The 57,193-nt window shown below is 68.1% G+C and carries 45 protein-coding genes and 1 pseudogene (1 of these 46 running past the window's edge); 18 read left to right on the forward strand and 28 right to left on the reverse strand.

The features are described 5' to 3' along the window. From GSI01S_RS13365 to GSI01S_RS13375, 3 genes are all read left to right on the forward strand, one after another. On the forward strand, positions 1-39 hold the 3' end of the coding sequence (locus GSI01S_RS13365) for an arabinosyltransferase domain-containing protein (RefSeq protein ID WP_006897110.1). Its footprint begins 3,282 nt before the window's first position; only the last 39 of its 3,321 coding nucleotides appear in the window; its start codon lies off the left edge, out of view; its stop codon occupies positions 37-39. Positions 40-221: 182 nt separating this feature from the next. Next, a complete protein-coding gene (locus tag GSI01S_RS13370) occupies positions 222-3,557 on the forward strand; it encodes an arabinosyltransferase domain-containing protein (RefSeq protein ID WP_006897111.1) in 3,336 nt (1,111 codons plus the stop codon). Then, positions 3,554-6,934 carry an arabinosyltransferase domain-containing protein gene (locus GSI01S_RS13375; RefSeq protein WP_233500126.1) on the forward strand — a complete coding sequence of 1,127 codons (3,381 nt, stop codon included), beginning with the start codon at positions 3,554-3,556 and terminating at the stop codon, positions 6,932-6,934. The genes GSI01S_RS13370 and GSI01S_RS13375 overlap by 4 nt, the downstream gene beginning before the upstream one ends. 61 nt (positions 6,935-6,995) lie before the next feature. Here the strand turns inward: GSI01S_RS13375 and GSI01S_RS13380 are convergent, their stop codons facing one another. Further along, positions 6,996-7,316: a putative quinol monooxygenase gene (locus GSI01S_RS13380; protein ID WP_006897113.1), complete on the reverse strand. Its 321-nt coding sequence runs from the start codon at positions 7,314-7,316 to the stop codon at positions 6,996-6,998. Positions 7,317-7,464: 148 nt separating this feature from the next. Beyond that, positions 7,465-8,961, reverse strand: coding sequence for an MFS transporter (locus GSI01S_RS13385; RefSeq protein WP_006897114.1), 1,497 nt, complete (start codon positions 8,959-8,961; stop codon positions 7,465-7,467). A gap of 57 nt (positions 8,962-9,018) precedes the next feature. Here GSI01S_RS13385 and GSI01S_RS13390 point away from each other — a divergent pair, with 57 nt between their 5' ends. Continuing rightward, the gene (locus tag GSI01S_RS13390) at positions 9,019-9,699 is read left to right on the forward strand and encodes a TetR/AcrR family transcriptional regulator (protein WP_006897115.1); all 681 of its coding nucleotides are present in this window, start codon (positions 9,019-9,021) and stop codon (positions 9,697-9,699) included. An 8-nt stretch (positions 9,700-9,707) separates the two neighbouring features. Here the strand turns inward: GSI01S_RS13390 and GSI01S_RS13395 are convergent, their stop codons facing one another. Continuing rightward, positions 9,708-10,442 carry a VIT1/CCC1 transporter family protein gene (locus GSI01S_RS13395; RefSeq protein WP_006897116.1) on the reverse strand — a complete coding sequence of 245 codons (735 nt, stop codon included), beginning with the start codon at positions 10,440-10,442 and terminating at the stop codon, positions 9,708-9,710. A 144-nt stretch (positions 10,443-10,586) separates the two neighbouring features. On the opposite strand from GSI01S_RS13395, the gene GSI01S_RS13400 reads away from it, so the two are divergent. The 4 genes from GSI01S_RS13400 (at position 10,587) to GSI01S_RS13415 (ending at position 13,892) form a co-directional block, all read left to right on the forward strand. Then, positions 10,587-11,054, forward strand: coding sequence for a DUF2231 domain-containing protein (locus tag GSI01S_RS13400; RefSeq protein ID WP_006897117.1), 468 nt, complete (start codon positions 10,587-10,589; stop codon positions 11,052-11,054). A gap of 106 nt (positions 11,055-11,160) precedes the next feature. After that, complete coding sequence (locus GSI01S_RS13405; RefSeq protein ID WP_006897118.1) at positions 11,161-11,571, forward strand: helix-turn-helix domain-containing protein; 411 nt, start codon at positions 11,161-11,163, stop codon at positions 11,569-11,571. A 74-nt stretch (positions 11,572-11,645) separates the two neighbouring features. Beyond that, positions 11,646-12,248 (forward strand): PIN domain-containing protein, encoded by a 603-nt coding sequence (locus tag GSI01S_RS13410; RefSeq protein WP_006897119.1) that lies wholly within the window; start codon positions 11,646-11,648, stop codon positions 12,246-12,248. Positions 12,249-12,413: 165 nt separating this feature from the next. Beyond that, on the forward strand, positions 12,414-13,892 hold the full coding sequence (locus GSI01S_RS13415) for an HNH endonuclease signature motif containing protein (RefSeq protein ID WP_006897120.1): 1,479 nt from the start codon (positions 12,414-12,416) through the stop codon (positions 13,890-13,892). A 41-nt stretch (positions 13,893-13,933) separates the two neighbouring features. On the opposite strand, the gene GSI01S_RS13420 is transcribed toward GSI01S_RS13415, so the two are convergent. The 18 genes from GSI01S_RS13420 to GSI01S_RS13505 form a co-directional block, all read right to left on the reverse strand. Further along, positions 13,934-15,484 carry an acyl-CoA carboxylase subunit beta gene (locus GSI01S_RS13420; protein ID WP_006897121.1) on the reverse strand — a complete coding sequence of 517 codons (1,551 nt, stop codon included), beginning with the start codon at positions 15,482-15,484 and terminating at the stop codon, positions 13,934-13,936. A gap of 17 nt (positions 15,485-15,501) precedes the next feature. Beyond that, on the reverse strand, positions 15,502-20,871 hold the full coding sequence (gene pks13 / locus GSI01S_RS13425) for a polyketide synthase Pks13 (protein ID WP_006897122.1): 5,370 nt from the start codon (positions 20,869-20,871) through the stop codon (positions 15,502-15,504). Positions 20,872-20,961: 90 nt separating this feature from the next. Then, complete coding sequence (fadD32, locus tag GSI01S_RS13430) at positions 20,962-22,860, reverse strand: long-chain-fatty-acid--AMP ligase FadD32 (protein ID WP_006897123.1); 1,899 nt, start codon at positions 22,858-22,860, stop codon at positions 20,962-20,964. 114 nt (positions 22,861-22,974) lie between these two features. Beyond that, positions 22,975-23,985, reverse strand: a complete 1,011-nt coding sequence (locus tag GSI01S_RS13435) for an LLM class F420-dependent oxidoreductase (RefSeq protein WP_006897124.1) — start codon at positions 23,983-23,985, stop codon at positions 22,975-22,977. Between the two features lie 143 nt (positions 23,986-24,128). Further along, on the reverse strand, positions 24,129-25,112 hold the full coding sequence (locus GSI01S_RS13440) for a cutinase family protein (RefSeq protein WP_006897125.1): 984 nt from the start codon (positions 25,110-25,112) through the stop codon (positions 24,129-24,131). After that, a complete protein-coding gene (locus GSI01S_RS13445; RefSeq protein WP_039867708.1) occupies positions 25,106-25,654 on the reverse strand; it encodes a DUF732 domain-containing protein in 549 nt (182 codons plus the stop codon). The genes GSI01S_RS13440 and GSI01S_RS13445 overlap by 7 nt, the downstream gene beginning before the upstream one ends. Positions 25,655-25,760: 106 nt before the next feature. Continuing rightward, positions 25,761-27,233, reverse strand: a complete 1,473-nt coding sequence (locus GSI01S_RS13450) for an alpha/beta hydrolase-fold protein (protein WP_006897127.1) — start codon at positions 27,231-27,233, stop codon at positions 25,761-25,763. Between the two features lie 282 nt (positions 27,234-27,515). Beyond that, complete coding sequence (locus tag GSI01S_RS13455; RefSeq protein WP_006897128.1) at positions 27,516-28,514, reverse strand: alpha/beta hydrolase; 999 nt, start codon at positions 28,512-28,514, stop codon at positions 27,516-27,518. A gap of 347 nt (positions 28,515-28,861) precedes the next feature. Further along, positions 28,862-30,955 (reverse strand): arabinofuranosyltransferase AftB family protein, encoded by a 2,094-nt coding sequence (locus GSI01S_RS13460; RefSeq protein ID WP_051999663.1) that lies wholly within the window; start codon positions 30,953-30,955, stop codon positions 28,862-28,864. Further along, the gene (locus tag GSI01S_RS13465) at positions 30,942-31,859 is read right to left on the reverse strand and encodes a decaprenyl-phosphate phosphoribosyltransferase (protein WP_006897130.1); all 918 of its coding nucleotides are present in this window, start codon (positions 31,857-31,859) and stop codon (positions 30,942-30,944) included. Before GSI01S_RS13465 ends, GSI01S_RS13460 begins: the two co-directional genes overlap by 14 nt. Positions 31,860-31,869: 10 nt before the next feature. Continuing rightward, positions 31,870-32,463, reverse strand: a complete 594-nt coding sequence (locus GSI01S_RS13470) for a phosphatase PAP2 family protein (protein WP_006897131.1) — start codon at positions 32,461-32,463, stop codon at positions 31,870-31,872. Then, positions 32,444-34,345: a glycosyltransferase gene (locus GSI01S_RS13475; protein WP_006897132.1), complete on the reverse strand. Its 1,902-nt coding sequence runs from the start codon at positions 34,343-34,345 to the stop codon at positions 32,444-32,446. Before GSI01S_RS13475 ends, GSI01S_RS13470 begins: the two co-directional genes overlap by 20 nt. Continuing rightward, entirely contained in the window at positions 34,342-35,544 is a 1,203-nt protein-coding gene (gene glf, locus GSI01S_RS13480) for a UDP-galactopyranose mutase (RefSeq protein ID WP_006897133.1), read from the reverse strand. The genes GSI01S_RS13475 and glf overlap by 4 nt, the downstream gene beginning before the upstream one ends. 105 nt (positions 35,545-35,649) lie before the next feature. Continuing rightward, entirely contained in the window at positions 35,650-37,269 is a 1,620-nt protein-coding gene (locus GSI01S_RS13485; RefSeq protein WP_006897134.1) for a SpoIID/LytB domain-containing protein, read from the reverse strand. Positions 37,270-37,393: 124 nt separating this feature from the next. After that, positions 37,394-38,230: an HAD family hydrolase gene (locus GSI01S_RS13490; protein WP_006897135.1), complete on the reverse strand. Its 837-nt coding sequence runs from the start codon at positions 38,228-38,230 to the stop codon at positions 37,394-37,396. Then, entirely contained in the window at positions 38,227-38,997 is a 771-nt protein-coding gene (locus GSI01S_RS13495) for a lysophospholipid acyltransferase family protein (protein WP_006897136.1), read from the reverse strand. Before GSI01S_RS13495 ends, GSI01S_RS13490 begins: the two co-directional genes overlap by 4 nt. Before the next feature lie 2 nt (positions 38,998-38,999). Further along, positions 39,000-39,773, reverse strand: coding sequence for a lysophospholipid acyltransferase family protein (locus tag GSI01S_RS13500; RefSeq protein WP_006897137.1), 774 nt, complete (start codon positions 39,771-39,773; stop codon positions 39,000-39,002). Positions 39,774-39,835: 62 nt separating this feature from the next. Next, on the reverse strand, positions 39,836-40,972 hold the full coding sequence (locus GSI01S_RS13505; protein WP_006897138.1) for an acyl-CoA dehydrogenase family protein: 1,137 nt from the start codon (positions 40,970-40,972) through the stop codon (positions 39,836-39,838). Positions 40,973-41,086: 114 nt separating this feature from the next. Here GSI01S_RS13505 and GSI01S_RS13510 point away from each other — a divergent pair, with 114 nt between their 5' ends. Beyond that, positions 41,087-41,671, forward strand: coding sequence for a TetR/AcrR family transcriptional regulator (locus GSI01S_RS13510; RefSeq protein WP_006897139.1), 585 nt, complete (start codon positions 41,087-41,089; stop codon positions 41,669-41,671). A 21-nt stretch (positions 41,672-41,692) separates the two neighbouring features. Here the strand turns inward: GSI01S_RS13510 and GSI01S_RS13515 are convergent, their stop codons facing one another. After that, positions 41,693-42,553, reverse strand: coding sequence for an SDR family oxidoreductase (locus GSI01S_RS13515; RefSeq protein WP_006897140.1), 861 nt, complete (start codon positions 42,551-42,553; stop codon positions 41,693-41,695). A gap of 191 nt (positions 42,554-42,744) precedes the next feature. On the opposite strand from GSI01S_RS13515, the gene GSI01S_RS13520 reads away from it, so the two are divergent. From GSI01S_RS13520 to GSI01S_RS13530, 3 genes are all read left to right on the forward strand, one after another. Beyond that, positions 42,745-43,626, forward strand: a complete 882-nt coding sequence (locus GSI01S_RS13520; protein ID WP_006897141.1) for a TetR-type transcription factor C-terminal domain-containing protein — start codon at positions 42,745-42,747, stop codon at positions 43,624-43,626. Between the two features lie 98 nt (positions 43,627-43,724). After that, positions 43,725-45,302: an MBL fold metallo-hydrolase gene (locus GSI01S_RS13525; RefSeq protein WP_006897142.1), complete on the forward strand. Its 1,578-nt coding sequence runs from the start codon at positions 43,725-43,727 to the stop codon at positions 45,300-45,302. Next, positions 45,289-45,927, forward strand: coding sequence for a TetR/AcrR family transcriptional regulator (locus GSI01S_RS13530; protein ID WP_006897143.1), 639 nt, complete (start codon positions 45,289-45,291; stop codon positions 45,925-45,927). Before GSI01S_RS13525 ends, GSI01S_RS13530 begins: the two co-directional genes overlap by 14 nt. Before the next feature lie 182 nt (positions 45,928-46,109). On the opposite strand, the gene GSI01S_RS13535 is transcribed toward GSI01S_RS13530, so the two are convergent. Both GSI01S_RS13535 and GSI01S_RS13540 read right to left on the reverse strand, forming a co-directional pair. After that, positions 46,110-46,937 carry a CPBP family intramembrane glutamic endopeptidase gene (locus GSI01S_RS13535; RefSeq protein WP_006897144.1) on the reverse strand — a complete coding sequence of 276 codons (828 nt, stop codon included), beginning with the start codon at positions 46,935-46,937 and terminating at the stop codon, positions 46,110-46,112. A gap of 36 nt (positions 46,938-46,973) precedes the next feature. Then, positions 46,974-47,744 carry a DUF2470 domain-containing protein gene (locus GSI01S_RS13540; protein WP_006897145.1) on the reverse strand — a complete coding sequence of 257 codons (771 nt, stop codon included), beginning with the start codon at positions 47,742-47,744 and terminating at the stop codon, positions 46,974-46,976. A gap of 114 nt (positions 47,745-47,858) precedes the next feature. Here GSI01S_RS13540 and pheA point away from each other — a divergent pair, with 114 nt between their 5' ends. Continuing rightward, positions 47,859-48,788, forward strand: a complete 930-nt coding sequence (pheA, locus tag GSI01S_RS13545) for a prephenate dehydratase (protein ID WP_006897146.1) — start codon at positions 47,859-47,861, stop codon at positions 48,786-48,788. Between the two features lie 4 nt (positions 48,789-48,792). Further along, positions 48,793-49,458 (forward strand): histidine phosphatase family protein, encoded by a 666-nt coding sequence (locus GSI01S_RS13550; RefSeq protein WP_006897147.1) that lies wholly within the window; start codon positions 48,793-48,795, stop codon positions 49,456-49,458. A 24-nt stretch (positions 49,459-49,482) separates the two neighbouring features. On the opposite strand, the gene GSI01S_RS13555 is transcribed toward GSI01S_RS13550, so the two are convergent. Next, positions 49,483-49,833, reverse strand: a complete 351-nt coding sequence (locus tag GSI01S_RS13555; protein WP_006897148.1) for a metallopeptidase family protein — start codon at positions 49,831-49,833, stop codon at positions 49,483-49,485. Position 49,834: 1 nt separating this feature from the next. After that, a complete protein-coding gene (locus GSI01S_RS13560; protein ID WP_006897149.1) occupies positions 49,835-51,244 on the reverse strand; it encodes a septum formation family protein in 1,410 nt (469 codons plus the stop codon). 80 nt (positions 51,245-51,324) lie between these two features. On the opposite strand from GSI01S_RS13560, the gene serS reads away from it, so the two are divergent. Next, positions 51,325-52,578 carry a serine--tRNA ligase gene (serS, locus tag GSI01S_RS13565; protein ID WP_006897150.1) on the forward strand — a complete coding sequence of 418 codons (1,254 nt, stop codon included), beginning with the start codon at positions 51,325-51,327 and terminating at the stop codon, positions 52,576-52,578. A 105-nt stretch (positions 52,579-52,683) separates the two neighbouring features. After that, positions 52,684-53,568, forward strand: a complete 885-nt coding sequence (locus GSI01S_RS13570) for a Rieske (2Fe-2S) protein (RefSeq protein ID WP_006897151.1) — start codon at positions 52,684-52,686, stop codon at positions 53,566-53,568. On the opposite strand, the gene GSI01S_RS13575 is transcribed toward GSI01S_RS13570, so the two are convergent. Both GSI01S_RS13575 and GSI01S_RS13580 read right to left on the reverse strand, forming a co-directional pair. Next, positions 53,531-54,010, reverse strand: coding sequence for a hypothetical protein (locus tag GSI01S_RS13575; protein WP_006897152.1), 480 nt, complete (start codon positions 54,008-54,010; stop codon positions 53,531-53,533). The genes GSI01S_RS13570 and GSI01S_RS13575 overlap by 38 nt on opposite strands. After that, positions 54,007-56,337, reverse strand: coding sequence for a molybdopterin oxidoreductase family protein (locus tag GSI01S_RS13580; RefSeq protein WP_006897153.1), 2,331 nt, complete (start codon positions 56,335-56,337; stop codon positions 54,007-54,009). Before GSI01S_RS13580 ends, GSI01S_RS13575 begins: the two co-directional genes overlap by 4 nt. A 233-nt stretch (positions 56,338-56,570) precedes the next feature. Here GSI01S_RS13580 and GSI01S_RS13585 point away from each other — a divergent pair, with 233 nt between their 5' ends. Together GSI01S_RS13585 and GSI01S_RS20410 are read left to right on the forward strand one after the other, a co-directional pair. After that, positions 56,571-56,882 (forward strand): GlsB/YeaQ/YmgE family stress response membrane protein, encoded by a 312-nt coding sequence (locus GSI01S_RS13585; protein ID WP_006897154.1) that lies wholly within the window; start codon positions 56,571-56,573, stop codon positions 56,880-56,882. 114 nt (positions 56,883-56,996) lie between these two features. Then, positions 56,997-57,193: pseudogene (locus tag GSI01S_RS20410) on the forward strand (hypothetical protein); the annotation flags it as partial.

Raw genomic sequence — 57,193 nt, forward strand, 5'->3', positions numbered from 1 at the left:
CGGAGCGGACTGTGGAGTCCCGCGCCGATCCGCTACTGACACCCGGAGCCGGATACGCGGGATCCTGACGAGACCAGAGGCGCCGAGAACAGAGGCGCCGAGAAGAGAGGTGACGAGGAACAGGCCACCACCGCACGGGACAAAGGGCGGATAACGGGCGGATGTGACGCCCCGCGGCACGTTTGGGCCGTTCCGAGCCCGGTCGACTAACGTCATAGGGCGTGCCAGACCCGACTCCCACTCCGCCGGACGCCGAGCCCGACCGTCCTTCGAGCCCGCTGACGGCGTCGACCGCGCGATGGGTCGCCATCGTGGCGGGCCTCATCGCCGTGGTGGCTGCGATCGTGACTCCGCTTCTGCCCGTGGCGACCACGTCGGCCACCATCTCTTGGCCGCAGGGACAGTCACTGAATCCCGACAACCCGTCTATCGTCGCGCCGCTCATCGCGCAGACCGCCCAGGACGTCGACATCACCCTCGACTGCCGCGTCCTCGCGCAGCTACCCGCAGGCAAGACCACCGTGCTGTCGACGATGCCGCCCGGCGCGCAGAAGGCCGCGAGCAAGGCCCTCACGGTCACCGCTACCGATTCCGCGGTGTCGGTTCTGTTCCGCAGCAATCTGGCCGCAGTCGCCGATCGGGGCGAGATCGCCTCGGGTCGATGCGAGCGTCTGCACATCTTCTCCTCCGCGACCGCGACGGGGGCGCAGTTCGTCGGTCTCGGTCCGGCGAAGATCCTCGAACCCGACACGCGCCCGCAGATCGACGGCCTGTTCACCTCGCTCACCGCCGCGCAGGTGAAGGCCGCAGGTGACGGAATCCGCTCCCGAATCGTCATCGACGACCGTTACGAGAGCCACGCCTCGGCGGCCAAGATCGCCGCGATGGTGATCGCCGTGCTCGCGACTCTCGTCGCACTGTTCGCACTCTGGTGCCTCGACCGCATCCACGGCCACACCGGCGCCCTCATCGCACGAAGCGGCTCCCGGCTGTCGCGACTGCGTCCCAAGGTCTACGACCTGGTCGTCAGCGGCGTGCTGCTGCTGTGGACCTTCCTCGGCGCCGGCGCTCCCGACGACGGTTACATCCTCAACATGGGCCGCACCGCGGGCGAGGCCGGCTACATGTCGAACTACTACCGGTTCTACGGCATCGCCGAGGCACCGTTCGACTGGTACTACAGTTTCCTCGCCCTGTGGGCGAAGGTCTCTCCGACCATCCTGTGGATGCACATTCCGCAGCTCGTCGCCGGCGTCGCGTCGTGGCTGATCCTCTCGCGCGTGGTGCTCCCCCACTTCGGCAAGGCCGTCGCGAGGAACGCATGGGCCGAGTGGACGGTCGGCGCGGTCTTCCTCGCCTTCTGGCTGCCCTTCTGCTCGGGTCTGCGCGGCGAGGCGATCATCGTCCTCGGTTCGCTGCTCACCTGGTGGGCCACCGAGTCGGCCATCACCCGCAGGCGGATCCTGCCCGCCGCACTCGCCGCGACCGTTGCCGGACTCACCCTCGCACTCGCGCCCCAGGGCGTGGTCGGTGTGGCGATCCTCCTCGTCGCCGCACGCCCGATGCTGCACGTTCTGATCGACCGCCGGCGCGAATCGGGACTGCTCGCACTCTTGGCTCCCATCGCCGCCGCCGGGACCGTCGTCGCCGTCGTCGTGTTCCGCGACCAGACGCTGATGACCGTGCTGGAGGCGATGAAGATCCGTTACCAGACGGGCCCCATCGTGCCGTGGCACCAGGAGTTCCTGCGCTATTACTTCCTGTCCGTCGGCACCCCCGACGGCGCGCTCGCCCGCCGGATCCCGGTACTGCTGACATTCGTCGCCGCGTTCCTGGTCGCCGCCGTGCTCCTGCGCCGAGGCGGCATCAAGGGCGTCGCCACCTCGCCCGCTTGGCGGATGATCGGCGCTTTCGGCGTCACCCTGATGCTGCTGTTCGGCACGCCCACCAAGTGGACGATCCAGTTCGGCGTGCTCACCGGTCTCGGATCGGCCCTCGCCGCGCTCGCGGCGATCGCGATCGCACAGAGCGGCGCCCGTTCGCTGCGGAATCTGTCCGCGCTGACCGCGGGACTGCTGTTCGCACTCGCCGCGGCGGCCGCGGGCACCAATGCCTGGCCGTACGCGTACAACCTGGGCATCCCGTGGTTCAACATCGCACCGGTGGCCGCCGGTTTCGAGGTCTCCACCATCCTGCTCGCGCTGGCCGTGGTGGCCGTCGCCGTCACCCTCTGGCTGCATCTGCGCAACGACTACATCGCCAACAAGGGGCTCGCCCATCACGCCGAGGGCGTCCCGGACAGCCCCGCCGACAAGCGCCGGATCGCCCTCGCGTCCACGCCGCTCCTGGTGATCGCCTCCCTGATGGTGGTGGCCACCATCCTGGCCTTCGGCCGCGCCGTGGTCATCCGTCACCCGGCGATGACCGTGGCCTCCAACAACGTCGACGCGCTGACCGGGAACACCTGCGGTATGGCCGATCAGGTTCTCGCCGAACCCGATCCCAACGCGAACATGCTGACCCCGGCCGGTGGCGCGTCGCCGACCGCCGCGCTCACCGGCGCCGATCCGGTCGGGTTCACCCCGGACGGCATCCCCGACGACCTCTCTCCGGACACCCGCAGTTCCCGCGCCGGTCAGATGCACGTGGGCGGTTCCACCTCCAAGCCCTTCGCCATCATCGGCGGTCTCGGCGCCGGCACCACCGGAGGCGTCGGCCCGAAGACGGTGAACGGCTCGACGGCGCTGCTGCCCTTCGGTCTCGATCCGAAGACCACCCCGGTGCTGGGCAGCTACGGGTACAACGCCAACGCACACCTGACGACCGGCTGGTACGAGCTCCCGGCGCGCGACGCGTCGCCGCTGATCGCCTTCGCCACCGCGGGCGCGGTCTCGACCATCGACGCCGACGGCGTGCCGACCTTCGGACAGAAGCTGGTGGTCCAGTTCGGCAAGAAGGGCCCGGGCGGCTCGTTCGTGCAAGTGGGCCCGGAGGTCGTTCCGATCGATCCCGGACCGGTGATTCCCAACCGGCCGTGGCGCAACCTGCGCGTTCCGATGACGCAGGTGCCGCCGCAGGCCGAGGTGATGCGCCTGGTGCTGGCCGACACCAACCTGGGCCCGATGCAATTCATCGGCATCACGCCGCCGCGCGCCCCCAAGTTGCAGACCCTGCAGGAGCTGGTCGGCTCCACCGCACCGGTGCTGATCGATTTCCCGGTGGCCGCGCACTTCCCGTGCCAGCGACCGCTGGCGATCCGGCACGGTGTGGCCGAGGTCCCCGACTGGCGCATCCTGCCCGACTACGTGACGGCCAACTCCCAGTCGAAGACCTGGATGGCCGCCAATTCGGGCGGTCTGCTCGCCGTCACCGAGGGCGCCACGTCGCAAGTCACCGTCCCGACGTATCTGCGCGACGACTGGCATCAGGACTGGGGCTCGCTGGAGAAGGAGTTCCCGCTCAGCCCGGGCGCGGTCCCCGCCGCCATCGTCACCGATCCGGTGCGCACCTGGGGCTGGACGCGAACCGGGTCGATCCGGGTGGAGCCGAGTAAATGACCGAGCGTGACGGGAATGAAGAAACGGTGACCGTGAACGATTCTCCGCAGACCGCCGAGGCCGGAGCGACCGGCCGCCTGCGTCGGCTGAAGACGCGCGACTACCGCAACGCCAAGCTGGTCGCCGCGGTGGCCGGTCTGCTCGGCTTCGTGCTCGCGGCGCTGACGCCCATCCTGCCGATCGATCAGAAGACGTCGGAGCTGCACTGGCCGCAGAACGACGCGGTCACCAACGTCACCGCGCCGATGGTCTCGTACGTCCCGACCTCGATGGACGTCTCCGTGCCGTGTTCACTGGCCCGGAGTCTGCCCGCCGACGGCGGCGTCCTGATGTCGACCGTGCCCAGGCAGGGACGTCAGGCCACCGCGCGCGGGTTGTTCGTCCGCGCCACCGACAAGTCGATCAGCATGATCGTGCGCGACGTGGTGCTGCTCTCGACTGACCGCGCCGCGGCGCAGAGCGACCCCGGCTGCCGCTTCGTGATGACGGGCGACGGCGACGGCGTCACCGCATCGATCGAGGGTGTCGCGCCCGGCGACAGCACGTCTTACCGCACCGACGATCCGGACATGCGGCCGCAGATCCTCGGAGTGTTCTCCGATCTGCCCCGTGACGTCTCACGCGACGGTCTGTCGTTGAACGCGACCGTCGACACCCGCTTCATCAACTCCCCCACGCCGCTCAAGCTGGCGGCGATCATCGTCGGCATCATCGCGACACTGTTGTCGTTGCTGGCGCTCGGGGTGCTCGACGCACGGGACGGCCGCGGGCACAAGCGGTTCCTCCCCGCCGGATGGTTCACCATCCGAGGCCCCGACGTCGCCGTCTTCCTCGTCCTGGCCGTGTGGTGGCTGATCGGCGGCAACACCTCCGACGACGGCTACAACATCACCGTCGCCCGGATCACGAGCGAGGCCGGCTACGCCGACAACTACTTCCGGTACTTCGGCGTCCCGCAGGACCCGTTCGGCTGGCACTTCCAAGTCCTGTCGTGGATGACGCACATCTCGGTCGCCACCCCCTGGCTGCGTCTGCCGAGCCTGCTGCTCGGTCTGCTCGGCTGGTGGCTCATCAGCCGGGAGGTGATCCCCCGGCTGGGTCGGTCGGTGCGCAACAGTTCGGCGGCCGTCTGGACCGGCGCGATGGTGTTCCTCACCATCTGGATGCCGTACAACAACGGCATCCGCCCGGAACCGGCCGAAGCCGTGGGCGCGCTGCTGACCTGGTGCTGCGTGGAGCGCGCGATCGCCACTCGGCGGCTGCTGCCCTACGCGATCGCCGCGATCGCCGCGGCCTTCACCCTGGCTCTCGCGCCGGGCGGTCTGATGGCGGCGGCCGCCCTGGTGGCGGGCCTGCGCGGGATCGTCAAGACGATCGTCGACCGGCGCCGGCGCGACGGACTGCTCCCGATGATCGCGCCGCTGCTGGCGGCGGGCACGGCCGTGCTGTTCATGATCTTCTACGCGCAGGCGCTCGCACCGCTGCTGGAGGGCAACAAGGTGGCGGGCGAGGTCGGCCCCACCGAACAGTGGTGGCAGGAACCGGTCCGCTACTACTACCTGATCCTGCAGACCGGCGACGGCACCTTCCCACGCCGCTTCGGCATCCTGATGATGATCCTGGCGCTGGTGATCGCGATCTTCCGGCTCGCGTCGAGGCGATCGCCGCAGGGCATCGCGCGGGCTCCGATGTGGAGGCTGGTCGCCGTCATCATCGGCACGATGTTCTTCACCTCCTTCACCCCGACCAAGTGGACGCACCATTTCGGCATCTACGCGGGTATCGGCGCGGCGCTCTGTGCGGGCGTGGCGGCGATGATGGCCCCGGCCCTGCTCCGTTCGCGGCGCAACCGCGCATTCTTCGCGTCGGCCGTGTTGCTGGTGACGGCGGTGTCGGCGGCGGGCACCAACATGTGGTGGTACGTCGGAAGCTATGGCGTTCCCTGGTGGGACCGCCCGGTGGCCCTGGGCGGGATCAAGCTGAGTTGGATCGTGCTCTTCTTCGCCGTTCTCACCGCCGCGGTGGGTCTGTGGTACCACTTCCGTGACGACTACGTCGACGACGCGACCCGCACCGGCACCGTCCGTACCGGCTTGGCTCGGTTCAAGTTCTCGCCGTTGCCGGTGATCGCCGGACTGCTGGTCGTCTTCATGCTCGGCTCCTTCGTCAAGGGCGCCTGGGTGCAGCGCGACAGCTGGTCGTGGGCCAAGTCGAATGTGCGCGCGCTCACCGGCGACGAGTGCGGGTTGGCCAACGACGTCCTCGTCGAGGACGATCCGAACGCCGCGATTCTGCATCCGGCGGCCGTCGACGGACATCCCGCGCCGACGCCGCGCGCGGCCCTCTCAGGCCAGAACGTCGGCTTCACTCGAGACGGCATCCCGGCCGGAACGTTCATCGATCCGCTGGAGGAGAAGGACGGAACCGACGAGGACACCGATCCGGCGACCGCACCCCCGACCGCCGGGGGCGGCGCCGCGACCGCGGACACCGCCGACAACGGCACGGACGACACCGAGCAGAATCCGGTGGGCGCCGAGCCGACGGCACCCACCAGCGCCGTCCGGCTGCCCTACGGCCTCGATCCGGCCACCACCCCGGTGCTCGGCAGCTACGGCTCGCCGGGTGTCAACTCGGTGACCACCGACTGGTACGACCTCGGCTTCGAGGCGGGCCGCGCCCCGGCCGACAAACCCCTGCTGACCGTCGCCGCGGCGGGTTCGATCGAGGCGGTGAACGGCCTGGGCGCCCTCACCCCCGGACGGAAACTGACCGCACAGTTCGGCCGCCGGGAGGCGAACGGCCGGGTGACCCCGCTGGGCCGGGCGCTGACGCCGGTGGACGCGATGGAGCAGAAGTACTGGCGCAACATGCGGTTCGCGTTCGCCGACGCACCGCCGCGCGCCGATGTGGTCCGGCTCAGCGTGCTCGACGACGCCGCCGCGGTCAACGAATGGGTGGCGTTCACGCCGCCGCGCGTGCCCGCACTGCGCACCCTGAACGACGTCGTCGGGCGGACCGACCCGGTGTTCATCGACTGGATGCCGGGACTGGTGTTCCCGTGCCAGCGGCCGATGGCCGTCAGCTACGGAATCCTCGAGATCCCGGACTGGCGCATCATGCCCGACGCCGACGCCACCAAGCGCAACAGCCAGACCTGGTCGGCGGGCGTCAACGGCGGTCCGCTCGGCATCACCGACGGACTGCTCAAGGGCACGCTGGTGCCGACGTACCTGCGCAACAACTGGGGCCGCGACTGGGGCGGCCTGGAACGGTACGCGATGGTGGTCGACGCCGAGCCCGCCGAGATGGTTCACGGGTCGCATCAGGTGAGCGGACTGTACAACCCCGCGCCGATGCGCTCGAAGGGCTACTGAGGCTCCGCTCGGGAAAGGGGTGAGCAGCGGATCGGACCGGCTGCCGCGGGCCGCGGCGTTCTCAGTCGATCCGCAGCTCACCCATCTCGTCCCAGCCGTCGCCGTCGACCTGACGGGAGACGATCCTCGGGGTCGAGACGAGGTGCGGGCGCATCGCCTCCAATCCCGCGGCGAAGTGGTCGCTGGAGACGTGCGGGCCCGCTCCCTCGTCGGTGAAGGCCTCGACGAGCACGTACTCCGACGGATCGTCCAGGCTGCGCGACCACTCGAACCACAGGTTCCCCGGCTCGGCTCGCGTGGCCGCGGTGAATTCGGCCACCACCTCCGGGAACCGGCCGACGCTGTCGGGCTTGACCTGGAATTTGACGACGATGAAGTACATGCGGGTCCTGTCTGGAGTTGGGACGATTGCCGATCCCATTATCGGTCGTCCCGCCTGTACCGGCCACGGATCGCGGCGCCCGGAGGTCAACGGCAGTCGGTGCGCTTCTCGTGCCGGGCCGAGGTGAACAGGTCGATCGCGTCAATCGTCATGAGGGTGTTCCTTCCAGTCTCTTGTCGTTCGTATCGCCCTTCTCGTTCGCATCGCTGCGGTCACGCGCCGCGGCCTCCACGAGCGGCGTGACGGTGCGCGTCCGCCAAGGCGTGCGGCGCGGCAAGAGCACGATCGCCGCCACTGCCGCCAGGGCGAACAACCCGGCGGCCACAGCCAGCCCCAGGGCGTAGCCGCCACTCACCGCCACGGGGTCGACCGACGTCCCCGATCGGTGCGCTGCGATGGTGGCGAGGGCTGCCACTCCGACTGCACCGCCCAGTTGCCTGGAACTGTTCATGAGTCCGGAGGCCATGCCCGCCTCGTGCGGAGCGACGCCGGTTGTCGCGGCGGTCGCGACCGGCGCCAGGACCAGGCCGACACCGACGCTGGTGAGGATCGACGGGCCGAGCACATCGACCATGAAGCTGCCACCTGGATCGATCGTGGCGAACCAGCAGAGTCCGGCCGCCGCCACCACTGCCCCCGGCACCAGCGCGGTTCGCGGCGAGTGCACCGCCGTGATGCGGACGGCGACGACGGTCCCGGCGATCAGTCCGGCCGTGAAGGGCAGGAACGCCACTCCTGTGGTCCCCGCGCTCAGGCCGAGGATGTTCTGCATGTACAGCGATACGAGATAGAACGCCGCGAACTGCCCGGCAGCTGCCAGGAAGACGATGATGTTCGCGCCCGAGACCCACCGGTCGGCGAGCAGACCCGGACGCAGCAGCGGTGCGGCAGACTTCGCCTCGATCACGATCAGACCCGCCAGGAGCAGCCCCGCGGTGGCCAGCGTCGCGATCGTGATCGCTGATCCCCAGCCGACGGTGTCGGCGCGCACGACGCCGAGCACCAGAAGTACGGCAACGGCGGTCGCGGCGAGCGCGCCCGGCCAATCGAGCCGCTGACCCCGTGCGGACGATTCTCCGGCAGGCACCCCGAGCGGGATGAGCGCGAGCGCCGTCATCACGATCGGAATGTTGACCAGCATGACCCAGCGCCAGCCGGCGTACTCGGTCAAGAGTCCGCCCGCGAGCACCCCCAGCGCGCCGCCGGCCGCATTGACCGCACTCCAGACCCCGAGGGCCCGCACCCGGGCCCCGCCCTCGGGAAACGTAGCGGTGAGCATCGCCAGTGCCGACGGTGCCACCGCCGCGGCACCGAGGCCCTGACCGGCACGGGCCGCGATCAACTGCCACGGCGCGTGCGCCGCGCCGCCGGCAAGGGAGCAGACGCCGAACACGATCAGTCCCGCGACGAAGACCCGGCGGCGGCCGTAGAGGTCGCAGGCGCGTCCGCCCAGCAGCAACAGTCCGCCGAAGACCAGGGCATACACGTGCACCACCCACGACAGATCGAGCGGAGCGAAACCCAGGTCGAGCCCGATGGTCGGGAGCGCGACGGTGACGACGGACATGTCCAGAGCGACGATGAACTGAGCGACGCAGGCCGCGGCGAGCACCACCGTCGGCTTCCCGATCCTGTTTTTGTACATGTATAAAAACTAACGGCGCGCCCCTCGATTGTCGACCCCTGAGGAATGATGAGGGGCATGGCGCAACCTTCAGTTCCCCGAAAGAGCACAGGCAGGCCACCACGGATATCGCTCTCGGAGATCCTGGACGCGGCGCGCCGCATCGTCGACGAAGACGGTGTGGACCGCCTGACGATGCGGCGGCTGGCGTCGGAGATGGGAAGCGCGCCGATGGCGGTCTACCACCACGTCCGGAACAAGGACGAGTTGCTGGTGATGCTGTTGGACGACTACGCCGCGCAGAACCTGCGGCGATTCGAACCGCCGGAGCGGGCGCGCGATCGCGTCCTGTGCGGGGCCGACGCGATCCACGAGGCCCTCGTCGGCTGCCCGTGGATCGTGGAAGTGCTGACCGCCGACGATCTGCTCTCGACCTCGGCTCTCTGGTTCGTCGAACAGATCGTCGACGGTCTCGTGCAGGCCGGCCTGACGCTCGATCAAGCCGTCCGCGGGTATCGGTCGATCTGGTACTACACGGCGGGTGAGATCGTCGTGAAGACCACCGCGGCGCGCCGGCGGTCGGACGACCGCCGCACCACCTTCCGCGATCAGGTCTTCGCCGACCTCGATCGCAGCGAACTACCGAGACTCGCACAGGCCGCCGACCGCTGGGCGTCACTCACTTCGGCTGACACGTATCGCGAGGGCCTGGCCGCGCTGGTCGACGGGCTGCTTCAGTCGGTGCAGTCCCAGACGTAAGCCCCACCTCACCCGACGGCGGTCCCGACCAGCGAACCGATGCCGTATGTCACCGCCATCGCAATGCCGCCACCGATCACCATCCGCAGTGTCGGCCGCCACGGCGACGACTTGCCGAGGTACGCACCGAGGACCCCGGTGGCCGCCAGTGCCACAAGCACCGCGACCACCGCCACAGGGATGCGCCACTGTGCGGGCGGTACCAGGATCGCGATCAGCGGAAGCAGTGCTCCCACGGTGAACGACACCGCCGATGAGAACGCGGCCTGCCACGGGTTGGTGAGTTCGTGCGGATCGATTCCGAGTTCGGCCTCAGCGTGGGCGGCGAAGGCGTCCCGGTCGCTCAGCTCGGCGGCGGCCCGCCGCGCCGTCTCCGGTGACATGCCCTTCTTCTCGTAGATGCCCGCCAGTTCCTCGAGTTCTTCTTCGGGCTGGTTCCGCAGCTCCCATTTCTCCTTCGCGAGCATCGCCGCCTCGGTGTCGCGCTGCGTGCTCACCGACACGTACTCCCCCAGCGCCATCGACACCGCGCCCGCCGCGAGGCCCGCGATCCCCGCGGTGAAGATCGGACCGCGGTCGGCGGTCGCCGCGGCCACGCCGACGACGATGCCCGCCGTCGAGACGATGCCGTCGTTGGCGCCCAGGACTCCGGCGCGCAACCAGTTGAGCCGGCTCGCCAGCGCGCCGGTGTGGGGCTCGTCGGCATGCCCGCCGTCGGGCGTCGGCCTCGTCTCCGTCGTCATGAATCCATGGTCGCAGCTGGTCAGCGTCCCGGCAAGCAAGGTTTGGCAGGGCTGAGAAGTGTGAGCCGAGGGTTACCCGTGAACTTCCGTAGAGTCCGGCCGCGCGTCCTGACCGGTTCCCGCCGATACCGTAGATTCACTCGCATGGACACCATCAACGGGCTGCCCGCGCACCCGCTTCTCGTACATTTCGTCGTGGTCGCGGTTCCAGTCACCGCACTGGTGGCGATCGCCATCGCCGTATGGCCCAGGGCCCGGATCGCCCTCGGCGTCTTCCCGTCGATCCTCGCACTCGTCACGTTGATCGCCGTGCCGATCACCACATCCGCTGGTGAGGCATTGGAAAAGAAGGTCGGCTCGACTCCTCAGCTGGAGCAGCACACCCAGCTCGGCGACGAGCTGATCCTCGCGGTCGGTCCGCTGTTCGGGCTGATCGCCCTGCTCCAACTGCTGCGGTATCCATTCGTCACCGAACGGATTCCGCTGTCGGACAAAACTATCGGAGTCGTCGACGCCGTCGTGCGAGTCGCGGTCGTCGCAGCGGCGATCGCCTCGCTGGTGATGGTGGTGCTCGTCGGCGACAGCGGTGCCCGCGCGGTGTGGGGCGGTTAGTCTCGCGGCGGCTCAGCTGCCCGACAGAGTCGGATTGCAGAAAACCAGTTTCACTTATAAGTGCAACTGGTTTAGTGTCGAGACAACGACTGGGAGGTGTGTAGCGATGAGTGCAGTGATCGATCGGGGCGTCGGAAAGACCACAGTGACCGTGACGTCAGACCAAGTGTCGCAAGCCAGTGCAGTCGATCTGGCGGCCCTGCGTGCGGCGGTGCCGGCAGAATTGGCTGGAGTCCTTATTGAGGTGCTCCGGATCGTCGCCGCCGGCGGGACGGTAACCGTGGGATCGATGCCGGATGAGCTGACGACCACCGCCGCGGCAGACCTACTCGGCATGTCACGACCGACATTGATGAAGCTGATTCGAGATGAACAGATAGTTGCGCACAAGGTCGGCACCCACACTCGACTGAACACGTCCGACGTTCTCGCCTACCGAGACCGGCTGCGTGAGCAACAGCGGGCAGCGTTGTGGGAGCTACGCGAGTTCGAGCAGGCGGAGGACCTAGACTACTGAAACGGCACCTCCTGTCGGCGACTCTGTCCCGCACGGGATCTATTGTGACTTGAGTGACTTCAGGAGTGCCGAACGTGCTGCCGGATGCGAACGTGCTTTATTCGCGAACACTTCGGGACTGGATTTGTCTCCTCGCCGCGAGATCAGGTCCGCCGCTGTTCCACCTGCGCTGGACCGAGGATGTGCTCGCCGAACTGGTTTACCACCTGCGCAAGAATCACCCGCATTACTCCGATCACCAGGTCGGCGGCGTCCGACAACGGATCATCAAAGTCGCGGTGCACGGTCGGATCGAGGGATACGAGGTCGACTCGGCGTTTGAGTACACCGATGAGTACGACGCGCATCTGCACGCCGCGGCTGAGCACGGCCGCATACAATACGTCGTCACCAACGATCGAGGATTCCACCGGTTCGCCGAGGCGAACGACGAACGTCTCGGATACGAGGTATATACCCCCGACGACTTCCTGATGCTCGTCCATCGGGACGCAATCGCCACCGTCCGCGAGGCTCTACTCGACCAGATCACCTACCATTGCCGTCTCGGCAGACCGTTCAACCTCGCCGATCGCCTCGAGGCCGCTCAAGCCCCGACCTTTGCCGCCGCGATCCGCGCGATGATGCAAGCCCCGGCTGTCGCGGAAGCGCTATCCCGCGCGTCGTCCTCGACCTGACCCGCACTGATTGCCCGCTGGGCAGGCGAGTCTCTCATTCCCTCCTGGTCCCCTCTCGTCAGCCAATGAGTGCGCTCGTTGTCAGAGGGGATCGGTAAGATTCGAACATAGAAACACAGCAGGAGTGTTCTCGGACACTGTGCAGGTCGAAAGGGGGTGGGTTCGATGGTCACGTCAGAAGTGCTGCTCCCGGACGACCCGGCCGCCCTCGCCCGCCTGTTGGAAGCTGCGGCAACCAAGTTCGCGTCCCTGCCACTGTCCGCGGTCCCCGAAGACACCCTGCTGGAAACCGTCGAGACATTGGAACGTACTCATCGTCGTCTCGACGGTGTCGACGCCGCGGTGCTGGTGGAGGTCTCCGACCGCGGCGCCTATCGCAAAGCCGGATACCTATCGGTGCACCAGTACCTGGCGCAGGGGTTACGGCTCGGTGACGGTGCCGCCCGATCCCGACGCGTCAGCGCCGCCGGCATCGGACGATTCACCGACCTACAAGGCCAAACCCGCCCACCGGTACTGCCGGCGACCGCGGTCGCGGTCGGCGAGGGAGCGATCGGCGCCGACCACGTCCGCGAAATCGACGCCGTCATGGACAAGATCCCCACCGCCATCGACGCCGACACCCGAGCACGCGCCGAGGCACAGCTGGCCTGGGTCGCCCGCGAGCTGAGTCCGGCCGGTGTCCGCACCGCCGGCATCCGACTGCTCGCACACCTGGACCCGGACGGAACCGTCACCGACGAACGCGACCGCAAACGCCTGCGCGGGTTCGCTGTGCTGCCCCAAGATCTGCGGTTGATGAGCAAAGTCCGCGGCTACCTCACCCCGGCCCTGCGGGCGGAAATGGAAGCCGCACTGCCGTCGTGGGCCGCACCGGGAATGAACAACCCCGACGACCCCGACTCCCCATCCGGGACCGTCGAATCGGCCGACCCGGCCGCCCTCGCCGCCGCCGTCGAACGCGATACCCGCACACCCGGGCAGCGCACCCACGACGGTCTGCAAGCCCTGCTGCGCGCCTCCCACACTGGTGCTGGGGGTGGTCGGCGGTCGGGTGATCTGGTCATCACCGTCACCGACCACGAATTGGCCGAGCACGCCGGGATCGCGTTGACCGCGACCGGGACCCGGCTGCCGGTGACGGAGTTGATCGAAGTCGCCGCCACCGCGACCCCGCACCTGGCCGTCTTCTCCGCCCACACCGGACAAGCCCTCTACCTCGGACGGGGACGCCGGCTCGCGTCGCGGGCACAGCGGTTGATGCTCTTCGCCCGCGACCGCGGCTGCACCGCCCCCGGCTGCGCGGCCCCGTTCACCCGCACCCAAGCCCATCACTTCCCCGACTGGGCCGACGGCGGACCCACCGACATCGACCACCTCGGCGCCGCATGCGGACGCCACAATCGCTCCGTCGGACCCCGCCCCGGCCAATGGCAGACCACGATCCTGATCGACGGACCCCACGCCGGCAGAGTCGCCTGGCGACCCAGCGGCAACACCAGCCGCGGCGGGACAAGACCGCCCGGATGGCGGATCAACCAGATCCACCACGCCGAACTACTCCCGGACCACGAACCCCAGCCGCCGCCCGAACCCAGCGAATCTCGCATCGAGAACTACCTCGACACCCTCCTGGCCGCCTGACAACGAGCAGAGACCGGCCGCGGCCGGAAGGATACCGATCGCTAGATCGGCATCAAGTAGTGCTTGCGCGGGTTCCGCAGCACCTGCTTGTCGCGCAGCTGTGCCAGCGCCTTGCGGAGTTGGAGTCGAGTCTGCGCGGGTTCGATAACCGCGTCGACGTACCCCTTCTCCGCGGCGAGGTACGGGGTCGCCATCATCGCGTTGTAGAAGGCGATGAAGTCCTGCCGGACCTTGTCGGCGTCGTTGGCCGACAGACCCTCGGTCTGCTTGCGGGTCAGCACGGCCGCTGCCGACTCCGCACCCATGACGGCGATCTTGGCCGTCGGCCAAGCGAAGTTGATGTCGGCGCCCAGCTGCTTGGAGCCCATCACCGCATACGCGCCGCCGTAGGCCTTGCGCAAGACCACGGTGATCTTCGGAACGTCGGCCTCCACGTAGGCGTAGAGGAACTTGCCCGACCGCCGGATGGTCCCCTTCTGCTCCTCCACCAGGCCCGGCAGGATGCCGGGGGTGTCGACGAGGAAGATCAGCGGGATGTTGTAGGCATTGCAGATCCGGACGAAGCGCGTCGCCTTCTCCGCCGAGTCAGTGTCGAGGGTTCCCGCCATGACGCTCGGCTGATTGGCGACCACGCCGACGCTCCGACCGTCCACTCGCGCGTAGCCGGTGAGGATGTTCGGGGCGAACAACTCCCCGACCTCGTGGAAGGCGCCGTCGTCGAACAGTCGGATGATGATGTCCCGCATGTCGTAGCCGGCATTGTCGTTGTCGGGCATGAACGTGTTGAGGCTGAGGTCCGACTCCGTGATCTCCGGCTCCAGACCCGGGTTGATGATCGGCGGCTCCTCGTGTGCGCTCGACGGCATGTACTGCAGGTACTCGCGGACCCACTCGAATGCCGCCGCCTCATCCGGTGCGATGTGGTGGATGTTGCCCCACCGCGCCTGGTTGTGGGCGCTGCCGAGGTCTTCGGCCGAGATCTCCTCACCCGTGGTCTGCTTGATGACGTCGGGCCCGGTGACGAACATGTAGCTCTTGTCCTCGACTGCCACCAGGATGTCGGTGTTGGCAGGCGTGTACACCGCGCCGCCCGCGCATTTGCCGAGGATCACCGAGACCTGCGGCGCCAGACCCGACAGCAGGTCGTTGCGGCGTCCCATCTCGGCGTACCAGGCCAGCGATGTGACGGCGTCCTGAATGCGGGCGCCGGCCGAGTCGTTGATACCGACCATCGGGCAACCGAGCTTGCCCGCCCACTCCATCAGCGCCGACACCTTGCGGCCGAACATCTCACCGACGGTGCCGCCCATCACGGTCTGGTCGTGACTGAAGGCGGCCACCGGCCGTCCGTGGACCAGCCCGTGACCGGTCACCACGCCGTCGCCGTAACCGGTCTCCCCGGCTCCCGGCATCTTGGCGAGCGCACCGACCTCCACGAAGGTCCCCGGGTCGAACAGCAACTCCAGCCGTGCGCGCGGCGACAGGATGCCCTTCTTGGCGCGCTTGGCGATCGCCTTCTCGCCCCCGGGTTCCTTCGCCAGTTCGAGCTTCTCGCGCAGATCGGCGAGCTTGGCAGCAGTCGTGTCAGTCACTACGTGTGCCCTTTCCGTCACTTCTCGGTACTGATATCTGCCATGCGGCGGGCCAGGTCGGCTGCGACCTTCGCGACGTAGGGCTCATCCACGATGGCCAGGTGGTCGCCGCCGATGTGAATGATCTCCAGATCGTCCACCACCTCGCCCCAGCGCCCGTCCTCATCGATCTCGGCCCACTGCGGCTCGAGTTCGATGGCTCCGTCGTGCATCTTGTCCGCGCGGTAGAGCACCACCTTGCCGTCGTACGGAGTGGGATCGATCTCGGTGAGCGCACGGTTGTCGAGGAACGACGTCCGCTGATGCTCGATGATCCCGCCCGGAATCTTGGTCCCCGACATCGACATCATCTCGGTGATGATCGCGAACTGCTCGTTGTCGTCGGCGGCGACGAGCCGGTCCATCGGGATCGGCACGTCCTCGTCGAGCCCGTAAGTCTTGATCGCGAACGCCTTCCAACGCTCCAGCCGCGCTCGCTTGTTCTCCGGGGTGTCGGGCACGTCCCGGGTCGGGCGCACCACATCGATCAGTCCGACGAAGGCGATCTCCTCGCCCTCCTCGCGGAGCAGCTGTGCAGCGCCATAGGCCAGCGCCCCGCCCAGAGACCAGCCCACCAGCACGTACGGACCGTGCGGCTGCACCTCGCGCAGGCGCGGCATGTACTGACGTACCCGCTCTTCGATGGTGCCCTCGACTCGGTCGAAGCCGATCACCGGCTGGTCGTCCGGCAGCCGCTTGAGCAGTGCCTCGTAGGCCGAGGTGTTGCCGCCCGCGGGGTGGAACACCAGCATCGGCGTCGGGTCGCCCGCGGCGGTGTCGAACGTGTGCTTCGGCGTGCCGTCGGAATTCTTCGGGACACGCAGGAACCGCACGAAGCCGTCGATGTCGGCAGACGCCTCCATGTGCTGACGAACGTAGTTCGAGAGCTCCTCGATCGTCTCCGAATCGAGGACGTCCTCGACGTCGATCTCGCCTCCGGTGCGCTCGTTCAGCCGCTCGGTGAGCTTCTCCGCGGTCTCGTCGTCGAGCACCGGCAGCTTGTTGAAGACGCCACCGGCCGACTTGCCGGTCACCACCGCGTACGCACCGTAGGTCAGGCGTTCGGCAGCATCGCGCGGCGGCACATCGGTGCCCGAAGCCTCCGCCACCGACGCCTGGTCGGTGATGGTGGGAGCCTGTGCGGGCGGGGTGTCGGTGGCGGTCTCGGCCATCTTGGGCGCTTCGCTCACCTGGCTCCGACTCGACTCCTCGCTCGCGCTCGTCGTCGGCTCAACGGGCTCGACCTGCTTTGCAGGCTCCGGCGCATCGGGCGCCTGTCCCTTCAAAGCATCCTTGGCCAGTTCCGCATCGATGTAGGCGTTCAGCGCGGCGGTGTCGAGTTCTCCGCCGCCGGTGGCCTTCTCCAGGTCGTCGAGCTGATCGCGGTGGGTGACCGCGAAGGCGACGAACTTCTCGACGTCCGACAGATCAGCCTGTCGCATCGCCTGCAGCTGCAGCTGCGGGATCTCGAACTCGTACTCGACGCGGTTCTTGATGCGAACCGCCATCAGGGAGTCGAGGCCCAGTTCGATGAGGGGGATCTCCCGCGGCAGGTCCTCGGGGTCGTAGCCCATCGACTCGCCGACGATGACCGCGAGGCGGTCGCCCACGCTCTCTCCGGAGTCCGGGCTCCACCGGTCGCCGATCACGTCGACGACCTCGTCCTCGACGACCACCTTCTCGTCGACGAAGCCGGAGGCCTTCGCGGCCTCGGCAGGCGTCTGCGCGTCCGCGCCGGTCGCGGACGGCACCGGCTCGCGCACCGTGCCGCCGGTCACCGCGGCCTGGTAGAGCAGCGCGAATCCGCCCTGCGGACCGGCGTGCACACTGATCGCCGCGCCACCCGGGTGGCCGGTGAGCGTGGTCGTGACCGTGCCGTCGGTCGGGAAATCACCGAGCGACTCGACTGCCGCCACCGCGGCGCCGGAACCGAGCACCTGCTTCGCCGCGGCGAGCACCAGCTCCCGCGGATCGGTGACCGCCGCGGCGTTGACCTCCCAGGCGTGCCTGCCGTCGGGCAGCGCGACGTGCGCGCCCGGCACCGAACCGGCACCCGAGCCACCGGAGATCACTGCATCGATCCAATACGGCTTGCGCTCGAACCGCGTTCGCGGAATGTTCGCGAACCGCTGATCCGGTCCGGTGCCGAACAGCGCCGCCACATCCACCGGATGCCCGTGGACGTACAGCTTCATCAGCGCGTTGACGAGCCCGTAGCTCTCGTCCTCCTTGCGGCGCAGCGTCTCGATCAGCTCCGCGTCGTGCACCCCGGCGCCGAACGTGGTGGCAGCCACCGAGATCAGGACGGCGGGATTCGGCGAGAGTTCGACGAACGTGCGGTGCCCGGCCTCCACCGACTTCGCGATCGCCTGGGCGAACCACACACTGTGGCGCAGGCCCTTGAGGTAGTAGTCGATCGTGAACACGTCGGGGGTGCCCGGACGGTAGAAGGTCTCGCGGTCCACCGAGCTGTAGACGCCGTACTTCAACGGCTGCGGCTCGATGCCGGTGATCTCGTAGGAGAGTTCACCGAGCAGCGGGTCCATCTGCGAGGTGTGGCTCGCGCCCTTGGTCTGCAGCTTGCGGCCCAGCTTGCCCTCGGCCTCGGCACGCGCCACGATCGCGTCCACCTGTGGTCCCGGACCGCCGATCACCGTGTGCGTGGGAGCCGCGTAGACGCAGATCTCGAGGTCCGGGTAGTCCACGAGGACGTCGTTGATGTCTTCCGCGCTGTACTCGACCAACGCCATGAAGCGCACCGCGTCGCCGGTCAGCATCGCCTCGCCCTCGCCCATCAAGCGCGAACGCTGGCAGATCACCCGCGTGGCGTCCTCCAGCGACAGTCCGCCGCTGATGTAGGCGGCCGACGCCTCGCCCATCGAGTGCGGAACAAGGACGCCGGGCTCGGCGCCGTAGTGGCGCATCGTGTCGGCCAGCGCCACCTGGATCGTGTAGATGCCGATCTGCGCGGTCTCGATCTCGTACGTCCGCGCATCGTCGAGGAAGATCTCGACCATCGAATACCCCAGCTCCCGCTGGATGTAGGCGTCGACGCGGTCGGCGTACTTCGCGAACACCGGGTTCTCGGTGTACAGCTGCTTGGCCATCTTGCGATGCTGCGAGCCGAAACCGGAGAGCAACCACACCGCGGACGCGGCGTCGGGAGAGTCGCAGGTGTAGACGAAGGGCAGCGACTTGCCTTCGGCGACCGCGCGCATGCCCTTGACCGCGTCCTCGTACGTACGAGCCATCACCACCGAGCGCGTGCGGCCGTGGTTGCGGTGAGCCAGGGCACGGCCGATCTCCGCCAGCGGCGTCTGCCTGCCCTCGTCCGACTCCAGCCACTCGACCAGCTCCGCGGCGGCCTTGCGCCGGCGCGAGGCCAGAAAACCGGAGATCACCAGGGGCACTACAGCGCCGGGGACGGCGGCCGGCGCGAAGCCCTCCGCCGGATCGGCCTCGGGTGCTTCCGCGGCGACCGGCTCACGCTTGGCCTGAGCCGCGAGCACCGCCCGCTCGGCCTCGGTGAGGAAGTCGTCGTCGTCGAGATCGTCGGGCACCGGGACCCCGGCGGCGGCGTCGGCGTCGGCGGGCGAGGCCGCGCGGTCTTCGAAGTCGGACGGCAGCACCTCGCGGACCACGACGTGCGCGTTGGTTCCGCCGAAACCGAATCCGGAGACACCGGAGACGGCGTGCCCGGAGTACCGCGGCCACTCGGTCGGTTCGGTGATCACCCGGAGGTTGGTGGCCTCGAACTGGATGTACGGGTTGGGTCCTGCGTAGTTCAGCGAAGCGGGGAGTTTGTCGTTCTGAAGCGAGAGCACCACCTTGGCGAGCGCACCGGCGCCCGCCGCCGACTCCATGTGACCGAAGTTGGTCTTGGCCGAGCCGAGCAGCATCGGCGCGTCGCCGCTGCGGCCGCGACCGACCACGCGGCCGAGCGCATCGGCCTCGATCGGGTCGCCGAGCACGGTTCCGGTGCCGTGCGCCTCGACGTAGTCGACGGTGCGCGGGTCGATGGCGGCGTCGGCGTACGCCGATCGCAGCACCTCCACCTGGGCTTCGGGATTCGGCGCGAAGATGCCGTTCGAGCGTCCGTCGGAGTTGACCGCGGAACCGGCGATCACCGCGAGAACGGTGTCGCCGTCGCGGCGGGCGTCGGCCATCCGCTTGAGGACGAAGACGCCGCCGCCCTCGGCGCGGATCATGCCGTTGGCGTCCGAGGAGAAGGCCTTGATCCGACCGTCCGGCGCCTGTGCGCCGATCTGGTCGAAGCCGAGCGTCGCGGCCGGGGTGATGAGCATGTTGACGCCGCCGGCGATGACGACATCCGAATCACCGTTCCGCAGGCTGCGCACGCCCTCGTGAACGGCGACCAGCGACGACGAGCACGCCGTGTCGATGGCGAGCGACGGGCCGTGGAAGTCGAAGAAGTACGACACTCGGTTCGCGATGATCGACGTCGCCGTACCGGTCAGCGCGTACGCGGCCGTCTCCGATGCGCCTTCGCCGAGCCCGAGGGTCGCCAGCAACTGGTAGTCGTTGGTCGAGGTGCCCATGAAGACGCCCACCTGGCCACCGCGCAGGTCACTCGGCGGGATGTGCGCGTGCTCCAGCGCCTCCCACGTCAGCTCCAGTGCGAGCCGCTGCTGCGGGTCGACGTTCTCCACCTCGCGCGGGCTCATCTGGAAGAAGTCGGCGTCGAAGCCCGTCACGTCGTCCAGGTAGCCGCCGCGGACGTTGCCCTTCTCGATGGCCTCGGCCAGTCGCGGGTCGGCCTTGAACTCGAGCCACCGGTCGTCCGGCAGATCGGTGATGCCGTCGACGCCGCTGATCAGCGCCTCCCACGTCGACTCCGGGGTGGTGCCCGCCTTGGGGAACCGGGTGGCCAGGCCGACGATGGCGATATCGTCGTCGGCCGATCGCTCACGCTCCCAGAACCGGTCGGCCTCGACGTCGAGTCCCTCGTCGGGATCGCCTTCGATGATCCGCTTGGCCAGCGACGCGATCGTCGGGTGGTTGTACGCGGCGGTCGCGGTGAGGATGACCCCGGTGAAGTCCTCGACGTCGGCCGCGAGCGCGACGGCGTCCCGCGAGGCCAGTCCGAACTCCTCCATCGGGCGGTCGTCGGAGATCTGCTCGACGGCCACACCCGTGGCCCGCGACACCCAGTTGCGGAGCCAGTCGCGCAGTTCGTCGACGGTCAGGTCGCCGACGGTCTCGCCGTTCGAGACGGCGCGGCCTGCCGGGGACTCAGTGCTCTCGGAGGGCCCGGTGCGCTCGGTGGGCCCAGTGGTGTCGGAGGGCGCAGTGCTGTCAGACGGCGCGGTGTTCTCAGTTTCAGACATCGTATTCAGCCTACCGGTGGCGTTAATCATTTCGTTACTCAGCAAAAGGCCCGGTATGTCACGGCGTGACATACCGGGCCGGTCGCCGTCTCATGCGTCGGCGTCGGGGAACGCGGTCTGCTGGTACCCGCCGCGCAGGGTTCCGTCGATGTACGCGGCCTTGGTGGCGCGGCGTGCGATCTTGCCGCTGGACGTACGCGGAATGGAACCGTTCGGGACCAGCAGCACGTCGCGGGCCATCACGCCGTGCCTGCCGGCGATGGTCGCGCGTACGGCGTCGGCCACTTCCTGCGGGTCGGCTTTGCGTCCGGGACGCTCGGCGACGATCACCAACTGCTCGGACGAGTCGTCGGGATCGCGGGTGAGTCCGCTGAAACCGCCCTCGAAGACCTCGTCGGGCAACTGGTTGGCCGGCACCGCGAATGCGGCGACGAAGCCCGGACGGATCGCGACGCTCGCCTCCTGGGCGCTCGCTTCGAGATCCTGCGGGTAGTGGTTGCGGCCGTCGACGATCACCAGGTCCTTGACTCGCCCGGTGATGTACAGGTCGCCCTCGTACCAGACGCCGAAGTCGCCGGTCCGCATCCAGCGGTCGTTGTCGGGTGCGCCCTCGGCGTGGCTGCCGCTCTCGAGCCGCTTGGCCAGCCGGTTGTGGAAGGTCTCGACGGTCTCCTCGTCCTTGTTCCAGTAGCCCTCGCCGATGTTCAGTCCGTTCAGCCAGATCTCACCGACCCGCCCGTCGGCCTGCTCCTCGCCCGTCTCCGGGTCGACGATGGCGGCCCACTGGCTCAGCGCCACCTGACCGCACGAGACCTGCGCCACGGCGCCCTCGGCCTCCGGGTCGACCGGCACGAATTCGCCCTGATTGAGCTTCTCGCGGTCGACGTACCGGACGAGCGCCTCGTTGTCGCGCTGGGTGGCGGAGACGAACAGCGTGGCCTCGGCCATGCCGTAGCAGGGTTTGATCGCCTTGGGCGAGAGCCCGTACGGCGCGAAGGCCTCGTTGAACTTGCGCATCGAACTGACGGTGACCGGTTCGGAACCGTTGATCAGGCCGATCACGTTCGACAGGTCGAGCGTCTCGCCCTCGTGGGGCAGACCGCGCAGCGCCGCGTGCTCGTAGGCGAAGTTGGGGGCCGCGGCGTAGGTCGGGGCGTGGTCGTCGACCGCCGCCAGCTCGCGGATCCAGCGGCCCGGGCGGCGCACGAAAGCCATCGGGCTCATGATCGTGACGTAGCGGCCGCCCAGCGCGGGCAGGATCACGGTGAGCAGACCCATGTCGTGGAACAGCGGCAACCAGGTGACGCCGCGGGCGTTGCGGTCGATCTCGATGGTGTCGTAGATCTGCAGACAGTTCGCTGCCACCGCCCGGTAGGTGATCTCCACGCCGGCGGGCACGCGGGTCGAGCCGGAGGTGTACTGCAGGTAGGCGACCGAGTCGAGGCTGTTCCGGTCGGCCACCGGCGGCACCCAGGAGGCGCCCACCGAGTCGGGAACCGCGTCCACCGCGATCACGCGGGGGCGCTCCTTGGCCGGACGGTCGGCGAAGAAGTCGCGCACCGCCTCGGCCGATTTCGTCGAGGTGAGGATCGCCGAGGGCTTGCAGTCCTCGAGGACACCGATCAGCCGGTCGGTGTGGCCGGGCTCGTCGGGACTGAACAACGGCACGGCGATGTTGCTCGCGTACAGCGAGGCGAAGAAGCCGATCACGTACTCCAGCGACTGCGGCGCGAGGATCGCGACCCGGTCACCCGGCTGCGTCACCTGCTGCAGCCGCGCGGCGACGGCGCGCAGACGCTTGCCGAACTGCGCCCAGGTGAGGTCGATGCGCTCACCGTCCCGCTCCCGGCTGAAATCGAGGAAGCGGTAGGCCAGGGTGTCGGCCTGTTCCCGAACGTTGCGCTCGACATAGTCGACCAGCGTCACGTCGTCCTCGAAATGGAGGTTGCCGGTCTCGTCGAGGAACTGCTCGAACTCGGTATTCAGCATCCGTTAACTCCTGTTACCCGCACTCTTGCACGGCCTTGGGTCAATTGATCCGCACGCGTCCCCCCGTGGCACCACGGTGCCCAGCCCCCCGAACGTACGAAAACCTCGGTCAGTTTACTCTCCCCGCAGAAGCGGGATGACAGGCGCGAACGCGTCCATCTGCGTCGGGAATACTCCCACGTAGCTCATCGTGGTCCGGCGGCGGACTTCACGGATCTGCTCGGCGATCTCCTCGAAGGAGCCGAAGGCCAGGTACGGCGACGAGAGGATGTCGTCGACGGTCAGCTCCACATCGCGCGCGATGTTCGGCGGATACCCCTGCTCCAGAGCCTTGAGCGCCATCTCCGCGGTGGCCACGCGATCGTCGGTGACGACGATGGTGGCGATGGTCCAGTTCAGTTCGATCTGATCGAACCGGTCGCCGGCGGCCTCGCGGATCCGGTCGACGCGCTCGATGGTCTTCTCGATCGTCATGTCCGACAGCCGGAGCTTGCCCTCGCGGGTGGTGCCGGTCGCCACCGAGATGATGTCGGCGTGCTTGGCGGCGAGCGCGAGCATCTTGGGACCTCCGCCGCCGACCGCGATCGGCGGTCGCGGCCCCTGGCGCGGTCGAGGCGACCCCTCGAGGCCCTTGATCTGGTAGAACTCGCCGTCGAAGTCGACGGTCTCGCCTCGCATCAGCTTGTCCAGGATCGTCAACGACTCGTCGAGCCTGCGGATCCGCTCGCCGGGCGTGCCGAATTCGATGCCCGCCTTGTCGAACTCCTCTTTCATCCAGCCCGAGCCGATGCCCAGCTCCAGCCGGCCCTTCGACAGGACGTCGATGGTGGTGGCCTCCTTGGCCAGCACGGCCGGATGCCGGAAACCGTTGGCCAGCACGGACGTCGCGAGACGGATGGTGCTGGTGGCCTGCGAGAGCGCACCGAGGGCCGCGAGCGGCCCCACCTGGTTGCCCATGTGATCCGGTATCGCGAAGGTGTCGTACCCGTACTCTTCAGCGGTCTGGGCGAGCTTCACGAATTTCCGGGCGCCGCCCTCGTCCTTGTTGCCCTCGCCGCCCGCGCCGAAGCGGAACTTCCGAAGTCCGTCGGCGGTGTGCGTCGACGAGTCTTTGGCAGTCGTCACGAAGCGTTCTCCTCATAGGTCTGCGGCCCGCTGCGCGGGCCCCAACCCGAGAAGGCTATCGCAGGCAGTCGCATCGCCCAAGCTGACCGGCACTGATACCGCCCCTGTCGGGCGGCGCGGGTCTCGGGGAGCCGGTCTCCGGTTCAGGTGTGCTCGGGATGCGGCGCACCGGAGATCAGCTTCGAGGCCCACGCGGTCATCCACTGCGTGGCGCTCTGTCCGCTGTTCGACTTCCAGTACCGGGTGGTCGCGTACAGGGCGTGCACCGGGTTGCCCGCCGCGTTCGCCAGCTTGCCGATCGCACTCAGCGAATCGTTGACGGTCGGCGAATCGCAGATGAGGTCGCCGGGCGCACAGATCGAGTAGACGCGATCGGAGAGGTCGCCGAAACCGCCGCTGCGAGCGCCGGACAGCGTCGTTCCGGGAACCATGCTGCCGAAACCGCCGAGTGCGATCTCGGCGCCGACACCGGCCGGGCTCGGCGCCACGTCGTGCTGACCGCCCGGCTGACGACGGCCGTCGGCGATCATCCCCACGCCCAGGACCAGGTCCTGGTCGGCCGCCGGGATGGGACCGCGGCCGTTGGCGATATCGCTCGCGACATCGCCGGTGATGACCGCGCCCTGGGAGAAGCCCATCAGCACGTACCGCGTCAGCGGGCAGTGCGCATGCGTCTTGCGGAGCTTCTCCTCTGCACGCCGGGTGCCCTGAGCACGCGAATCGTCGTAGCTCGCCTGACGGTCCGCCAGGTTGGTCGGATTTCGGAACTGCGCCTTGTACGGCACGGTGTACACCTCGGTCCGCGACCGATCGAACTTCTCCTCCAGCGGCGAGGAGACCTTCAGCATCAGCGACTTCGGGTTCGCGGTGGGATGGTACGGATCGTCGCCCGCCTTCGACTCCCATGTTCCCGGGATCACCAGGGTCAACACGTCGGGACAGTCGGCCGGTTGCGCCTGCGGACGGTTCGACGGCGCCGTGGTGGTGGTGCCCGGCTGCCCGGGCCCCGGCGGAGGGGGCGGCGGCTTGAGCCACTGATAGATCAGGAATCCGATCAGCAGCGCAGCGACGATCGCGAGGACGAGCACGATCAGCAGCAGCCGCCCGATTCGGCGGCGCTTCAGCACAGGTTCTTCTCTGCCGCGGTGATCACCTTGTCGGACTTCGTGTTCGCCTCGGCGTCACTCTTGGTCATCGGGCCGATCGCGGCACGCACGTACGCCTTCACCAGCATGGGATCGGCCTTCTGCGACTTCGCGTCGCACACGTAGTGACCCATGGTCAGCGCCACGTTGTTGTCGTCGTCGCCCATGAACGAGACGTTCTGCTTCTTCAGATCCGTCAGATACGCCTTGTCCTTGTCGCTCAGCTTGATGCCGCTCGGCGGCGGTGATCCGCCCGGGAAGTTGCCCGGCGGAGTGGTGGACGAGTTCGGCTTGGTCTCGGGCGGCGACACGGCGGCCTTCGACGCCCCGCTCTCGGCCTGCTTGGACGCCTCAGCCGATGCGGACGCCTTGCTCGAATCCGATCCGGGCATCGTGGTGGTGGTGACTGGCGCGGTGCCGATGGGGGCGCTCGCGGTCGACGAATCGCTGCACGCGGTGAGCGCGCCGACCGCGACGGCGAGCGCTCCCGCCGCGACGGCGAGCCGGAGGTACTTGGCAGTCATGACGGCAAGCCTACCGCCGTCGAGCGGCCCGACCCGCCGCGCAAAGGGGTTCACCTGCGAAGACATGGCAATTCCTCAGACGAAACTCAGGCAGTGGTGGTGCGGGTCACTCGACCCGGGTACCGCCCTGCGGAGTCCAGGTGATCTTGCCGCGTTCGAAGGTGTTGAACTTGACGCCGTCGCGGCCGGTCTGCTCGTCGCTGGTCGGCAGTCCCAACCGGTCCGCGGCGGGCACGTACGCGCCGCCGATCGCGCCGCCGACCACCTTCGGTCCCTTGGGTCCGGTGAAGATGCGTCCGTTGCGGAAGTCCTGGGCACTGCCTCCGGGCACCGGGTACTGCGGGGTGAGGCAGCCGCCGAGATCCTTGACCTGCGGCGCCTTCTTGAAGGCGTCGCCCACCTGGCACGCCACCTTGTCGCCGCTGAGTCCCAGCGCGCTCGCGGCCTGCGGCCACGCCTGTGCCATTTCGAACTCCCAGTAGGGCCAGGTGTGCGTACCCGACGGCCGGTAGACGGCCTGCCCCGGGATGCCCAGCTTGTTGAGGCGGGAGGCGAACTGCTGGCTGGTGACCCGAGAGAGGACCTCCAGGCCCACGCCGGAGTAGTTGGTCGCCAACAGCGGGATGTCGGAGGGCTTGTCGTGGGGGCCCACCACGCCGTTGCCCGACGAGATGTACAGGCTGGTGCCCCGCAGCTTGGATGCGAGCACGTACGGGTCGTGCTCCTTCCAAGCCGGGTCGCTCGGCGGTCCGAACATCTTCATCGAGTCGTAGCCGCCGCCGTCGCGCAGGGCGAACTGGACGGCCTGCGGCATTCCGTACGACGACAGCTGGAGAATGCCCGAGAAGGACGCCGCGAACCGGTAGAAGCCGGGGTTGCGGGCAGCGAGCATCATCGCCGCCGAACCGCCCATCGACAGACCTTCGATGCCGCGCACGTCGGTGGATCGCCACTGTCCCTCGAGGATCGGCGGCAGCTCGTGGATCAGGAAGGTCTCCCACTGGTAGTTCTTACCGCGGTCGGGTTCCTTCCAGTCGGTGTAGAAGCTCGACTCTCCGCCGACCGGCATGATCACGTTGACGTTCTTGTCCTGATAGAACTGTTCGGCGTTGGTGTTGATGAGCCAACCGCTCTGGTCGTCCTGCGCCCGCAGTCCGTCCAGCATGGTCAGCTGAGGGAACTTGGCGCCCGGGTTCGAGAACCAGTCGCGGGCCAGGAGGATCTGAACCTGGATGTCGGTGTTCATCGCGGGCGAGTGCACCCACAGCGCCACGCGGTGCGAGCTGTACCAGTACGTCTTGGTGACCACGGCCGGCGGTGCCGGCTTGGCCGGAGCGGGCTTGGCTCCCGGCTTGTCGCCGGTTTTGGCGTCCGGCTTCGCGCCCGGCTTGGCGGGGGCGGGCTTGTCGGCGCCCGGCTTGGGCGCGGGCTTGGGAGCCGGCTTGGCGGGCGCCTGCTGCGGCGGCTGGGGCGCCGGATCGGCGAACGCGGGCCCCGCACCGGCGGCGACCATCGATACGGCCACGGCGAGACTCGCCGCGCCTCGTCTCGCGGTCGTCGTCTTGGTCCAGATCTTCACTGCGTACTCCTCACAAGTCCCCGGCCGTGCCTTCTCGCGCCCACGCGACACCGGGCGTCTCCCGTGTTTTTACACGGGAAATCCTCAGTTCGGTGCGCGCCACGCTGTGACTCGTGTGAATTATGTGACTGAAGTGTCTAAGACGTCCCGGAATGACGCGACCGAACCAGCCCCGCCCGGCCCCCGCCCGGCACAGTCGGCCCGACTACGGACTGAGCCGCGACATCGCGGATGCGATGTCGCGGCTCAGGCGAGATGTGCTCTAGCGCGCGGCCAGTGGGATCAGTTGAAGAATCCCCGGGCCTTGGCGTTCCACAGCATGTCGCTCCAGTAGCCCCAGGCGTGGGTGCCGTTGGCGGAGTACGACATCACCGGGACTCCCTGGACGAAGGCCGCAGCCTCGAAGGCCTTGGCCTGCGCGAACGCCAGGAGCTCGAGCGGCGTGCCCTTGAACAGGTCGTCGAAGGTGTTCTGCGGGTAGTTGTAGCGGCCGAACAGACCGTTACCCGAGCCGACGAAGATCTTGAGGCCGTGCATGCGGTTGATGAGCATGAACGGATCGTTCTGCGTCCAACGCGGGCTCCACGGCGGACCCCACATCGCGTCGACGTTCCACGGCTGCGGCTCCACGTCCAGCATGGCCAGACGGAGCGCGGTGCGCATGCCCGGCGCCGACAGCGTCAGGTAGCCCGACAGCGAGCCGGCCGCGTAGTAGAGGTCACGACGCTGCGCGGCGTGCGTCAGCGCGGCACCGCCGCCCATCGACAGACCCATGATGGCGTACTTGCCGCCCTTGCTCGCGAAGCCCTTGCTGCGCAGAGCCGGGACGAGGCGCTTGTCGAGCACGCAGCCCCACTTGTACGCCTTGCGCTGGCCGTTGAAGTTCGACGGCGCATCCCAGTCGGTGTAGAAGCTGGCGGGACCGCCCACCGGCATGACGACGTTGACGCCGCGATCGGCCATCGCGCGGGCGTTGGTCTCGATGTCCCAGCCGCTGCGGTCGTAGCGCGCACGCATTCCGTCCAGCAAGATCACCGTGCGGGTGTTGCCGGGCTTGCGCCAGGCCTGCACCTTCACCTGACCGGGGGCCATCGACTTGTTGCCGAAGGCGCCGTTGGTCGGCATGCCACAGGCGTCGATCCAGAACCCCGCGTACGACGCGGCGCTCGCCTGACCCGCTCCGATGGCGGTACCCATCAGCCCCATGGCAGTGAGCACTGCGACGAGGACCGCGGTGAACCGGCGATGGCCGGCCTGCGGTTTGCTCTTAGCTACGCGCATTGACTGCATTCTCCCTAACTCTGCTTTGCACTCACCGGCGGTCCTGAGACCACCTGTGAACCTCTTCGGCACGCGTGGGCACCGTCGTTGACGTCACAAAAGTCACATCTGCAACTGGATAGAGCGAGCCTATTCGACTCTCCCACCCTCACCAAACCCTGTGATCGCAATCACATCGCCTGGTCAGTCGACTTGTGCACAGCCGCTCCGGGGGCCTTCACCCCTCGTTGCGGCCACGCCGTTTCTATCGTGCAACCGAGCAAGGACGTTACCGTTTCGATATCTGGCCCGCCAATCGGTGAGAGCTATCTGACACATGTCCGTCTCAGCTTCACCTGAGGCGGCTCTCAGTTATCCGAGGTCAGCCCCTTGGGCATCGCCAAGCCGCACCGCTCGATCTCGTATTTCGGTTCGCGGGCGATCCGGTAGGAATTGAACTCTGCGGCCTGCCGCAGGTTGTGCCGGAATCGGGCGAATGTCCAGGTGCCCTTGTACGAGGCGAATCGCGCTTCGGTCATCGGGCAGGTCAGTGCCACGCGGGCCATCTTCACCTCGTCCCGGTCGATGAACGCCGGGAAACCCGAGACGCTTCCGCTCTCGGCGACCACCCACTCGGTCGGCAGATGCTTGTCGTGCCCGATGCGCCCGTCGGTCAGCCGCGGCGTGTGCGCCGCCAACGGATACGCCAGGCCCATCTGGTCCACCACCCGGACGTCGAGCGGAGCGTTCATGCTCGTCATGCCGAGGTTGAGGAAGTACACCGTGGTCTGTCTGGGGATCCCGGGCTTCAAGTGCTCGGGCAGCGGAGCCACGTACCACTCGTCGAAGTTCGCCGACGGGAGGATCACCCCGCCTCCGGCGGCCTCGGTCTGCCGGATCTTCTCGACCATCGCGCGCATCCGCGGATACTCGAGGTAGTCCTCTGCGGTGACCGGGTTCTCGTTGCCCATGTTCGTCACATAGAAGCGACGCTCGTCGACGATGCCGTCGCGGCCGATGTCCATACCGGCGTTGGGCAGCACGGTCTGATTGACCGCCACCCCCCACCACACGGTGGTGACGACGCCGCCGAGCAGCAGCAGCCCGGCGCCGAGCTGGTACCGCGACCGCGCGCTGGAGAGCGAGGCGGGAATCGTCACCGGGATCACCATCACCGGCAGCAGCAGAATGAACAGCGGCGCCAGCAGGACGCGGCCGTGCATGAAGTCCCCGCCCTGCCGAATCCAGTACAGGCCGAGGATCAGCCCGGCCACCAGCGTCGTGACGACGACGGCGTTCTGGGACTGCACGTGGTCGACGGCCGACGACCACGTGCGACGGAGCCGCTGCATCGGCGGGACCGGCGGCGCCCCGAGGATCTCCGGCGCATCGGCATCGTCGGCGGGGGCCGCCGAGACGGCAGACGCCGCCCGAGGAGCCTCGCGGCGAGTCAGGTACGCGCCGACGGCGAGCAGTACGCCCGCCCCGATCGCGACGATCACCGGCAGCAACAGGGTGTACGGGGTGAACAGGTTGTCCAGGTAGGCGAAGCCCTGCTTCCACTTGGACCCGCTCGCATCCTTCGCGATCGCCGGATTCGGCACCAGGACGGCGTAGTAGCCCATGCGGAAGATCTGATAGCCGATCGGGACGGCTCCCGCGACCACCACCATCGCCACACGCATGCGCCAGCCGATCCGCGAGACGAACAGCACCAGCAGGACCAGTCCGCCGAAGACCGTGATCTCCGGACGGATCAGCGGCGCCATGCCCGCGGTGAAAGCCAGGAGCAGGAAGGCGATCCGCGACCGCCGGCTCCCGTCGTCCGGGTCACGCCGGCCCCAGGCGAGGAACTGGCACCACAGCGCGGCGATCCAGAAGATCACCAGACCGTTCTCGAGGCCGGACGTGGCGAAGTCGCGCGCGGGCGGAATCACGATGTACACGATCGCGCCCAACGGCAGCAGCAGCGTGAGCCCCGGCCCGAGCGCCCGGCGACCGTACAGGCGCGCCGTGCCGTACATGGCGAGCGGCAGCGCGGCCACCGACAGCACCAGCGCCACCCAGAGCGCGACGTACTCGGTGTGTTCGGCACCGGTCACCCAGCTCCAGAACCAGATCAGGTAGGTCCACGCGGTGGAGGTGTTGGCCTCCACCCGTTCACCGGCGTTGAAGACCGGTCCGTTGCCCGCGAGGAGGTTGCGCACGGTGCGCAGGACGATGAGGCCGTCGTCGGCGATCCAGCGGCGCTGCCACGCACCGATCGCGAACAGCACGGTGACGGCGAGGGCTCCGATCGAGAAGCTGGCGATCGGTGCGATCAGCCTGCGCCGGTCGCCGCGGTTCCCGGGCCGTCCGCCGTCGCGGGGCTCGTCGAGGGCCTCCGGGCCATCGGGGTCGTCGGAGACGACCGGGATCACCGTCGTCGGATCATCGGACCGGGACTCATCAGAGCGGGACATAGACCGCAACACCCACCAGCACGACCCACGCCACCGCAAGGAACTGCAGCACCCGATCGCCGAGCGCGATGTCCTCCGGCTCGCCGGCCTGGCCGCCGTCGACGTCGACGGCGTAGCGGAGGATCGCGACGGTGAACGGCACCATCGAGATGGCGTAATAGACGTTCTGCGAGTGGATGCCGTCGAAGGCCCACAGTCCGTAGCAGAGGACGACGGCGGTGGCCGAGAGCGTCCACACGAACCGCAGGTACGTAGTGGTGTAGTACTCGAGCGACTTGCGGATCTTGGCCCCGGTGCGCTCGGCCAGCTGCAACTCGGCGTAGCGCTTGCCCGCGGCCATGAACAGCGAACCGAAGGCCATCACCAGCAGGAACCACTTGGACAGGTCGATCTCGGCGGCCACGCCACCGGCGATGGCGCGCAGCAGGAAGCCCGACGACACGATGCAGATGTCGACGACGGCCTGGTGCTTGAGCCCGAAGCAGTAACCGAGTTGCACGCCCAGGTACACCGCGATCGTCACGGCCGTCTGCCAGTTGGCGATGAACGCGATGCCGATCGATCCGGCGGCCAGCACCACGGCGAGCACGAAGGCGAGGTTGCGCGGCACCACGCCCGCCGCGATGGGCCGGAAGCGCTTGGTGGGGTGGTTGCGGTCGGCTTCCACGTCGAGAGCGTCGTTGATGAGGTAGATCGACGACGCGACCAGGCAGAACGAGATGAACGCGATGCCGACGTTCAGCATCCGGTCCGAATCCTTGAGGACCTCGGTTCCGGCCGCCAGCGGCGCCGCCAAGACCAGGACGTTCTTCACCCACTGGCGCGGGCGGAGTGCCTTGATCAGACCCGTCGCCAGATTCTTCGGCGGACCGGGGACGCCGTGCTCGATCGGCTCCTCGCTCATCGGTGCTTCCTCACTTGCTCGAGTCTCGGTTGCGGGATTGTGCATCGGCGGCGATCACCGCTCCCGCGGTCACTGCACCGACAAGAGCGCCGGCGGCCACATCGGAAGGGTAATGGACACCCAGAACCAGACGCGAAAGCAGCATCGGCGGAACCACCGCGGCGGGCACCAGCACCTGCGCGACGGGACTGCCCGCGGCCCGCCCCAGCAGAATCGCCGCAGCGGTGGTGGACGTGGCGTGACTGGACGGGAAACTCAGCCTGCTGGGGGTCCCGACGCCGACGCGGATGTCGGGGTGGCTCGGACGCCTGCGGCGCACCACGCGCTTGATCACCACGGACGCGGCATGCGCCACGAATGCGCCGGCACCGGCTTCCAGGTAGCGGCGGCGCGCGACCTCGTCGCCACGTCGGTGTGCGGCGTAGGCGCCGGCCCCGGCGAGCGCCAGCCAGCCCAGCGAGTGCTCTCCGAAATGCGAGAGTCCGCGTGCGCCGGAGAGCACGCCGGGCCGGTCGGCGATCGCCGACTGAACGGCCACCAGCATCGCCGCCTCGCCGGTCGCAGGTTCCGGCGCGGCGATCTGATCAATCGATTCCGAAGACACGGGCCCAACTCTCCTTGCTCACCAGATCGTCATGTGCGGCGCGGTACTCGTCCCGCTTCGCGTCGAACTCATCGCGCAAACGCTTGACGAGAGCCGCCGACTCCCTTGCCAACGACAGCATCTTGTCGCGATCACGCTGGCGGTAGACCACCCCGCGACCGTCGGCGGTGGTGACGGTGACGCCGTCGACCCGGCCGAGCGAGAACCAGCGCGCCTCGATGGGCGGATAGTTGGCCTGCGGGACGCTGTGATGCCGGGGATCGGCCGGGCGCACATTGTTCACGACCGCCGCGGCGAGTGCCTTCACCTTCGCGACCGGGCCGGTGGGGACGTCTGCGCCCAGCGCCGTGGCCTCCCCGGTGGCGGTCGGCAGGTCGGTGGCCGAGGGAAGCACCACCGCGTCGGGGTAGCCCTTGCGGATCTGCGCCACCTTGCCCAGGGCGGTGGGCAGCAGCGACCGGATGTGCTCCGGCCCGGCGAGGAAGTCGCGGATCGCCTCGTTCTGGATGGCGACCGTGGAGTACTCCAGGCACAGGAGGTGCTTGGCGGTGGCCTTGGCCATCGACTTGAGGATGCCGTCGATGGAGCCGTCGGTGTAGATCGACGCGACCACCAGGCGGTTGCGCAGATGGAAGTACGCCTGCCAGTCGATGGCGTCGTCCTTGTCGCTCCACGCCATATGCCAGATGGCGATGCCCGGGATGGTCGCGGTCGGATAGCCCGCCCGCTCGGCACGGAGCGCGAACTCCCAGTCGTCCCACTTGATGAACAGGGGCATCGGCAGGCCGATGGTCTCCGCGACCTCGCGGGGGATCATGCACATCCACCAGCCGTTGCCCTCGACGTCGATGCGCCGGTGCAGGTTCTTGGAGTTCTCGCGATCGCTGAGCGGATACTCGGCGAAATTGTGGTCGTACTCGACGAACGGAGCGGCGGTCCACATGAACCGGTTGCGGTCGATCACCTCCCCCATGCAGTGCAGATGGCTGCGATCCTGCAGGTTCAGCATCTGACCGCCGACCAGCATCGGCGACTTGGCGAAGCGCGACATCGCGAGCGCACGCAGGATCGAGTCCGGCTCGATCATGATGTCGTCGTCCATGTACAGGATGTACGGGCTGTCGGTGAGCCGCAGCGCCTCGTACATGATGCGCGCGTAGCCACCCGACCCACCGAGATTGCCCTGGTCGAAGATGTGCAGACGATCACCGAGGCGCTCGGCGGCGGCCGAATAGCCGTCCTCGTCGACCACCTTGCGGGTGCCCTGGTCGGGCATCAGGACGGCGTCGATCACGGCGTCGACCATCGGGTCCGAGGTCAGCGCGCTCAATGCCGCGACCGCGTCGGCCGGGCGGTTGAAGGTCGGGATGCCCACGGTGACGCGGTCGGTGCCGGCCTGTGCGGGCTCGATCGGTGCATACCACCCGGCCGAGAGGATCTCGGTGTCCGTGTCGGTGGTGATGTCGAACCAGATCCAGCCGCCGTCCTCGAACGGGCCGAGGTCGGTCTGGAACTCGAACACGCCGGTCCCGTCGTCCCCGAGCGGAACCAGATCGCCGCCGATCGCGATACGGGAGCCGTCGATCTTGGATCGGTAGAGGTCCACGCGCGCAGTGCCGCGCACCTCGACGCGCAGGACCACCGAGTCCAGGACGCTCCAGCGGCGCCAGTACGAGGCGGCGAAGGCGTTGAAGTAGGTCGCGAAGCTGATCTCCGAATCGGCGCCGAGCCGCACGCTGGTGCGGTCGGGCGCGTGGGCGCGCGAGGCGTTGCTCGGCGACTCCACGAGGTACAGCGACCGAACGTCCAGCGGTTCACCCGGACGCGGGAAGATCACGCGCTGAAGCAGGCTGACCGCTCCGGATTGCTGTGCCTGAGTCATCGGGCCGCTCCCCCGGTCAGCGGCGCACCGTCGCGCAGGTACGGCGCCAGCGTGTTGTCGAACATGGTCAGCGCGCTGGCGATGGCCATGTGCATGTCCAGGTACTGGTAGGTGCCGAGGCGACCGCCGAAGAGCACCTTGGACGAGGCCGCCTCGGCTTTCGCCAATTCGCGGTAGGCGTTCACCATGGCGCGATCGTCCGGGGTGTTGATCGGGTAATAGGGCTCGTCGTCGTCCTTGGCGAAGCGGCCGTACTCCCGCATGATGACGGTCTTGTCGGTCGGATAGCTCTTCCGCTCCGGGTGGAAGTGGCGGAACTCGTGGATCCGCGTGAACGGCACGTCGGCATCGTTGTAGTTCATCACCGGGGTGCCCTGGAAATCGCCGGTCGGCACCACCTCGAGCTCGAAATCGAGCGTGCGCCAGCCGAGCCGGCCCGCCGAGTAGTCGAAGTAGCGGTCCAGCGGGCCGGTGTAGACGACGGGTGCGTCGGGACTCGCGGCGCGCAGCTCGTCGCGAACGTCGAACCAGTCGGTCGACAACCGAACCTCGATGCGCTCATCGGCCGCCATGTTCTCCAGCCACGCGGTGTAGCCGTCCACCGGCAGACCCTCGTAGGTGTCGTTGAAGTAGCGGTTGTCGAAGTTGTAACGGACCGGCAGACGGGTGATGTTGCCCGCCGGGAGGTTCTTCGGATCGGTCTCCCACTGCTTGGCGGTGTAGTGCTTGATGAATGCCTCGTAGAGGGGACGGCCGATCAGGCTGATCGCCTTCTCCTCGAAGTTCGCCGCCGCATCGGTGTCGACCTCGGACGCCTGTTCGGCGATCAGCGCACGCGCCTCGTCGGGGGTGAAGTAGCGGCCGAAGAACTGGGACACCAGGCCCAAGCCCATCGGGAACTGGTAGGCCTGGCCGTTGTGCATCGCGAAGACTCGATGCTGGTAGCCGGTGAAGTCGGTGAACTGGTTGACGTACTCCCACACACGCTCGTTGGACGTGTGGAACAGGTGCGCGCCGTACTTGTGGATCTCGATGCCGGTCTCCGGCTCCGCCTCCGAGTACGCATTGCCACCGATGTGGTCACGCCGTTCGACGACGAGCACTCGCTTCCCCAGTTGCGTCGCTGCGCGTTCGGCGACGGTCAAGCCGTAGAAACCCGAGCCGACCACGATCAAGTCGTAGGTGCTGTTGTTCGTCACGACTGTTCAGCCTATCGGACCGATCCTGAGTATTCCCGCAGCGAGCACGCGCGACGGCCCGCCCGGCGGTGTGAGATTCGTCCGTGAAAGAGGCCGTGAGAACCGTCAGCCCAGGCCGTCCCGCGTGGGGAAACCGAGCGCGGCCAGGCCGCCCGCGTTCAGGAAGTCGGTCAGCGACTGGCCCATCAGCGCGTGCACGCCGGTGAGCGGGCTGAAGTAGATGACGCCGTTCTCCAGCACCTGCACCAGACCCGGCAGTCCCTTGCCGTCGGTGAGCAGTTCCGGTTTGGCGACGGTGCCCGTGGAGCCCTGCGAGTTGTCGCTGCGCTCCAGATTCACCTGCTTCAGATCCACCTGCTTCGCGGTGAGCTGCTTGAGTCCCTCGGTGACCAGTTTCTCCAGCATCGGGGTGACCTCGCCCACGATGCCGGTCACGTCGGGCAGTCCCACCGCCGACAGCCCGGGCACGATCTGGTTGAGGACGGCGCCCAGCGGGCTGAGGTCGAGCAGTCCCCCTCCCGGCGAGTCCGGTCCCACCTGCGGCTTGACGATCTTCGGCATCGATTTCTGGCCCCGCACGGAGAACCAGTCCGATTTCAGTTGCAGCTTGACCCGCGCGTCGTTGCCCGAGGCCTCGACCGTTCCGCCGGTGCCGGTCACCCGGACCTTGACGACGCGGCCGCCGCCTTCGCCGAGACCGTTGGCCTCGATCACCTCGAAGCTCTTGAGCGACCCGACGCCGAACGCGGAGCCGATGCTCGACGCGCTGACGGTCGCGGACCACGAATGGTCGGGTGCGATGGAGTCGCCCGCATCGCGGACGGCCGGGAAGAGTCCGCCCGCGGTGTACCCGCCGGTGGAGGCCGAGAACTCGGTGAGAGCGGGTTTGCCGTTCAACAACCGGATCTGCCCGGCGGTGGCGTCGGCGGCCCGGCTGGTCCGGGGATCCTCGCCGGAGGCTCCGTGATACATCTGGGACGCCTGGGTGTTGTCGATCTTGCGACCCGCGGCCAGTCCGGCCAACACATAGGAGCGCGCCGCGACCGCCTGCGCCTTGAGCGCCTCGAATCCGCCGGTGTCACCCCAGGACGGCATCGACTCCTTGGGGATCACACCCTTGACGTAGTCGTCCACGTGCAGCTTGTTGTAGACGCCGCCCGGACCGATGCCGATGGAGCCGCGGTACTTGTCGCCCCCGTTGCAGAAGGTCAGCAGTTCCTGGTCCGGCCGGTTGGTCCCCGGGTTGATCGGGTCCACCTGCGTGGCCGGAACAGTGCTGACGACGGCGCCGCCGCAGCCGTCGGTGATCGTGGCCGTACCCCCGGACAGGCTGACCGCCTGCCCGGGAGCGACCGTCTGCGTGCCTACGCGCATTCCCGCAGCCGCATGAACACCGACCGACGCCTTCTCGCTCAGCGAGACCGTGACGTCGGGGGTGCTCACCTTCCCCGCGACTGTGTTTCCGTAGTAGTGCCGGAGGATCTGATCCGCCGACCACCCCTGCTTCGCGTAGCCGTACGCACCCCACTGGCCCAGACCGCGTCCGTGCCCGTGCCCGTGCCCGTCGAGGACGATCGGCGTGTTCGCCGCCAGGGCGACCCCGTCGGAGGAGAACACGTCGGTGCCGCCGACGACCAGACCACCCGCGAGCAACGCGGGCGCCAGGCCCAGGGCAGCGAAGGTCAGAGTTCGCTTCTTGGCTCGGCTCGGTCGAACATTCGGCACTGCACAACCCCTTATGGCGGGACCACTGCATGCGTGTGGCCCGTGTGACTAGTGGGACTCCTGTGACAGTAGTGACCGCACTGCGGACACGACAAGTTCAGACGGTCACAACCGAGTCACGCTTTTAGAACCAGCGTTCGAGGACCTGGGCGACACCGTCGTCGAGGTTCGACGAAGTCACTTCGTCGGCCGCCTCCGCCGCTGCCGGATCGCCGTGCCCCATCGCCACGCCGTGCGCCGCCCACCGCAGCATCTCGGCGTCGTTGGGCATGTCGCCGAACGCTATCGGTGCCCGTCCGTCGACGTCCGAATGCTCCACGAGCCACGCGAGCCCTGCGGCCTTGTGCGTTCCGGCCAGCGAGAACTCGATCAGGCCGGTGTCGATCGAGAAGGTGATCTCCGCCAGGTCGCCGACGCGCGGCGCCACCGCCTCCGCCATCGCGCGCGAGGACATGCTCGGCATTCGTGCCAGCAGCTTGACCGCAGGCGACGCGGCGACCTCGTCCTGGCTCACATAGACGTGATCGGGATTGAGCCAGGCGTGTTCGTAGCCCGGCGTCGCGACGAACGGCGGCGTCGCGGTGTCGTAGGCGGAGCCTCCGGCCCGCTCCGCGGCGAGCCCGCATCCCGGCAGTACGTCCGCGCAGATCTCGGCGATCCGAGCGAGTGCGCCCGGTTCGAGGGTCGCGGCGTGCAGCACCGTGTCGGTGGCGACGTCGTACACGATGGCGCCGTTGGCACAGACCGCGTAGCGCACGGCGGCGGGGGTGTCCGCGAGTTGATCGGTGATCTCGGGAATCCAGCGTGGCGGGCGACCGGTAGCCAGAACCAGTTCGACGCCGCGCTCACGGGCGCGGCGCAGCACCGAGACCGTGCGGTCGGAGATCCGGTTGTCGTCGTCGATCAGGGTGCCGTCGACGTCCGAGGCGATCATCGTCGGAGTCGGCGAGTCGGTGGTCATTCGGATCGGCTCCCCCGTTTGGCTGCGCGACGTCGCGCCTTCTCCGCTGCTTCCGCGTCCTCGATCACCAGTGCCTCCGCGGGGGTCGGCGCACAGCCGCCGAGTCTCTCCGGCAACCAATCGGCACCGGCGGGCGCCTCCGGGTACCGGTCCTGCACCCGGTGCAGAAGGACGGTCATCGTCTCGCGCAGTCGGGCCGTGCCCACGGCGGGATCCTCGTCGGCGGAGAAGGTCATCGGCGCACCGAACTCGACGTCGATCGGGATGCGATGGAATCCGATCCGGCGCTTGGCGCCCTTGGTCCATTGCCGCTGTGCGCCCCAGACGATCGTCGGGATCACGGGTACGCCGGCCTCGGCCGCCATCCGCACAGCTCCCGACTTGAACTCCTTGAGTTCGAAGCTGCGGCTGACCGTCGACTCGGGGTACACGACGATGAGTTCACCGCCGCGAAGCGCGTCGACGGCGGATCGATATGCGTCCCCGCCCGCTGAACGGTCCACCGGCACCGCCCTGGCGTGTTTGACGAGAAATCTCATGATGCCCAGGTCCATCACTTCGGACTTGATGAGGTACCGCCCGCGTCGACCGCGCCGGTGGAGCCCCAGACCGGCCGGAATGAAGTCCACGTAGCTGGTGTGGTTGATCACCACGACACCCCCGCCCGCGGCGGGAACGTTCTCGAGGCCGAAGTAGCGACGCCGAACCCCCTGCGCCAGCATGATCGATCCGGCGATCCCCTCGAGGGTTCGATAGACCGGCTCCATCGTCAGTCCGCATCTCCGGACGCCTCGCGCCGAGCCCTCTTCGCCGCCTTGGCCTCGGCATCCGCGCGGTCCATCGCGTTGGCCTCCTCGAGCGTGGGGGCACCGCCGCCGCGCGCCGCGGGCACCCAGAACTCACCCGCCGGGTACTCGCCGTAGCCGTCCTGCAGTTCGGTGAGCTTGGCCCGCATGGAGTCGAACAACCGCTGAGTCAGTTCCTCCGGCGTGCCCTCCGGCCTCAGCGGCTCGCCGACCCCGACCATGATCTTGAATCCGGTCCGGCCCAGCTGCCGCGGATGTCCCTTGGTCCAGATCCGCTGCGCTCCCCAGATGATGGTCGGGATGATGGGCGCGCCCGACTCCAGCGACATCCGCGCCGCTCCGGACTTGAACTCCTTGAGTTCGAAGCTCCGGCTGATCGTCGCCTCCGGGTAGACGCCGACCAACTCACCGCGCTTGAGGTAGTCGACGGCGTCGCGATAACTCTGCGCACCGTTGGCGCGATCGACCGGGATGTGCTTCAGGGACCGCATGATCGGTCCGCCGACGGCGTTGTCGAAGACCTCTTTCTTGGCCATGAAGCGGACGTACCGCCGCGGCTTCTGCAGGAATGCGGGAATGCCCGCGAAGGTGAAGTCGAGGTAGCCGGTGTGGTTGATGGCCACCACCCCGGGACCGTGGGCCGGCATGTTCTCCACGCCGGAGATATCGAACTTCAAGCCCTGGGCGAGCCAGAGCAGACGGGCGGTGGACACGACTCCGGCGTACACGGGTTCCATGTCAACAGAGCTTAGTCACCGGCTCCGACACCGCAGGACTCCGTCGTCGCCGGCTCCCGCGCTCATGCGAGCGATCGACTGATCACCAGCCGCTGGATCTGGTTGGTGCCCTCGAAGATCTGGGTGATCTTCGCTTCGCGCATGAATCGCTCCACCCGGAAGTCGCGCGTGTAGCCGTTGCCTCCGAACACCTGGACCGCGTCGGTGGTCACCTTCATCGCCGCATCCGTCGCCACCAACTTGGCCACCGACGCATTGCGCGAATACGGCAGTCCGGCGTCGCGGCGCCGTGCCGCGTCCAAGTACGTCGCCCTCGCCGAGTCGACGGCCGCGGCCATGTCCGCGAGCAGGAAGCCGAGGCCCTGGTGGTCGATGATCTTGCGGCCGAAGGTCTCGCGCTCCTTGGCGTAGGCCACCGCTTCGTCGAGGGCCGCCTGTGCGATGCCGGTCGCGACCGCCGCGATGCCGAGGCGTCCCGAGTCCAACGCACTGAAGGCGATCTGGAGTCCCTGGCCCTCCGCACCGATCCGGCGCTCGGCCGGCACCAGCGCACCGTCGTACCGGGCGGAGGTGGTCGGCACGGCGGCCAGGCCCATCTTCTCCTCGGGGCGCCCGAAGCTGAGGCCCTCCGTGCCGTCCGCCACGAGGAAGCAGGAGATTCCCTTGGACCCCTCGCCGGTCCGGGCGAACAGGTTGTAGAAGTCCGCGACGCCGCCGTGGGTGATCCACGCCTTCTCGCCGGTGATCCGGTAGTCGTCGCCGACCGCCTCCGCGCGGCATGCCAGGGCCGCGGCATCGGATCCGGCCTGCGGTTCGGACAGACTGTACGCACCGATGCTCGCCCCGCCGAGCATCTCCGGAAGCCAGCGTTCCTGCTGTTCCCGGGTGCCGAAGGCGAACAGCGGATGACATGCCAGGCTGTGCACGCTCACTGCGACGCCGACCGCCGCCCAGCGCGCCGCGATCTCCTCGAGTACCTGCAGATACACCTCGTACGGTTGCCCTCCGCCGCCCCACTCCTCGGGATACGGGAGGCTGAGCAGCCCGGCCTCGCCGAGCTTCGCGAACACGCCCTCCGGATACTTCTCCGCCTTCTCGTGCTCGTCGACGATCGGAGCGAGCACCTTGTCCGCGATGTCGCGCGTCAGGTCGATCAGATCGCGGGCTTCTTCGGTCGGCAGCAGGCGGTCGACGGGCACGTCGGACTCCTCGGGATTCGAAAGCGAACAGTACTGGGAACGGTTTCAGAGTACTGCCGGGCCGGCAGTACTACAAGACAAGGAGCAGTACCCCTGGTCAGTACTATCGAACCCATGTCCGCGCCGACCGATCCCGACTTCGCCACGCGACGCCGCTCGCAGTTGTTCGACGAGTTGCTCGCGATGTTCCTCGAGGAGGGCTTCGCCCACTTCACCCTCGACGCCATCGCCGGGCGCCTGCGGTGCTCCAAGTCGACGCTCTACACGCTCGCCGCCAGCAAGGGCGAACTGGTCCGCGCGACCACCATCCACTTCTTCCGCCGGGCCACCGACGACGTCGAGGCCGCCGTAGCGGAGGCCGCGTCGCCGCGCGAGAAGATCACCGCCTATCTGGAGGCGGTGGGCGACGCACTCGGCGGGGCCTCGCCTGCGTTCATGACCGATCTCGCCGCCTTCGCTCCGGCGAGAGAGGCGTACGAGCAGAACACCCGGATCGCGGCGGCGCGCGTGCGGGAGCTGATCGACGAGGGCGTCGCCACCGGCCAGTTCCGGGACGTGCACGCGGCTTTCGCCGCCGACCTGGCCGCGACCGCGATGGTCCGGATCCAGCAGGGCGACGTGCGCGCGGCCACGGGCCTCGACGACGCCGGCGCCTACCGCGAATTGGCGGCGCTCCTCACAGCGGGGATCAGCGCCTGACCCGGATCATCCGCGGCCAGGTCAGCGCCCAGGCGACCGGTCCGGCCATCGCATCCAGAAGTCCAACTCGAGCGGTCCGGTGCCGGGTTCGGCCCGGTACGGCTCGAAGTCGGTGATCCCCTCCGCGGCGAGCACGTCGTCGTCGATCAGGCACCGGCCGGTGAACTCCGCCGCGGGCTTGGTCAGGACCGCGTACGCGGCGTCGCTCATGATGTCGGCACTGCGCGCACCCCGGAGCATCTCCTCGCTGAGGAGATTGCGGACCGCCGCGGTCGCGATCGAGGTCCGGGGCCACAACGTGTTCGCGGCGATGCCGTCCGCGGCGAGCTCCCGCGCGAAGCCGAGCGTCAGGATGGTCATGCCGAACTTCGACACGGTGTACGCCGCCCCGACCTGATCGAACCATTCGGGCGCGAGGTCCACCGGGGGCGAGAAGGTCAGGATGTGCGGGTTCTCCGACTTCCGCAGGTGCTCGATCGCCGCCTTCGAGAGTGCGAACGTGCCGCGCGCGTTGATGTCCTGCATGAGGTCGTACTTCTTCATAGGGATGTCGTCGGTGGCGGTGAGATCGATCGCCGATGCGTTGTTGACCACGATGTCTATGCCGCCGAACCGCTCCACCGTCTGCGCCACGGCGCCGGCGACGGACTCGTCGTCGCGGACGTCGCCCACGATCGGCAACGCCCGCCCGCCGGCCTCCTCGATCGCCGCGGCCGCGGTGTAGATGGTCCCGGGGAGCTTCGGGTGCGGCTCGGCCGTCTTGGCGAGCAGCGCGATGTTCGCGCCGTCGCGCGCCGCGCGAATCGCGACAGCCTCGCCGATGCCGCGGCTGCCGCCGGAGATGATGAGCGTCTTGCCGCGCAGTGAACCCGTTTCGGTCATGGTCGCCTTCCTGTCCACCGATCCGAGCCGTGACGGCCCAGATCGATCGTTCGTATTCGATCCGAACGTAGAAGGCTCGGACGCGTTCCGTCAATAGCCCGATCCACGCACTTCAAGCCCGTTAAAACAGACCGTCAGTCCTTTCGCGAACCGCTCCGATCGCACACGGCAGATTTAGTATCCTTAAACCCATGAACGATGATTCGCCGTCGGCCGCCACTATCGAAGCCGAGCTGGGATCGCGGATCCGAGCGGCACGCCTAGCTCAGCGGCGGACTCTCCGCGATCTCGCCGCGGCGGTCGGCGTCAGCACGGCCACGCTCAGCCTGATCGAGAACGGGCGATCCGGGCTTCGCGTGGCTCGGCTCGCCCGGATCGCCGACGCACTCGGACTTCCGCCGGCGGCGCTCCTGTGCCCCGAAGTCCCCGAACCGCCGGCTCCGGGGCCGCCCACAGCCGGCGGCATCCTGCCCGACGACGGCGACTGGCGACGGTACCGCCCACTCGTCCTCGATCCCGTTCTCGCCGCAGCGCTCGACGAGATCGTCGAAGTGGGATACCACGGCGCGACCATCCGCAGCATCGCGAACCGGTGCGGAAGCACGGTCTCGGCTCTCTACACCAGGTATGAGAACAAGCAGCACATCCTGATGACGCTGCAGGAGCTCGCCGTCAGCGCGGCGACCGACCGCGGCGCCATCGCCCGCGCGGACGGCCGGAACCCCGTCGAACGCTTCTGCTTCCTGGTGGAGCATCTGGCATTGCTGCACACCTACCGGCGCGAGCTCGCGTTCATCGGCACCAGCGAACTGCGCAGTCTCGATCCGGAGAATCGGCGCCGGATCGCCGGACGCCGCACCGATCTGCAGCACATGGTGGACGAGGAGGTCGACGCCGCCGTGCGCGCGGGGCGGTTCCACCCGGACCATCCGCACGAGGCCTCGCGCGCGGTCGTGACCATGTGCACGGCGATCTCCGGCTGGTGGCGACCGGGCGGCCCGTTGTCGCCGGAGCGGGTGGCACAGTTGTACGTCGGCTTCGCACTTGACCTGATGCGCGCCGATCCGCGATAGCGACGCCGGTCACGGCGCGACGATCTGCCCCCACCGCCGACCGTGCTCGGCGATACCCTGGAACAACAGCCCCTGCGCCACCCGAAAGGCAGCACCCCGTGCAGATCACCAGCATCGGCCACGCCGGATTCCACATCCAGACCGCAGCCGGATCGATTCTCTGCGATCCCTGGGTCAACCCCGCGTACTTCGCCTCCTGGGTGCCCTTCCCCGACAACTCCGATCTGGACTGGAAGGCGCTCGGCGACTGCGACTACCTGTACGTCTCGCACCTGCACCGCGACCACTACGACGAGCAGAACCTGCTCGAGAACGTGAACAAGGACGCGACCGTGCTGCTGCCGGACTACCCGGTGCCGGATCTGCGCCGCGAGCTCGAACGCCTCGGCTTCACGAAGTTCGTCGAGACGCAGGACTCCACGAAGCACACCGTCTCGGGACCCAAGGGCGATCTGGACATCATGATCATCGCGCTCCGCGCGCCCGCCGACGGCCCCATCGGCGACTCCGGTCTGGTGGTCGACGACGGCGAGACCGTCTGTTTCAACATGAACGACGCCCGCCCGATCGATCTCGACGTGATCGCCGACGAGTTCGGCCGCGTCGATGTGCACCTGCTGCAGTACTCCGGCGCCATCTGGTACCCGATGGTCTACGACATCCCCCGCAAGTCGAAGGCCAACTTCGCGATGCAGAAGCGCCAGCGCGGCATGGACCGCGCACGCTCGTACATCGAGCAGGTCGGTGCCACGTGGGTGGTCCCGTCGGCCGGGCCGCCGATGTTCCTGGACGACGACCTGTTCGGTCTCAACGATTTCAACACCGGCAGCGATGCCGACAAGGCCAGCATCTTCCCCGATCAGGCGGAGTTCCTGGAACAGATGCGCACGCACGGCACCGACGACGGGGTCAAACACCGCGGACTGATGATGGTCTCCGGGTCGGCGGCCGACTTCGCGGGAGACGAACTTCGCGAGATCGTGCACCCGTATCCCCCGGAGACGGTTTTCGGCGAGAACAAGAAGGCCTACCTGGAGGCGATGAAGGAGAAGTTCGCTCCGGTCATCGCCGCGCAGAAGGCCACCTGGGCCTCGCCCGACGGACCGTCGCTCCTGGAACCGCTGCGCGAGAAGTTCGAGCCGATCATGAAGCAGTCGGACCTGATCTGCGACGGCATCGGCTACCCCGTCGGTCTGGTGGTGGGAGAAGAGACGTACGTGCTCGACTTCCCCAAGCGGACGGTGCGGATGCGCGAGGACGGCGACGGCAAGTACCGGTACGGATTCCGGATCGCCCCCGAGTTGGTGCGCACGGTGCTGCGCGACGACGAACCCGACTGGGTGAACACCATCTTCCTCTCGACCCGGTTCTCCACCTGGCGGATCGGCGGATACAACGAGTACCTGTACACCTTCTTCAAGTGCCTCACCGATGAGCGCATCGCCTACGCCGACGGCTGGTTCTCCGAGGCGCACGACGACTCGGCGTCCATCGAGCTCGACGGGTGGGAGATCCAGCGCCGCTGCCCGCACCTGAAGGCCGATCTGAGCAAGTTCGGCGTGATCGAGGGCGAGAAGCTCACGTGCAACCTGCACGGCTGGCAGTGGGATCTGGCGAGCGGGCGCTGCCTGACGTCGAAGGGACACGAGCTGCGAGCACAGCGTGCCGAGCCCTAGTCCGGACGCCCCCAGCCGGTGCTATGCCGGCCGTTCACTGGCCGAGCGGAGGGCTGAGCGGCGGGAACGGTTCCAGGAGGCCGGCCTCGAGCTGTTCGGCACCCTCGGCTTCTCCTCCGTCACGGTCTCGGCGCTGTGCGCCGAGGCCGGATTGTCGCGCAGACAGTTCTACGAGGAGTACTCGAGCCGGGAGGCGTTGCTCGCCGAGGTCTACGACAAGATCCAGGAGCACGCACGCAAGACTGTCGTCGACGCGGTGCGGGCGCTCGGGGAGACGAATCCCCGCGAGGCGGCGCGCGCGGCGATGAGCGCCTACATCGACACGATCGCGACCGATTCGCGAGCTATCCGATGCTCCTTCATCCAGGTCGTCGGGGTCTCCGCCGAAGTGGAACGGCGTCGTCTCGCCGGTCGTGTGACATGGGCGCGGTTCATCGCCGACACGATTTCAACGATCCCGGGAACCACGCGCAAAGACTTCGACTACGCCGCGACTGCCTTCATCGGCGCGCTGACCTCGGTCGTTCACCGCTGGGGGACGGCACAGGAGCGTCCGGACCGGTCGGAGATCGTAGATCTGCTGTCGGACATACTCGTTCACATCGCAATCGACCGCACTGACTAGTGCACACAGCCGGTTAACCGTGATAGCTTTGGCACAGGTTCTGAGACGCTAGAGTCTCACACCGCGTGCTCGGTCCGGGTGGAATCGGGGCTCTTGGGAGGGAGCTGCTCGGATCGCCGGAGGGCGCGGCGCCGGTTTGGGGGAGAATCCGCAAACTGCGCCGCGCTTTCTCTTGCCACAGGTCAGGACGGATTCAGCACACCGGTCGCGACCAGGACCGCATAACCGATGAAGGCCACGGTGTCGATCAGCGCGTGCGCCAGGACGAGCGGCCAGAGCCGCCCCGTCGCCTGATACCAGCGTCCGTACACCAGACCCATCACGAGGTTGCCCGCGCCGGCACCGACGCCCTGGTACAGGTGGTAGCCGCCGCGCAGAAGCGCGGACGACGCCAGCGCACCCCGCTCTCCGACGCCCAACTGCCGTAGCCGGGTCATGAAGTAGCCGACCACGACGACCTCCTCGGCGAACCCGTTGCCGAACGCCTTCATCGCCAGAACCGGGATCCGCCACCACAGACCGTCGTCCGGCGCCGCCACGAGCTGCGAATTCCAGCCCATCGCCTGAGAGAACGCGACCAGCGCCAGACCGGGCAGTCCGATGATCGCCGCCAGGACTGCGGCGGGCGGCACATCCGCACGCACGGGCCGCCCGAGGCCGATCCGCCGAAGGCCGATTCCGCTGCGCCACAGCAGGTACGCGCCCAACCCACCGATCGCCAGCAGGCGGACCACGCTCATCGACTGACGGATCACGTCGATCGCGGCCACCGACGAGCTCACCGGGTTGAGGGCGACCGTCGTGTCGCCGATGCCCGCGGTGAGAGCGTTCTCCGCCAACGACAGCACCGCGTACACGGCCGAGAACCCGAAGGTGAGAACGCCGACGAGGATCAGTTCGACGACGATCGCACGCCGTTCGCGGCGGTCGTCGACGCGTCCCACGGCAGGCGCGGGCGGGTGGACGAAAGCCCGCAGAAGTCCGCGGATGCCGCCCGCCTCAGAACTCACCGCTCCAACGGTAGCGGCAGCACTGAGGCGATGCGTTCAGTCCTCGCCGAAGCAGGGATGCAGGGCCAGCGAGTGAATCGCCGCGGACAGTTCCGGGATGCGGGAGACCGGGCGGGCGAACGGCATCCGCACGTCTTCATCGCGATTGCCGACCTCCACGCGGAAGGTGATGCCGAACCGGTCCAGGCGCAGCGGCCGGGCGCGCCCGCCTCGGACGTGGTCGGGCAAGCGCTGAGCGAGTTGGCAGATGAGGTCCTGGTGATCGGCGTCCAGGTGCACCAGCCAGTCGTTCTCGAACTCCCAGAACAGATCCGGACTCGCGGCGGCGAGCGCGTCCACGTCGACGCCGCCCGCCCCGGTCGACGTCGCGATGACAGCCGACTCGAGCGCCATTCGCATGAGGCTGTATCCGTGGCCCACGTCGAGCAGCTTCTCGTCCGGGTGGTCACCGGCGATCTCCACCGCCAGGTCGCGCTCGAGCCGTGCGGGCACCTCGTGAAGCGTGCCCGACAACCAGATCAGCGACCGCACCCGCTCGCGCATCCTGACCGGTGCGACGTCGATGACCTCGACCATCGCCGTGACGTCTCCGCCCTCGCGGACCAGGCGCAGCGCCGGCGTCTCGTCGGGAACCAGGAGAAAGGCGTCGCTTTCGAACAGATGGACCATCCCGACCGAATCGCACCCCTTCGGCTCGGTCGCCGCACAGTCCGGCGCACTGACCGACAGCGTTCCCGAATGAGCACGACGGCAGGCCGTCTGGATCAGTTCGGCATCGCACGGCGCGAGGATCGTGTTCACGTCCACCTCCAGGAAACGGTCTAATTAGCTAAGCCTAACTTATGCTCACCTAACCTAACCTGAGGGCTTTTCGCCGTCAACGCCCCGGCCGCACGGCCGGTTTCTCTCGACTACTGTGAAATGGTGCCCGTCTACGCTTACTTCGGCCCCGCCGGCACGTTCACCGAGATGGCGCTCGATGCCGTCCTGCGCCGACGCGGCGAGGCATCGACGGCGACCAAGATCGCGGTGAGCAATCCGCCGGCCGTCATCGATCTGATCCGCAGCGGGGGCGCGGACTTCGGCTGCGTCCCCATCGAGAGTTCGCTCGAGGGAGCGGTCCCGGCCACGATGGACGCCCTGTCGCCGAGCGCCGGCCTCCCGCGCGTCCAGGCGTACGCGGAGGCGGCTCTCGACATCTCCTTTACCGTCGCCGCGGCAACGCCCATGGACCCCGCCGACGTGCGGACCGTCGCGGCGTATCCGGTGGCCGCGGGTCAGGTCCGCCGCAGCATCGAAGAGCTGTTCCCGCGGGCCGAGGTGGTCGTCGCCACCTCCAATTCGGGCGCAGCGCGCGACGTGGCCGAGGGTCGCGCCGACGCCGCCGTGACCACGGCCGCCGCGGCGCGGATGCATGAGCTGGCGACGCTGGCCGACGGCGTCGCCGACTCCGACGACGCCGTCACCCGGTTCCTGCTGCTGGGGCCTGCGGGGCCGCCGCCGGAACCGACGGGAGCAGACCGCACGTCGGTGATTCTGGACCTTCCGAACACGCCCGGAAGCCTGGTCGCGGCGATGAACGAGTTCGCGATGCGCGGCATCGACCTGACCCGTATCGAATCGCGGCCGGTCGGCCCCGGACAGTACCGTTTCTATCTCGACGCGCGAGGCCACGTTCGGGACGCTGCGGTCGGCGAGGCGCTCCGCGCCCTGCACCGCAGTGCCGAACGTGTGGTCTTTCTCGGATCGTGGCCGGTCGACCCGCAGTTGGCCGTGACCACGGCCGCGACACCGCCCGACCACACCGAGTCACGCGAGTGGTTCCACCGTCTTCTTTCTGGAGAACTCTAAAGACATGGCAAGGCTTCACCTGGTCCGGCACGGCGAGACCACGTCCAACGTGCTCAAACGTCTCGACACCGCACTTCCCGGCGCGTCGCTGACCGATTTCGGCGCGCGACAGGGCGTGCGGTTCGGGCTCGAACACCCGCTGACCGACTCGGCGGTGCTGGTGAACTCTGTCGCCAATCGGGCGCAGCAGACCGCGGAACTGATCGGATCGGTGTGGGACTCGTCCACCGAGACCGTGGAAGGCGTTCACGAGATCCAGGTCGGCGACCTCGAGGGGCGCAGCGACCGCGAGGCGCATGAGCAGTTCCACGAGATCGTCGTGCGCTGGCACCGGGGCGACCTCGACGCCCGGCTGCCCGGTGGCGAGTCGCTGGAGATGCTTCACGACCGCTATCTGCCGATCATCGACGATCTGGCGTCGCGGTACCTCACCGGCGCGAATCAGCGGGACGTGTACTTGGTCTCCCACGGTGCGGCGATCCGGCTGATCGCCGCACACCTGACGCGGCTCGACCCGGAGTTCGCCATGAAGAACTACCTGAACAACACCGGTTCGGTGGAGTTGGAGTTCACCGGCGATCTGTGGGTCTGCCACCGATGGGGCGAAGCCGCACTGCCGGACGCCGACGGTTCGGATACCGCACCCGGCTACGAGGATCCGATGGGCTGACCCGGCCCCGACGGCCTGATCCGGTCAGCCCCAACCGTTGGCGTGCAGCCACTCGTCGCTGATACCGAAATGGTGCCCCACCTCGTGCAGCACGGTGATCGCGACCTCTCGGCGCAGTTGCTCGGCCGAATGGCACATCGCGAGGAGCGGCTCGCGATAGATCTCGATCGTGTCGGGCAGGAAGCCGCTGTACTCGGTGGTCCGCTCGGTGAGCGCCACACCCGTGTACAGGCCCAGGATGCCGGGATCGTCCTCGTTGTGCGGACGCACCAGGATCACGACGTTCGACATGGCGTGCATCAGCTCCTCGGGGAGGAGGTCGAGCGCATCGCCGACGAGGTTCTCGAACTCTCGCTCCGACATCCGCAGCGGCATGTCAGCCGCCTGCCGGCGCGGGAAGCTGCGCGTCGTTCGGCGTGTAACCGGGAGGCAGTGGCACGGGCTCGCCCACCGACCGTCCCGGCGGGCCGACGTCGACCGGCTTCGGACTGCCGCCGTTGATGAGCAGCGTGTCCGGTCCGCCGCGGGCGTCGCCGACCAGGGTCGCGAAGCCGCCGCGGTCGGGCAGCGCCGCGTAGCAGACCACACGCCGGCTTCCCGTCAGCCAGCTCACCTCGGAGATCACCGACCACTGCACGTTGAGCGTGGTCGCCTTGAACTTCTGCGCGCCGCCGAAGAACCTGTTCGTCTGCGTCGGGCAGATCGTCTTCAGGTAGTCGTTCTGATCCGCGACGCTGGGCCACGGCTTGCCGGAGTTGCGGCCCCCGAAGCGCTGGGACAGGTCCACGGTGCCGGTCACCTGGAAGGCGTGGGGTTCGGCGCAGTTCACGACGCTGCTGGTGGCCTTGCGGGTGGTCTTGTCGATGCCGATGCAGGTGCCGTCGGGCCATGCGAACGACTGGTCCACATCGCGGACGCGGCCGGTGAACTCCTCCTGGCCGCCGCCGGCACCGGGTTGTTCGATTCCGCAGCGCAGACTGCGCACGCCGCGTTCCCACTCCACCTTCGACGGGAACATCAGTCCGGGCGAGAGCCGGCCCTGCGGATCCAGTCCACCGCCCAGGTAGCGGTCGACGATCACGCCGCAGCTCTCATCGCGGATCGCGGCGAAGCGCTCCGGTCCGGGCCACGGTGCCTCCGAGGAGAACTCGGAGCTCGGGAACGCGGAGGTGTCGAGCACACCGGCCACTTCGAACCGATGCGGCGACTCGCACGCCACCGCGCTCGGCTCGCCGGGTGTGTCGGCGCTCCAGGTGAGGCAGTCGCCCGCCTCGGATCGGGTGAAGTCGTTCTCCTGCGCGGGCGATCCCTCACCGATGACCGACGAGCCGACATCGCCGACGTCGTCGAAGACACCGGTTCCGAGCATCACTCCGCCCGCGGCGAGCGCACCGACGAGCACGGCCCCGAGCACCAGCCGCAACGAGTTCTTCGGCATCCGGTTGCGGGAGTCGGCCGGCTCGCGGCCGTCGGCGGGCTCGGGCCCCCCGTCGTCCCCATCGCGCTCTCCGCCGTCACCGTATCCGTCGTCGCCGTATCCGGCGTCACCGTATCCGTCGTCGCCGTAGTCGTAGGCGTCCTCCGGTTCGACGCCCCACTCCTCGACGTCGTCCTCGACCTCCGCGTCGTAGTCGTCGAGTCCGGCCGTCGGCTCCGCCTCCCCGCCGATCTCCGGGAGCTCTGCGGTCGCCTGCTCATCGCCTTCGACGGCACCGACCGGCCCCCACACGTCGGCATCGCCGTCGACGACGGGGCGGGCCTCGTCGTCGCCGCGGCCGTCATGCATCGGTTGATCCCTCTTCGAAGTCATCGCGTTCCATCATGCCTGGTCGTTGCTCGCCTCGTGTTCCGAGTAGGGTTCAACGTGTGATCGACCTGAAGATCGTGCGTGAGAACCCCGACCTTGTACGTGCCTCCCAGCGTGCCCGCGGCGAGGATCCCGGACTCGTCGACCAGCTCCTGGAGGCGGACGCGGCACGGCGCTCGGCGATCGCCGAAGCCGACGCCCTGCGCGCGGAGCAGAAGTCGCTCGGCAAACTCGTCGGCAAGGCATCCGGAGACGAGAAGACCGCTCTGCTCGCCAAGGGCAAGGAACTGGCCGAGCAGGTGAAGGCCGCCGTCGCGAAGCAGAACGACGCCGACTCCGCGTCGCAGGCCGCGCACCGCGCCATCTCGAACATCATCACCGATGCCCCGGCCGGTGGCGAGGACGATTACCTCGTCCTCGAACACGTCGGTGAACCGCGCGCCATCGACGACCCGAAGGACCATCTCGAACTCGGAGAGAGCCTCGGCCTCATCGACATGGCCCGCGGTGTCAAGGTGTCGGGTTCGCGGTTCTACTTCCTCACCGGTCTGGGCGCGATGCTGCAGCTCGGTCTGCTCAACATGGCCGCGGCGAAGGCGACCGCCAACGGTTTCACGCTGATGATCCCGCCGGTCCTGGTGAAACCGGAGATCATGGGCGGCACCGGCTTCCTGGGCGCGCACAGCGACGAGATCTACCACCTCGACGAGGACGACCTGTACCTCGTCGGCACGTCGGAGGTGCCTCTCGCCGGGTACCACAAGGACGAGATCCTCGACCTCTCCGGCGGACCGAAGCGTTACGCGGGCTGGTCCACCTGCTTCCGCCGCGAGGCGGGGTCGTACGGCAAGGACACCCGCGGCATCATCCGCGTGCACCAGTTCGACAAGGTGGAGGGCTTCATCTACTGCAAGCCGGAGGACGCCGAGGCCGAGCACCAGCGGATTCTGGGCTGGGAGAAGGACATGCTCGCGGCGATCGACGTGCCGTACCGAGTCATCGACGTGGCAGGCGGGGACCTGGGCAGCTCGGCCGCCCGCAAGTTCGACTGCGAGGCATGGGTTCCGACGCAGGGCACGTACCGCGAACTCACCTCCACGTCCAACTGCACCACCTTCCAGGCACGACGACTCTCTGTCCGCTACCGGGACGAGAACGGCAAGCCTCAGATCGCGGCGACCCTCAACGGCACCCTCGCGACCACCCGGTGGCTGGTCGCCATCCTCGAGAACCACCAGCAGCCGGACGGTTCGGTTCGCCTTCCCGAGGAACTCGCGCGGTTCGTCGGGGTGGAACACATCCGACCGGTGTAGTCGGCATTCCGGACGTCGTCGTCCGCGCCCTCGAAACCGTTTCATCCGTGCCGTCGCCGGGTATCCGACGGCACGGATGAAACCGCCAGAGAGGACCTCGGGTCGATGGACGTGCCACAGAGACTGATCGATCGCATCAGCGAGTTCGAGGAGGCCGATCGGGCCGCAGCGCCGCTCGCCGGTGCGGTACACCGCGTGACTCGGCGCGATGCGGTGAAGAACGCACTGTCGGGCAGCGCACTCGGCCATCAACTGCATCCGGTGCTGACCGATCTGCCGATCGGCGCCTGGACGATGGCGTCCGCGCTCGACTACTTCGGCGGCACTCGTCACGCGGACGGCGCGAGGCGGCTGGTCGCGCTCGGTGTGCTCAGCGCTGCGCCCGCCGCTGCGGCCGGAGCCTCCGATTGGTCGGATTCGTACGGCGGCGACCGGCGGATAGGCCTCGTCCACGGCGTGATGAACCTGGCGGCCACGGGTGTGCACGCCTGCTCATGGGTGGCCCGGATGCGCGGGCGATCGAAGGCGGGGGTGGCGCTGAGCACGATAGGTCTCGCCCTCACGGCGGGGGCGGGGTACCTCGGCGGCCATCTCTCGTTCGCCCGCGGCGTCGGCGTCAACCGAACCGCATTCGAACCAGCGGTCACCGAGTGGACGCGAGTGGCGGCGCTGCACGAGCTCGAAGAACGCAAACCCCTGCGTGTCGAGGCCGCGGCGGTGCCCGTCGTTCTCGTGCTCGTCGACGGCCGCGTCCATGCGCTCTCGGCCACGTGCATCCACGCCGGGGGCCGGCTCGACGACGGGATGGTGATCGATGAAGATTCCGGCCCGTGCCTCGTGTGTCCGCTGCACGGCAGTACATTCCGTCTCGCGGACGGCGGCATCGAGCGAGGGCCGGCCGCGGTGCCGGAGCCGCGCTGGCAGGTGAGAATCGACAGCGGTGAGATCTGCGTCAGCCGGCGGACAGTGCCTGCGGCGAGAGGGTTCTGACCAGATTCCTGGCCCATTCGAACTGGCGCTCAGCTTGTGACAGACACTGATCGACGAGCGCGGAGCACTCGGAATCGTTGGTAGCGGCGGCGCCTTGGCCGAGGATCTCCCACTGCATCGTCAGCCCTGCGATCCGTTGACAGACGCCGCACAATTCGGCGACCGGCAGAAGCGACGCGGGGAGCTCTCGGGCCGGAGTCTCGAACACACTCGACGGGCCGACGGCGGCCTGAGTGTCGAACGTCGCCTCCGACTCGACGCCGCGAGCGACGGCCAGCGATCTGACGGCACCGGCGTGATTGCGCGACCAGGCCGCGAGATCCGCAGCGAGATAGTGGATCTCAGGGTCGGTCGGGTGGTCTCGTGCGATCGATTCCAGCTCCAGGGCGAGAAGTCGTTCGGAGCGCTCGAGTTCACGAAGGAGGAGGCCCAGGTTCTTCATCGCGTCCCCTCGCTCTCCCTGGAGAGCAATGCGATGGCGGCGGCCGCGGTTTTGAATATCGGTTGCTTGGACGCCGGATCCCAGTCCGTGAGCGTCAGCTCGTTGGCGGCCCGGTCGTGAGCTGCCGGTGATTCCACGTCCCAATAGCCGTAATGGAAGGGCAGAAACAGCACCCCCGGTCGAATGTCCGCGATCCGTGCGGCGGCGCGCACCGTGCTGCGGGGACTTCGGATCTCGACCGGATCGCCGTCGCGAATGCCGTGGGTGGCCGCATCTGCCGCTGACAGCTCGACCCACACCTCCGGGGCCGCACCGTTGAGTTCCGGTGCCCGGGCGGTCTTGGTTCGGGTGTGGAAGTGGTAGACGGTCCGCCCCGTGATCAGGGCGAAAGGGTATTGCGCCGACGGTGGTTCGTGCGGCGTCTCATAGTCTGCGGACTTGATCAGCGCGCGTCCTTTCGGATCGTTCGCCCGGTACCGGGTGGCGTCGACGGGAGATCCGGTGATCAGGTCCTTGCCGTACGTCTCGCACTCGTCGGCCGCGGTCCAGAAACGACCGTCCGCATAGAGGCGTGCCGTGCCGCCGGGCGCGGTGTCCGTGCACGGCCACTGCACGCTGCCCTGCTCACGCAGCCCCGCATAGCTCATGCCGCTGTAATCGCAGAGTCTGCCGGCGCTGCACCGCTTCCACGCTTCGAACACGGCCTCCGCGTTCGACCACGGCGTCAGCGGGCGGCCGTCTCGGTCACGGAAGTCCATCCGTCGCGAGAAGTCCAGAAAGATGTCCAGATCCGCACGGGCCCCTCCGGGTGGGTCCACCGCCTTCTCCGACAGGTGCACGGTGCGGTCCGCGTTGGTGAAGGTACCGACCTTCTCGCCCCACGCCGCCGCGGGCAGCACCACGTCGGCGAGCATGCCGGTCTCGGTGAGGAAGATGTCCTGCACCACCAGGAACAGACTCTCCTTCGAGAGGATCGACCGTACCCGGCGCAGCTCCGGCATCGAGACAGCGGGATTGGTCGCGGAGACCCAGAGCATCTTCAGCGATTCCTGCTCGGCGTACCGGAAGATCTGCATCGCGTGGGTCGGCGGCGCGAAATGCGGGATCGTCGCCGCATCGACGTTCCAGACCGAGGCGAGCTCTCTCACGTGTGCGGGGTTGGCCCAGTTCCGAAAACCGGCCAGGTCGCCGTCGGCGCCGCACTCACGGGTGTTCTGTGCGGTCGGCTGCCCGTTCATCTGCAGTACGCCGCAGCCCGGACGTCCCAGCATTCCTCTGAGCAGGTGGATGTTGTTGACCTGTACCGCCGACGCCGTGGCTTGATGCGACTGGTAGAACCCCTGCAGGACCGTCGACAACAGTCTCTGGGCTTCGCCTATCAGCCTCGCCCCATGCCGGATGTCGTCGGCCCCGACTCCGCAGATGTCTGATACTCGCTCCGGCGGGTACTGCGAGACGAGGTCGGACAGGTCCTCGAATCCGACGGTGTGTTCCCGGATGAACTCGTCGTCGATCCACCCGTTGACGACGAGTTCGCGCAACAGACCGTTCATCAGTGCGAGGTTCGTTCCGGGCAGCGGCGCCAGATGGACGCTCGCCCGTCGCGCGACCGCGGTTGTCCGCGGGTCGACGCAGAGGAGCTTCGGCGGATCCGGAGCCGCGAGACGGTCGAGTATCCGCATCCAGGTGACGGACTGGGTCTCCGCGACGTTGTGCCCGAAAAGCGCGATGACGTCCGCATGGTCGACATCTGCCAACGTACCGGGTTGGCCGTCACTGCCGAACGATTCCTTCAGTGCTTCACCGGCGGTAGCGGTGCACAGGCGAGTGTTGCCGTCGAGGTGGTTCGTACCGATCCCGGCGCGGGCGATCACGCTCAGCGCGTAGTACTCCTCGAGGAACAGCTGGCCGGATGTGTAGAACCCGATCGAACTCGGGCCGCTGGAGTTCAGCAGGTCCTCGGCGTGTTCGGCGATCCGGCTCATCGCGGTGTCCCAGTCGGTGGGGACGAGTTCACCGTCCTTGCGCACCATCGGCGTGCTGAGCCGGTCCGGGGAGGCGTTGGCCTTCCAGCCGTAGCGGTCTTTGACGTCGAGCCTTCCGCGGTTGATCCGGTCGTCGGCACGGCCTCGGATTCCGACGATCCGACCTCTCCGGACGGCGATCTCGAGGCCGTCGCCATTCGAGTGAAGAACCGACGCGGTCGGTACCCAACAGTCCACGTCGTCTGACGTCGTGCCGGCCGCCAGCTCGGTATCGACCCGTCGCGGCCACATCTGGGCCCTCTTGTACGGGGTGCGCGGCCCCCAGATGTCGGTCACGGCCATCACTCCCCTGCTTGACAACGCTGTCGCTGCCCAGCGGGTACCCGACCGAACCGCTCTGAAACCTCGGCGAATCTCGACGCGACTCCCCGAGGAGAAGGCTCTCGCGGTCGTACGTGGGCGTACGAGCGCGCACAGCCGATGCCGACGGATGTTTCGTCTCCGGGGTCCGCGGGCATTCCCCGTGAAGTTCTCCACCGACCTGCAAAGACCGAGATCTCACTCAAGGAGCCGGCATGACCGACCACCTACTGCTCGCCGACGAGGTTCTGGCGCGCTCGTCCATGTTCACCTCTGTGGGCTGGATCGGCTACATCATCATCGGCGGCGTGGCGGGATGGCTCGCAAGCAAGATCACCGGCGTGGACGCACAGATGGGCCTGTTCGCCAACATCGTCGTGGGCGTGGTCGGTGCTCTGATCGGCGGATTCGTGCTGAGCTTCTTCCTCGACACCGCCAGCGCCGGGATGTGGTTCACATTCCTCACCGCGCTCGCCGGTGCGGTGTTGCTCCTCGTCGTCCTCAAGGCCCTTTCACGACGAGCCTGACAGTCTCGTCGCTGAGACGACGGCTGCGGCGACGGTCTGACCGGCGACCTCGCCCGAGGTGCCGCGCCGCTCGGCGGCCGCACCGACGGTGGCGAGACCGGTAGCGTAGTTCAGATGAACTCCCAGCGACCCGAGCCGCCGTACCAGCGGCGACCGAGCGGAGGCCCTCGACCGGAGGCGCCGACCCGCAGGGTCTCCGGTCCGCCGCCCGGGGAGCCGGGCTACCGGCCGCCACTCGCGTGGTCGCAGGAACCCGACCCCCGATCGCGGCGACGTTCGCCCGCGCCGCTGCCCCCGAACCCGCTGCCCCC

Origin of the sequence: Gordonia sihwensis NBRC 108236 (assembly GCF_000333035.1) — a bacterium.
In the GTDB taxonomy this organism is placed as follows: domain Bacteria; phylum Actinomycetota; class Actinomycetes; order Mycobacteriales; family Mycobacteriaceae; genus Gordonia; species Gordonia sihwensis.

Bases quoted from the DNA above. Each gene is read 5' to 3' on its own strand.
- pks13 (WP_006897122.1), bottom strand. From the start codon at position 20,871: ATGTCTGAAACTGAGAACACCGCGCCGTCTGACAGCACTGCGCCCTCC.
- GSI01S_RS13510 (WP_006897139.1), top strand. From the start codon at position 41,087: ATGTCCGCGCCGACCGATCCCGACTTCGCCACGCGACGCCGCTCGCAG.
- GSI01S_RS13570 (WP_006897151.1), top strand. From the start codon at position 52,684: ATGGACGTGCCACAGAGACTGATCGATCGCATCAGCGAGTTCGAGGAG.
- GSI01S_RS13390 (WP_006897115.1), top strand. From the start codon at position 9,019: ATGGCGCAACCTTCAGTTCCCCGAAAGAGCACAGGCAGGCCACCACGG.
- GSI01S_RS13500 (WP_006897137.1), bottom strand. From the start codon at position 39,773: ATGGAACCCGTGTACGCCGGAGTCGTGTCCACCGCCCGTCTGCTCTGG.
- GSI01S_RS13555 (WP_006897148.1), bottom strand. From the start codon at position 49,833: ATGCCGCTGCGGATGTCGGAGCGAGAGTTCGAGAACCTCGTCGGCGAT.
- GSI01S_RS13475 (WP_006897132.1), bottom strand. From the start codon at position 34,345: ATGACTCAGGCACAGCAATCCGGAGCGGTCAGCCTGCTTCAGCGCGTG.
- GSI01S_RS13445 (WP_039867708.1), bottom strand. From the start codon at position 25,654: ATGACTGCCAAGTACCTCCGGCTCGCCGTCGCGGCGGGAGCGCTCGCC.
- GSI01S_RS13400 (WP_006897117.1), top strand. From the start codon at position 10,587: ATGGACACCATCAACGGGCTGCCCGCGCACCCGCTTCTCGTACATTTC.
- GSI01S_RS13455 (WP_006897128.1), bottom strand. From the start codon at position 28,514: ATGCGCGTAGCTAAGAGCAAACCGCAGGCCGGCCATCGCCGGTTCACC.
- GSI01S_RS13575 (WP_006897152.1), bottom strand. From the start codon at position 54,010: ATGAAGAACCTGGGCCTCCTCCTTCGTGAACTCGAGCGCTCCGAACGA.
- GSI01S_RS13585 (WP_006897154.1), top strand. From the start codon at position 56,571: ATGACCGACCACCTACTGCTCGCCGACGAGGTTCTGGCGCGCTCGTCC.
- GSI01S_RS13395 (WP_006897116.1), bottom strand. From the start codon at position 10,442: ATGACGACGGAGACGAGGCCGACGCCCGACGGCGGGCATGCCGACGAG.
- GSI01S_RS13490 (WP_006897135.1), bottom strand. From the start codon at position 38,230: ATGACCACCGACTCGCCGACTCCGACGATGATCGCCTCGGACGTCGAC.
- fadD32 (WP_006897123.1), bottom strand. From the start codon at position 22,860: ATGCTGAATACCGAGTTCGAGCAGTTCCTCGACGAGACCGGCAACCTC.
- GSI01S_RS13460 (WP_051999663.1), bottom strand. From the start codon at position 30,955: ATGTCCCGCTCTGATGAGTCCCGGTCCGATGATCCGACGACGGTGATC.
- GSI01S_RS13385 (WP_006897114.1), bottom strand. From the start codon at position 8,961: ATGTACAAAAACAGGATCGGGAAGCCGACGGTGGTGCTCGCCGCGGCC.
- GSI01S_RS13380 (WP_006897113.1), bottom strand. From the start codon at position 7,316: ATGTACTTCATCGTCGTCAAATTCCAGGTCAAGCCCGACAGCGTCGGC.
- GSI01S_RS13375 (WP_233500126.1), top strand. From the start codon at position 3,554: ATGACCGAGCGTGACGGGAATGAAGAAACGGTGACCGTGAACGATTCT.
- GSI01S_RS13550 (WP_006897147.1), top strand. From the start codon at position 48,793: ATGGCAAGGCTTCACCTGGTCCGGCACGGCGAGACCACGTCCAACGTG.
- GSI01S_RS13415 (WP_006897120.1), top strand. From the start codon at position 12,414: ATGGTCACGTCAGAAGTGCTGCTCCCGGACGACCCGGCCGCCCTCGCC.
- GSI01S_RS13580 (WP_006897153.1), bottom strand. From the start codon at position 56,337: ATGGCCGTGACCGACATCTGGGGGCCGCGCACCCCGTACAAGAGGGCC.
- GSI01S_RS13515 (WP_006897140.1), bottom strand. From the start codon at position 42,553: ATGACCGAAACGGGTTCACTGCGCGGCAAGACGCTCATCATCTCCGGC.
- GSI01S_RS13405 (WP_006897118.1), top strand. From the start codon at position 11,161: ATGAGTGCAGTGATCGATCGGGGCGTCGGAAAGACCACAGTGACCGTG.
- GSI01S_RS13520 (WP_006897141.1), top strand. From the start codon at position 42,745: ATGAACGATGATTCGCCGTCGGCCGCCACTATCGAAGCCGAGCTGGGA.
- GSI01S_RS13495 (WP_006897136.1), bottom strand. From the start codon at position 38,997: ATGGAGCCGGTCTATCGAACCCTCGAGGGGATCGCCGGATCGATCATG.
- GSI01S_RS13465 (WP_006897130.1), bottom strand. From the start codon at position 31,859: ATGAGCGAGGAGCCGATCGAGCACGGCGTCCCCGGTCCGCCGAAGAAT.
- pheA (WP_006897146.1), top strand. From the start codon at position 47,859: ATGGTGCCCGTCTACGCTTACTTCGGCCCCGCCGGCACGTTCACCGAG.
- GSI01S_RS13560 (WP_006897149.1), bottom strand. From the start codon at position 51,244: ATGCATGACGGCCGCGGCGACGACGAGGCCCGCCCCGTCGTCGACGGC.